Source organism: Burkholderia sp. Bp8984, from assembly GCF_003853755.1.
Lineage (GTDB): Bacteria > Pseudomonadota > Gammaproteobacteria > Burkholderiales > Burkholderiaceae > Burkholderia.
The window spans coordinates 54845-111110 of the sequence record NZ_QTQN01000008.1 but is presented as its reverse complement, the minus strand read 5'-3'; the positions used below and the strand labels follow the sequence as shown (position 1 = coordinate 111110).

Here is a 56266-nt window from a genome sequence, read left to right as displayed (position 1 = left end):
CGAATTTGCCTTTCAACGACATTTCAAATGCGGTCGGCGCGTCGGCCTGACGGGGCAGGGCGTGCACGTCATCCGGTCGGGCAATGGTCGGGCGTGGGTGGTTCAGGCCGGATCGACCAGGCCCGGGCCGCTCAGCCCGCGACATCCTCCGCCTTCCAGTCCCCCGACTTCCCGCCGCGCTTCTCCCTGACGCTCACCTCGGTGATCACCATCCCGCGATCCACCGCCTTGCACATGTCGTACACGGTGAGCAACCCGACCTGCACGGCCGTCAGCGCTTCCATCTCGACGCCGGTCCGCCCGAACGTCTCGACCTGCGCGACGCAGTGCACGCCCGGCAGCGCATCGTCGAGTTCGAAGTCGACGGCCACGCGCGTCAGCGCGAGCGGGTGACACAGCGGAATGAGGTCGGCGGTGCGCTTCGCGCCCTGGATCGCGGCGATCCGCGCGACGCCGAGCACGTCGCCTTTCTTCGCCTTGCCGTCGCGGATCAGCGCGAAGGTCGCCGGCAGCATCCGGATCGTGCCGCGCGCGATCGCGATGCGTTGCGTTTCCTGCTTGCCGCCGACGTCGACCATGTGGGCGTGGCCGGCAGCGTCGAAATGGGTCAGTCCTGACATGTCTTGCTCCAGTGGAACGGCGTGCGCGCGCGCGAGCACGTCACCCGATCCTGCTTCGTGACCGGCTGGGGCGCCGAATCCCTCTCTGCACCCCGATCCGATCCAACGTTTCAACGGGCGCCTATCATAGCAGTGGCCTTCGCGGCACCGGGCGCGCAGATGGCGCACTTGCCGCACGGGACAGTTGCGATGTCGCCGGTACAATGACCCGAATATTCAGACCACACGCCGCAATGCGCGCCCGGCGCGCGGTGCGGCGTCGCTTTCATCCTGCCATGCGTGTCAAACAGTTGCTTGCCGTGCTGCTGTCGGCGGCGCTCGTGCTGCCGCCGAGCGGCCATGCACAGCGCACCTCCGCGCTGCCGCTAGAGCCGGCGACCGGCGCCTCGCCGTCGATCTCCACGGTGCCGTCGGGCATCGCGACCGGCGTGTTCGGCACCTACGGCGGCGCGGAAAGCCGGTTTGCCGGCGCCGACGGCGCGTCCGCGCCCGGCGCGAGCCTGCGCGCGCCGCTGCGCACGCTGGAGCTGCCCGACCTCGGCGACGGCTCCGGCGGTTCGCTCACGCCGCAGGCCGAACGCCGTCTCGGCGAGCGCGTGATGCGCGAGGTGCGGCGCGATCCGGACTATCTCGACGACTGGCTCGCACGCGATTACCTGAACGCGATCGCGAAGCGGCTCGCGGCGGCTGCGGCGGCGCGCTACATCGGCGGCTACATGCCGGACTTCGAGCTGTTCCCGGTGCGCGATCCGCAGATCAACGCGTTCTCGATGCCGGGCGGCTTCATCGGCATCAACAGCGGGCTGGTCGTCACGACGCAGACGGAATCCGAACTCGCATCGGTGGTCGGCCACGAGATGGGCCACGTGCTGCAGCGGCACATCGCGCGGATGATCGGCGCGAACGAGAAGACCGGCTACACCGCGCTCGCGACGATGCTGCTCGGCGTGCTGGCAGGCGTGCTCGCGCGCAGCGGCGATCTCGGCAGCGCGATCGCGATGGGCGGGCAGGCCTATGCGGTCGACAATCAGCTGCGCTTCTCGCGGTCGGCCGAGCGCGAAGCCGACCGCGTCGGGTTCCAGCTGCTCGCCGGTGCCGGCTACGACCCGTACGGGATGCCGGGCTTCTTCGAACGGCTCGAGCGCACGTCGATGGGCGACGCGGGCGTGCCAGCCTATGCGCGCACGCACCCGCTGACGGGCGAGCGGATCGCCGACATGGAGGATCGCGCACGCCGCGCGCCGTATCGGCAGCCGCACCAGTCGGCCGAATATGGCTTCGTGCGCGCGCGGTTGCGCATTCTGCAGAACCGCGCGCCGAATGACATCGCGGCCGAGGTGCGCCGGATGCAGCTCGAGCTCGACGATCGGACGGCACCGAACGTCGCGGCGAACGCGTACGGGATCGCGCTCGCGAACACGCTGCTCGGCCAGTACGATGCGGCTGACAAGGCGCTCGCGTCGGCGCGCGCCGCGTTCGACGCGCGCGAGCGGCGCGCGGACGATCCGGCGACGAGTTCGCCGAGCCTCGACGTGCTTGCGGCCGACATCGCCCGCCGCGCGGGACGGACCGACGACGCGGTGCGGCTCGCGGCGCTCGCGCAGCGGCGCTGGCCGGCGTCGCATGCGGCGATCGTCGCGCACCTGCAGGCGCTGATCGCCGCACGCCGCTTCGCCGACGCACAGGCGCTCGCGCGCACCCAGGCGCAGGCGGACCCCGAGCAGCCGGACTGGTGGGATTACCTCGCGAAGGCGAGCGACGGCCGTGGCGACGTGCTCGCGCGGCGCCGCGCGCTCGCGGAGAAGCTGGCGCTCGACGGCGCGTGGCCGTCGGCGATTCGCCAGCTGAAGGAGGCGCGCGACGCGAAGGACGTGTCGTTCTACGACCAGTCGATCATCGGCGCGCGGCTGCTGGAATTCGAGGCGCGCTACAAGGAAGAGCGCGAGGACGAGAAGAACGGCCGCGGATGACGGCCGTCAGACGGGCAGGCTGCTTGCGCTTCAGCTTCCGGTGCTGCCGCCGTTCGGCGCGCCCGACGTATCGTGCGCCCGCTGCGCGGGACTCGCGACGAAGCCGAACGTCGCCGGCACGTCGGCACGGGCGAGACTGCCTAGCGGCAGCGTGCGCCCGTCGCGCCAGCGCAGCACGGGCGGCGTCGCGTCGAAGTCCGCGTGATCGGCGAACAGGCCGAGGTCGTGGTCGTGCAACGCCGCGATGCGCGGCGGCGTGCCGGGCGCGCGCAACAGCACGCCGCCCGCATCGTCGAGCCACGCGGCGTCCGGCTCGAACGGCGCGCCGGTCTGGTCGGCCAGCGTGAGCTGCCCGTCGCGCTCGGCCAGGCGCACGACCCACGGCGTATAGGCGAGCTCGACGTACACGCGTTGCGGCCCGTTCTGGAAGAACCACTGGCCGTGCGCATCGCATTCGTAGTTGCGCCCGATGAACGCGTTCAGCGCCGCATGCCGGACCGGCGAGCCGAGCTCGCCGGCGGCCTGCGCGGCGTCGTCGCGCAGCCGCCATTCGCCGCGCCGGTCGAGCAACAGCCAGCCGGTGCAGTGCGGCACGTTCGGCCACTTGGCGAGGGCCTGCCTGACGATGTCATCCATGGTCGACGAATTTCGAGCAATAGCCGAACACCCGCGCCGACAGCCAGTCGAGGCGGCCGGGGAACGGCCCGGTCATGAATCCCGCATGGCCGCCGTCCGCCGGCTGGTCGAGCTCGACGGCCGGCGACACGTCGGCGGCACTCGGCAGCGCGGATTCGGGCAGGAACGGATCGTTGCGGGCGTTGAGGATCAAGGTGGGCACGTCGATCGCGGGCAGCAGCGGGCGCGTCGTGGCCTGGGTCCAGTAGTCGTCGGCGTCGGCGAAGCCGTGCAGCGGTGCGGTCACGACTTCGTCGAAGTCGCGCATCGTCACGGCCCGCAGCATCGCGTCGCGGTCGAACAGCCCCGGATACTGGTCGAGCTTCGCGAGCGCCTTGCGTTTCAGCGTCTTCAGGAAGCTGCGCGTATAGACCATCGCGAAGCCCTGCGACAGCGCGCGGCCGCCCGCGTGCACGTCGATCGGCGTCGAGATCGCGGCGGCCGCGTGCACGATCGACGTGTCGCTGCGGTGCTCGCCGAGCCAGCGCAGCAGCACGTTGCCGCCGAGCGACACGCCGGCCGCGACGATCGGCCCGCGATGCCGCGCGGCGAGCCGGCGCAGGATCCAGTCGACCTCGGCGCTGTCGGCGAGATGGTAGAAGCGCGGCTGCCGGTTGAGCTCGCCGCTGCAGCTGCGAAAGTGCGGGACGACCGCGTGCCAGCCCTTCGCGCGCGCGGCGGCCATCATTGCCAGCGCGTAGTGCGAGCCGGAACTGCCTTCGAGGCCGTGGAACAGCACGAACAGCGGCGCGTCGGGCGGCGGCGCGGCACTGTCGAGATGCGCGACCCAGTCGAGATCGATGAAGTCGTGGTCGGGGGTTTCCCATCGCTCGCGTCGGTACGCGACCGCCGGACGCCGTGCGAACAGCGCGGGCACGATGGTTTGGGCATGGCTGTTCGGCAGCCAGCGCGGTGCGCGATAGCGCAGTGAATCGTCGTCGGGGGCCGGGGCCCCTGTCAGCGGCGAGGTGGGCGGAGAAGCCGTACTCATGATCGCCCCGCTAATGCGTTGCTTCGTTCTTCGTCAGTGCAGCGGACCCTGCCCGTGACGGATCTTCGCGGCGAATTGTCCGGCCGCTTGTTCGGGAATCGGGCTCGCGTGAATATGCGCGATGCGCCACTCGCCGCGTTCGTGAATCATCACGTACGTGGCGAAAACCATGTCGGGTTCGGCCGTCAGGTCGGCCTGCTGATGCGCTTCGGCGATCGTGTAGACGACGGTGCCGAGGCTGTCGTATACGCGGATGTCGAGCGGTTCGATCGTCACGGGGCGCGTCGCGAGCCGGTTGGCCAGCCCGCTGCGGATCTGGTCGAGGCCGTGCAGATGCTCGCCGTCGGCCCAGACGCAGCTGGCGAAGTCCTCGTCGATCCACAACCCCAGCAGCGCGTCGAGATTGGCATCGGCGACGGCCTGGTAGTAGGCGTTCAGCGTATCGGCAGCGGCTTCGAAAAGGCGGGCAAAACGTGGCATCGGGGTTATCTCTCGCGCGCGTCGCGCGCCGTATTCAGCACGGCGGCCCGGATGGAGCCGCCGTACACCGGTGAATCGGATTGCCCGGCGCGTCGTGCGACGCTGCCGGCCAGGGTCAGCGCTGCCCGACGAGCATGCCGCGCAAATCGCCGAATACCTGCTCGGGACCGAGTTCGCGCAGGCACTTCAGATGGCCGAGCGGGCACTCGCGTTCGAAGCAGGGACTGCATTCGAGATGCAGCCATTGTACCTTCGCCAGGTCAGACAGCGGAGGAGTGTGGCGCGGATCGGTCGATCCGTACAGCGCGACGAGCGGCCGGCGCAACGCGGCCGCGACGTGCATCAGCCCCGAATCGTTGGTCACGACCGCGTTCGCGCGCGCGATCAGCGCACATGCCTCGGACAGCGACGTCTGCCCGCACAGGTTGCGCACGTTCGGCGCGTGGTCGGCGATCGCCTGCGCGGCGGCGGCATCCTTCTGCGAGCCGAGCGCGACGATCTGCGTGTACGGGAACGACTGGTGGACGATCGTCGCGAGCGTCGCGAAATGCTCGGGCGGCCAGCGCTTGGCCGGGCCGTATTCCGCGCCGGGGCAGAACACGACGAGCGGCTTGCGCGTATCGAGATTGAAACGCGCGGACACGCGCGCCGTCTCGTTCAGGTCGGCGTCGAGGCGCGGCGCGGGCAGCGTCTTCATCGACTCGGGCAGCTTCGCGCCCGGCGCATACGCGAGCGCCGCGTAGTGGGTCGTCATCGGCGCTCGCTCGGCCGATTTGTCCGGGTTCGCGTGCCGCACGTTCAGCAGGCCGTAGCGATGCTCGCCCGTGTAGCCGATCCGCAGCGGGATGTTCGCGAGCCACGGGATCACCGCGGACTTCAGCGAATTCGGCAGCACGTACGCCGCGTCGTAGCCGACGTCGCGCAGGTCGCTCGCGAGCTGCCAGCGACGCAGCAGCTGCAGCTTGCCGTGCGCGAGGTCGGTCGCGTAGACATCGTGGATCTCGGGCATCCGCTCGAGCACGGGCGCGACCCAGGTGGGCGCGACGGCATCGATCGCGATGCGGGGATGGAGCTTCTTCAGCAGCGCAAAAAGCGGCTGCGCCATCAATGCGTCACCGATCCAGTTCGGTGCGATAACCAGCGCTCGACGCATCAGGTCGACTTCCGATGTCGTAATGAAGCACGGCGCACAGGCACCGCGTTCGGGTTGTCAGAACAGGAAAAGGGCGGCGCGCCGGGATTCCGGCTGCGCCGCCTTGCGTGCGGCGGGCCCGCGGGCCCGGCCGGCCGGGGCTCAGTGGCCCTTGACCACCTCGCCGTCGCGCAGCTTGTAGCGCGTGCCGCAGTACGGGCAGCGCGCCTCGCCGTGCGAGACGTCGATGAACACGCGCGGGTGCGCGCTCCAGCGCGCCATGGCCGGGTTCGGGCAGTAGGCGGGGAGATCCTTGGCCGTCAGCTCGACCAGCGGCATTTCCTTGATTTCGCTCATGAGACTTTCTCTTATCACTCTTTTGTGGGGCGGTCGGTGGCGCAGCGCACTCAGACCTTCGTCAGCCAGTGCGCGTACTTCGCGTTCTTGCCCGACACGATATCGAAAAACGCCGACTGGAGCTTTTCCGTGACCGGGCCGCGCGCGCCGCTGCCGATCGTGCGGTTGTCGAGTTCGCGGATCGGCGTGACTTCGGCGGCCGTGCCCGTGAAGAACGCCTCGTCGGCCGTGTAGACCTCGTCGCGCGTGATGCGCTTCTCGATCACCTCGATGCCGGCGTCCTTCGCGAGCGTGATGACCGTGTCGCGCGTGATGCCGTCGAGGCACGACGACAGGTCGGGCGTGTAAAGCTTGCCGTTGTTCACCAGGAAGAAGTTCTCGCCGGAGCCTTCCGACACGTAGCCGTCGACGTCGAGCAGCAGCGCTTCGTCGTAGCCGTCGGCGGTCGCTTCCTGGTTCGCGAGGATCGAGTTCACGTACCAGCCCGACGCCTTCGCGCGCACCATCGACACGTTCACGTGGTGGCGCGTGAACGACGACGTCTTCACGCGGATGCCCTTCGCGAGGCCTTCCTCGCCGAGGTACGCGCCCCACGGCCATGCCGCGATCGCGACGTGGATCGTGTTGCCCTTCGCCGACACGCCGAGCTTTTCCGAGCCGACCCAGATGATCGGGCGCAGGTAGCACGACTCGAGCTTGTTCTCGCGCACGACTTCGAGCTGCGCGGCTTCGAGCGTTTCCCGGTCGAACGGCACGTCCATCTGGAAAATCTTCGCCGAATTCAGCAGACGTTTGGTGTGCTCGCGCAGACGGAAGATCGCGGTGCTGCCGTCGGCCGTCTTGTACGCACGCACGCCCTCGAAGACGCCCATGCCGTAGTGCAGCGTATGGGTCAGGACGTGGATCTTGGCGTCGCGCCAGTCGATCAGCTTGCCGTCCATCCAGATCTTGCCGTCGCGGTCGGCCATTGACATAGGATTCTCCTGGAAGCGGTGAGGTGCTGCGGGTTGTGTGCAGCGTTGAGCCGGAAAGACGCATATTTTAGCGTCATTTGGCGTCGAGCCGGTCGGTCGGCCGAGGGCCGGGGCTATAATCGTCCGGCACCGATTCCAATGACGACGGGCCGTGCCGGCGGGAGACGCCGGAGCCCGGACGAACCGCCCGCTGCGGCCCGCTTTCCCATGCTCGCTCGATTGTCCGCCACCGACCGCTTCGCGCTGATCCAGGGCGCGCGCGACTATTCCCCGACCCTGATGGCGATCCTGTCCTGGGGGCTCGTCACCGGCGTCGCGATGAGCAAGTCGGTGATGACGCTCGGGCAGGCGAGCGCGATGTCGATCTTCGTCTACGCGGGCTCGTCGCAGCTCGCGGTGCTGCCGCTCCTCGTCGCGAAGCTGCCGATCTGGACGATCCTGCTCACGGCCACGATGGTCAACCTGCGCTTCGTGATCTTCAGCGCCGGGCTTGCTCCCCATTTTTCCTACCTGCCGCTGTGGCGGCGCCTCGCGATCGGCTATTTCAACGGCGACGTGATCTACCTGCTGTTCCAGAAACAGGGTTTCGCGAACGGCCACGTGCCGGGCAAGGAGGCGTATTTCTGGGGGATGGCGCTCGCGAGCTGGGCGTCGTGGCAGGCGTCGTCGCTCGCCGGCATCCTGCTCGCGAGCTTCGTTCCCGCGAGCTGGGGGCTGGAGCTGGCCGGCACGCTCGCGCTGATCCCGATCATGGTGTCGGCGGTCGCGAACCGCTCGACGCTCGCGGCCGTCGCGGTCGCGGGCATCGTGTCGCTCGTCGCGTTCGACCTGCCGTACCGGCTCGCGCTGCCGATCGCGGTGCTGGCCGCGCTCGCGGCCGGCAGCATGGCCGATTTCTTCGTCGAACGGGCCGACTGGCGGCGCATCCGTACCGAAACCGTGCACGAGAAGGAGATCGAATGAGCGCGACCGAGATCTGGATCGTCATCGTCGGGATGACGGTCGTCACGGCCGTCACGCGCGCGCTGTTCCTGCTCGGCGGCGAACGCACCGTGCTGCCCGAGCGCGCCCAGCGCGCGCTGCGCTACGCGCCGGCCGCCGCGCTCGTCGCGGTCGTGCTGCCCGACGTGCTCGAAACGCCCGCCGGGCTGTCGTTCGCGCTGTCCAACCATCCGTTCTACGCGGCGCTCGCCGGCCTCGGCTGGTTCTTGTGGCGGCGCAGCATGCTCGGTACGATCGTCATCGGGATGCTCGTCTTCACCGTGCTGCGCTTAATCTTCTGATGAATCGCCGCGCCGGCCGGCCGGGTGCCGGCCGCTGGCGCACGCGCATTGCTGCATTGCGGCAATGTGTCGATGGTCGCGCGCAATCCCAAATAGGCGGAATTCGCCGCCCGCGGGTCAGTCTGCCGGGTGGATCGGCTAGAATGCCCGTTCGAGATTTTTTACCCGTGCGCGTCATGCGAACCGCCAGCCACGGCCGCATCCGGCGCCCTTTCGCGGCAGCCCGCGCACGTCCAGCGTGAACCCCCTTTCCCCATCCACTACTTCAATCTGTTCAACATGAGCCAAGTCAAGCGTCTTACCGACCTGATCGCCGCCGGCCAGCTCGCCGGCAAGCGGGTGTTCATCCGCGCCGACCTGAACGTCCCGCAGGACGATCAAGGCAACATCACCGAAGACACGCGCGTGCGCGCGTCCGTGCCGGCCATCCAGGCCGCGCTCGACGCCGGCGCGGCCGTGATGGTCACGTCGCACCTCGGTCGTCCGACCGAAGGCGAATTCAAGCCGGAAGACTCGCTCGCGCCGGTCGCGAAGCGACTCGCCGAACTGCTCGGCCGCGACGTGCCGCTCGTCTCGAACTGGGTCGAGAACGGCGTGAACGTCGCGCCGGGCCAGGTCGTGCTGCTCGAGAACTGCCGCGTGAACAAGGGCGAGAAGAAGAATTCGGACGAGCTCGCCCAGAAGATGGCGAAGCTCTGCGACGTGTACGTGAACGACGCGTTCGGCACCGCGCACCGCGCGGAAGCGACCACCCACGGGATCGCGAAGTACGCGCCCGTCGCATGCGCGGGCCCGCTGCTGGCCGCCGAACTCGACGCGCTCGGCAAGGCGCTCGGCAATCCGGCGCGTCCGCTGGTCGCGATCGTCGCCGGTTCCAAGGTGTCGACCAAGCTGACCATCCTGAAGTCGCTGGCCGGCAAGGTCGACCAGCTGATCGTCGGCGGCGGCATCGCGAACACGTTCATGCTCGCGGCCGGCCTGTCGATCGGCAAGTCGCTCGCGGAAGCCGATCTCGTCGCCGAGGCGAAGGCGATCATCGACGAGGCGCGCGAGCGCGGCGCGTCGGTGCCGATCCCGAGCGACGTCGTCACCGCCAAGGAATTCTCGCCGACGGCAGCAGCCACGGTGAAGCAGGTCGCCGACATCGAAGCGGACGACATGATCCTCGACATCGGCCCGGATACGGCCCGCGCGCTCGCCAGCCAGCTCGAGAAGGCCGGCACGATCGTGTGGAACGGCCCGGTCGGCGTGTTCGAGTTCGACCAGTTCGGCAACGGCACCAAGACGCTCGCCGAAGCGATCGCCAAATCGTCCGCGTTCTCGATCGCGGGCGGCGGCGACACGCTCGCGGCCATCGCGAAGTACGGCATCCACGACCAGGTCAGCTACATCTCGACGGGCGGCGGCGCCTTCCTCGAGTTCCTCGAGGGGAAGAAGCTGCCGGCGGTGGAAGTGCTCGAAACGCGGGCGGCCTGAGCGTGGTGGCGCGCGCAGGGGTGACGAAGGCCGCGCGCTCCGCGAAAGCGGAGCAGCCGGCCGGCGCGGGCAAGCGCAAACGCGCGCCCGCGCGGGCGAACTCCACCCCGCGCGCACCGGCGGCCGCCGGCGACGCGGCCATGCAGCACCACGAGATTCAGAACAAAGCGATGCCGGGCGCAAGCACCGGCACGCCCCCCGGAACGGCCGCCGCTGGGCTCGCCGATTCCGGCTCTCGCAGCGTTTCACCCAGCGCATCCACCTTGATCCAGATGAGGAGTTTCATGCAGCGCGCCACCAAGATAGTCGCCACGATCGGCCCGGCTTCCAGTTCGCCGGAGATTCTGCTGCAGATGATGCAGGCGGGCCTCGACGTCGTGCGGCTCAATTTTTCGCACGGCACGGCCGACGATCACCGCCAGCGCGCCGAGATGGTGCGCGAGGCCGCCCGCAGGGTCGGCCGCGAGATCGCGATCATGGCCGACCTCCAGGGACCGAAGATCCGCGTCGGCAAGTTCGAGAACGGCAAGACGACGCTCGTGCCGGGCCAGGCCTTCATCCTCGACGCGGGCTGCGAGCTCGGCAACGACGAGCGGGTCGGCCTCGACTACAAGGAGCTGCCGCGCGACCTGAAGCCGGGCGACCTGCTGCTGCTGAACGACGGCCTGATCGTGCTGACCGTCGAGCGCGTGCTCGGCGACGAGATTCACACGATCGTCAAGGTGGGCGGCGAGCTGTCGAACAACAAGGGGATCAACCGCCAGGGCGGCGGCCTGTCGGCGCCCGCGCTGACCGCGAAGGACATGGAAGACATCCGCACGGCGATGTCGCTCGGCGCGGATCTCGTCGCGGTGTCGTTCCCGAAGAACGCGACCGACATGGAAATGGCGCGCCAGCTCGCGAACATCGCGGGCGCGCCGTACGGCATCAAGCCGAAGATGATCGCGAAGATCGAGCGCGCGGAGGCGATTCCGGCGCTGCAGAGCATCCTCGACGCGTCCGACGGCATCATGGTCGCGCGCGGCGACCTCGCGGTGGAAGTCGGCAACGCGGCCGTGCCGGCGCTGCAGAAGCGCATGATCCGGATGGCGCGCGAGTCGAACAAGCTCGTGATCACCGCGACGCAGATGATGGAATCGATGATCCACGCGCCCGTGCCGACCCGCGCGGAAGTGTCGGACGTCGCGAACGCGGTGCTCGACGGCACCGACGCGGTGATGCTGTCCGCCGAGACGGCCGCCGGCAAGTACCCGGTCGTCACGATCGAGACGATGGCGGCCGTGTGCGTCGAGGCGGAAAAGTCGGAACACGTCGAACTCGACAAGGATTTCCTCGACCGCACGTTCACGCGGATCGACCAGTCGATCGCGATGGGCGCGTTGTTTACCGCCTATCACCTGGGTGCGAAGGCGATCGTCGCGCTGACCGAATCGGGCGCGACCGCGCTGTGGATGTCGCGTCACTACACGCACGTGCCGATCTTCGCGCTGACGCCGCGCGTCGGCAGCGAGCGCACGATGGCGCTGTACCGCAACGTGACGCCGCTGCACGTCGACTTCAACAGCGACCGCGACTCGGCGCTGCAGGCGGCGCTCGAGATCGTCGTCAAGCAGGGCTACGTGCAGCACGGTGACATGGTCGTGCTGACCGTCGGCGAGCCGATGGGGCAGGCGGGCGGCACCAACACGCTGAAGATCGTGCGGGTCGGCGAACATTATTGAACGCCGGCGTGCACCGGGCCGGTCCGTCGACCGGTCCGACGGCCGCCCGAACTGATCGGGCACCGTTTATTCGACGAAAGCCGCGTGGGGTTCGATGCCCCGCGCGGCTTTTTTTCTGTTTTTTGGCCGCATTGTGCCGTGCGAAGGTAACAAAATGCGAGTACGCGCCACCGGGCGGTCGGAATCGGAGGCGCTTCGCGATAAAATGCGGCTATTCGACGCTCAGCCGCGCCGTGCCGCCCCGGATTCGACGGGGAGCGAGCGCCGCGCCGGCGTCAGGGCGCACCGGTTTTCATTCCAAGGAGTTCCACAATGCCTCTCGTATCAATGCGTCAATTGCTGGACCACGCGGCAGAGCACGGTTACGGCCTGCCGGCCTTCAACGTGAACAACCTGGAGCAGGTCCAGGCGATCATGGCGGCAGCGGACCAGGTCGGCGCGCCCGTGATCATGCAGGCATCGGCCGGTGCGCGTAAGTACGCGGGCGAGCCGTTCCTGCGCCACCTGATCGAAGCGGCGGTCGAGTCGTATCCGCACATCCCGGTCGTGATGCACCAGGATCACGGCCAGTCGCCGGCGGTCTGTACGGCCGCGATCCGCAGCGGTTTCACCAGCGTGATGATGGACGGTTCGCTCGAAGCCGACGGCAAGACGGTCGCCTCGTACGAATACAACGTCGACGTGTCGCGCAAGGTTGTCGAGATGGCGCACTCGATCGGCGTGACGGTCGAAGCCGAACTCGGCGTGCTCGGCTCGCTCGAGACGATGAAGGGCGACAAGGAAGACGGCCACGGCGCGGAAGGCACGATGACCCGCGAGCAGCTGCTGACCGATCCGGAGCAGGCCGCCGACTTCGTGAAGCTCACGCAGTGCGACGCGCTCGCGATTGCGATCGGTACCTCGCACGGCGCGTACAAGTTCTCGAAGAAGCCGACGGGCGACATCCTGTCGATCCAGCGCATCAAGGAAATCCACGCACGCATCCCGAACACGCACCTCGTGATGCACGGTTCGTCGTCGGTGCCGCAGGAACTGCTGGCCGAGATCCGCGAATTCGGCGGCGACATGAAGGAAACCTACGGCGTGCCGGTCGAGGAAATCCAGGAAGGCATCAAGCACGGCGTGCGCAAGATCAACATCGACACCGACCTGCGTCTCGCGATCACCGGCGCGATCCGCCGCTACCTGTTCGAGAACCCGGGCAAGTTCGATCCGCGCGACTACCTGAAGCCCGCGCGCGAAGCGGCGAAGCAGGTCTGCGTCGACCGCTACCTCGCGTTCGGCTGCGAAGGCCAAGCCGCGAAGATCAAGCCGGTGTCGCTCGACAAGATCGCCGAACAGTACAAGTCCGGCGCGCTCGCGCAGGTCGTGCGCTGAGACTGTAGTACGATTGCCCCGCCCGGTTTCGCGCCGGGCCGGGGCTGACTGCCTTGGGGCCGGATCGGATCCGGCTCCGGCAGCCGTTCCGTCCGGCCGAACAAGGGCCGGCCGGCAACCGACGGGCGTGATCTCCCGGCGGTTCGCCGACGCATTGCAAGACCGCCGTTCCCGCCTGCCGCGGGGAACGGCGTTTCCCTTTTTGTTTGGCTCCTTATCTGCGAAAAGACGATGTCTACCCTTTACGAATCCACGCTCCGCTCGCTGCCGCTCCTCGGTCGCGGCAAGGTCCGCGACAACTACGCGGTCGGCAACGACAAGCTCCTGATCGTCACGACCGATCGCCTGTCGGCATTCGACGTGATCATGGGCGAGCCGATTCCGAACAAGGGCCGCGTGCTGAACCAGATGGCGAACTTCTGGTTCGACAAGCTCGCGCACATCGTGCCGAACCACCTGACGGGCGACACGCCGGAAGCGGTCGTCGCGGCCGACGAGGTCGAGCAGGTCAAGGGCCGCGCCGTGGTCGTCAAGCGCCTCGAGCCGATCATGATCGAGGCGGTCGTGCGCGGCTACCTGGCCGGCAGCGGCTGGAAGGAATACCAGGCGTCGGGCGCCGTGTGCGGCGTCAAGCTGCCGGAAGGCCTGCAGAACGCGCAGAAGCTGCCCGAGCCGATCTTCACGCCGGCCGCGAAGGCCGAGCTCGGCGAGCACGACGAGAACATCACGTTCGAGGAAACCGAGCGCCGCATCGGCACCGAGCTGGCCGCGACGATCCGCGACATCTCGATCCGCCTGTACAAGGAAGCAGCCGACTACGCGGCGACGCGCGGCATCATCATCGCCGACACGAAGTTCGAATTCGGCCTCGACAACCACGGCAAGCTGTACCTGATGGACGAAGTGCTGACGGCCGATTCGTCGCGCTTCTGGCCGGCCGACCAGTACCAGGTCGGCACCAACCCGCCGTCGTTCGACAAGCAGTTCGTGCGCGACTGGCTCGAGGCGCAGCCGTGGGGCAAGACCGCGCCGGCACCGGCACTGCCGGCCGACGTCGTCGAGAAGACGGCCGCGAAGTACCAGGAAGCGCTCGAGCGCATCACCGGCCAGCCGCTCGCCTGAACGAAGGAACGCACGAAATGAGTGAAGTCCAGACTGCCCACACGCACAGCGCGCCGCTCGTCGGCGTGCTGATGGGTTCGAGTTCCGACTGGGACGTGATGAAGAACGCGGTCGCGATCCTGCAGGAATTCGGCGTGCCGTACGAAGCGAAGGTCGTGTCCGCGCACCGGATGCCCGACGAGATGTTCGACTACGCGGAGAAGGCGCGCGAGCGCGGGCTGCGCGCGATCATCGCGGGCGCCGGCGGTGCCGCGCACCTGCCCGGCATGCTGGCCGCGAAAACCACGGTGCCGGTGCTCGGCGTGCCGGTCGCGAGCAAGTACCTGAAGGGCGTCGATTCGCTGCACTCGATCGTGCAGATGCCGAAGGGCGTGCCGGTCGCGACGTTCGCGATCGGCGAGGCCGGCGCCGCGAATGCCGCGCTGTTCGCGGTGTCGATCCTGTCCGGCAACTCGGTCGACTACGCGAACCGGCTCGCTGCGTTCCGCGTGCGCCAGAACGAAGCCGCGCACGCGATGGTGCTGCCGCCGCTCGCGTGACGGCGCACCGGCGGCCGCACTGCGATGCCAGCGGCCGCCTGATCCTCCCCACTGCGGCGGGCGTTGCCCGCTGCGACCGACCACTGACATGACCGCAACTCCTGATTCCGTTTCCCCGATCCTGCCCGGCGCGTGGCTGGGCATGGTCGGCGGCGGCCAGCTCGGCCGCATGTTCTGCTTTGCCGCCCAGTCGATGGGCTATCGCGTCGCCGTACTCGATCCCGATCCGACGAGCCCCGCCGGCGCGGTCGCCGACCGTCACCTGCGCGCGGCCTACGACGACGAAGCCGCGCTCGCCGAACTCGCCGAACTGTGCGATGCCGTGTCGACGGAATTCGAGAACGTGCCGGCCGCGAGCCTCGATTTCCTCGCGCGCACGACGTTCGTCGCGCCGGCCGGCCGCTGCGTCGCGGTCGCACAGGACCGGATCGCGGAGAAGCGTTTCATCGAGGCGTCGGGCGTGCCGGTCGCACCGCACGTCGTGATCGAATCGGCGGCGGCACTCGCCGCGCTCGACGATGCCGCGCTCGACGCGGTGCTGCCGGGCATCCTGAAGACGGCGCGCCTCGGCTACGACGGCAAGGGCCAGGTGCGCGTGAGCACCGCGCGGGAAGCGCGCGACGCGCATGCGTCGCTCGGCGGCGTGCCGTGCGTGCTCGAGAAGCGCCTGCCGCTGAAATACGAAGTGTCCGCGCTGATCGCGCGCGGCGCGGACGGCCGCTCGGCCGCGTTCCCGCTCGCGCAGAACGTGCATCACAACGGCATCCTCGCGCTGACGGTCGTGCCGGCGCCGGCCGCCGATGCCGCGCGCGTCGAGGAGGCGCAGCAGGCAGCCGTGCGGATCGCCGATACGCTCGGCTACGTCGGCGTGCTGTGCGTCGAATTCTTCGTGCTGGAAGACGGCTCGTTCGTCGCGAACGAAATGGCGCCGCGCCCGCACAACTCCGGCCACTACACGGTCGATGCGTGCGCAACGAGCCAGTTCGAGCAGCAGGTGCGCGCGATGACGCGCATGCCGCTCGGCAACCCGCGCCAGCACTCGCCGGCCGCGATGCTGAACATCCTCGGCGACGTGTGGTTCCCGAACGGTGCGGCCGAGGCCGTCACGCCGCCGTGGGACACGGTCGCCGCGATGCCGGCCGCGCACCTGCACCTGTACGGCAAGGAAGAAGCGCGCGTCGGCCGCAAGATGGGTCACGTGAACTTCACGGCCGAGACGCGCGACGACGCGGTTGCCGCGGCCACCGCGTGCGCGCAGCTGCTGCGCGTGCCGCTCGACTGAGGCACCGGCCGATGTCCATCGATCTCCCGAACACCGTGACGCCCGCGCAGATCGACGCGGCTGCCGCGCTGCTCGACGCGGGGCAACTCGTCGCATTCCCGACCGAAACCGTGTACGGGCTCGGCGGCGACGCGGCGAATCCCGAGGCCGTCGCGCGCATCTATGCGGCGAAAGGGCGGCCGGCGAACCATCCGGTGATCGTGCATCTGCCGCCCGGCGGCGACCCGGGCTACTGGGCCGACGACCTGCCGGCCGATGCACAGGCGCTGATCGATGCATTCTGGCCGGGCCCGCTGACGCTGATCCTGAAGCGTCATGCGCGCATTCCGGATGCCGTGAGCGGCGGCCAGGATTCGGTCGGCCTGCGCTGTCCGTCGCATCCGGTCGCGCAGGCGCTGCTGGCCGCATTCAGCGCGCGGCGCGGCGGCCACGGCGGCGTCGCCGCGCCGTCCGCGAACCGCTTCGGCCACGTGAGCCCGACCACCGCTCAGCATGTGCGCGAAGAATTCGGCGACACCGTGCACGTGCTCGACGGCGGTCCGTCGGAAGTCGGCATCGAATCGACGATCCTCGACCTGTCGCGCGGCTTTCCGGCGCTGCTGCGCCCGGGCCACGTGACGCCGCAGCAGATCGCCGACGTGCTCGGCCGCGCGCCGCGCCTGCCCGACGGCAGCGATGCGACCGCGCCGCGTGCGTCCGGCACGCTGAAGGCGCATTACGCGCCGCGCACGCCGCTCGCGCTGCTGCCGTTCGACGCGCTCGAGCCGCTGCTCGCGGCCGCGCAGACCGACGGCGAACGCGTCGCGCTCGTCGCGCGCGCGTCGCGCGCGGGACGCTGGGCGCAGGCCGACGGCGTGCATTTCGTCGCGGCGCCGGAAGATCCGCAGGCATATGCGCGCGATCTGTACGGGATGCTGCGCGCGCTCGATCGTGCGCAGGTCGCCCGCATTCTCGTCGAGAAGCTGCCCGAGACCGTCGAGTGGATCGCGGTCAACGATCGTCTCGGTCGTGCGGCCGCGGCGTTCGAAGCGCGCGACTGACGCGGCTTTCCGACGCCGTCCGCTCCGGAATGAAATAACGCCCGACCGGCGAACCGGTCGGGCGTTTTTGTTTGCGCGTGTGGCGGGCGGCTTATTTGCCGACGCCCGAAGCCGCGATCTGCTTCTCCACGAACTGTGCGAACAGCGCGTGCAGGCGCGTCGTCGGGTGGACCGTGTCGGCGAACATGTAGGTCTGGTCCGCGTTCGGGACCGTGTAGGTCTGCGGCGAGCAGAACAGCGACGAGCCGAATGCGGTCGCGTTCGCGACGCCGTACTGCGTCGCGGCCGCGACCATCGCCTTCAGGTTGCACGCGGTGTCGGTGTTCGACACGCTGAAGCCGTTCGCCTGGTAGTTGGCCGCGATGCCGTCCTGCCACGTAAACGTGTCGAGCAACGCGACCTTCGTCGTGTCGACCTTCAGCGCAGCCAGCGTGCCGGCGAGCGTCTGGTTGAACAGCCCCGACAGTTGCGTGAACGCGGCCTGCGTCTGCGCGCCGCCCTGCAGCGCGAGCGGCGTGCCGCCGATGTCCGGCACGTTCGACACGTACACGTGCGCCGCGCCCGCCGCGACGATCTGCTGGACGATCCCGCCGAGCTGCTGCGCGGCCAGGCCGATCGCCTGCGCCGCCGCGAGTTGCGCGGCCGGCGTGTTGCCTTGCGCCTGCGCGACCTGCGCCTGGTAGAAGATGTCGTTCGCGCCGCCGTTGACCAGCACGATCTGGCCGGCGTTGAAGCTGCCGTGCTGCGTCAGGTACTGCTTGACCTGATCGGCGATCGGCGTCGTGGTCGCCTGCGCGTAGTCGGCGTTCGGCACGCTCGCGTCCGCGTGGCCGATGCCCGGCTGCAGCGTCACGCGCGAGCCGCCCTGTGCATAGCCGAGGCCGCCCGTCGCCTGCAGCGGAATGCCGAAGCCGCCCTGGTTCGCGGGCTGCAGCGTGTCGCCGTAGTACTGCGCGACATCCTGGGTCCACACCTGGCCGGGGTTGGTCGTGAAGCGGCCGCCGCCGAAGCCGAGCTTGATCTGCGAGTAGGTGCCGGCGTCCGACAGGCTGTCGCCGAACGACACGATCTGCATCTTCACGCCGGACGGCGGCGTGTTCGACGCGCTGCTGCTGTTGTTGTCGTCACCGCCGCCGCACGCGGCGAGCAAGGCGAGCGCGGCGCCCGCGATCGCGACTTGCGCGGTGCGCAGCAGGCGTTGGCGGCTGCGTGACTGGAATTGTCGTTGTGACTGCATCGTTCGATCTCCTCGTAGATATGGCCTGATGTATTGTGCATCTGCCGCGCGTCTCCTCCGGTACTGGCTGCGCGGCGGCCGTTGGCTGAAGCGGTTTATTGGTCGCGCACGGCCGCGAGCGGCGTGGTGCGCGGATCGTGGTTTGCGGCCTCGGCGATCTGCGCATGATAAGCGCTCGCCCATTCGGGCGGGCCGAAAATTGCGCGCAGCTTGTTGCGCCATCCACGGACGCGCAACGCGTCGGCCGCCATCGACACCCACTCGTGAAACGTCGCGACGAGCGGGTTGTTCGAGCCGAGCGGCTCGACGATTCCGAATTGCGGCGGATCGTCGGGCGACTCCTCGACGTAGCTGCCGAACAGGCGATCCCAGATCACGAGCACACCTGCGTAATTGCGGTCGATGTAGCGCGGGTTGCGTGCATGGTGCGCGCGATGGATCGACGGCGTGTTGAGCACGTATTCGAGCCAGCCGAGCTTGCCGATCGCCTGCGTATGCACGAAGAACTGGAACGCGAGGTTGATCAGCACGACGCCGACGATCTGCTGAGGCGGAAAGCCGAGGAACGCGAGCGGCAGCCAGAACGCCCACATGCCCGCGACGGGATACATCAGGCTCTGCCGGAACGCGGTCGAGAAATTCATCCGCTCGGACGAGTGGTGCACGACGTGCGCGGCCCACAGCCAGCGCACGCGATGGCTCGCGCGATGGAACCCGTAGTAGAGGAGATCCTGGCCGACGAACAGCACGGCGAACGACAGCCAGCCGTCGTGCCACGTGAACAGCCGGAAATGTGCGTAGCAGTACGCATAAACGGGGATCACGAACAGCCACGCGAGCTTGTCGGCGGCCTGGTGCATCAGCGCGAGCGCCGCATTGCACAGCGTGTCGCGCCACGCATAGAGATGATCCTGCGCGCGCGTGCGGGCGAGGTGCCAGGCCTCCCACGCGATGCAGAGCAGGAAGACGGGCGCCAGCGCGAGCAGAAGCAATTCGACGTCGAATCGCATGGACGTGTCTCCTCCTTTCCCCTGCAAGCCGTGAGGCCGGGCGTATGGCCCGTTGTAGATATCGGTCAGGCCAACAGCCTACGCAATCGGCACGCGCTAGGCGAGGGGGCAGCGTAGAGGGTTCCCTCTGAGCGGCCCAAACCGGTCGCTTCGCGCCAGGCCGCCGAGGGGGCGTCGTGCGGGGCGGAAAACCTGGGGGCGGCCCGGCGTTTTCTTGAGGACAGGGTTTCTACGGAAGCCATGCGGAACGGGGCCACGCGGTGCGGCCCCGTTTCATGGGCACGGCTGGCGGGCGCTGCGCGGCGCGCCGGCGGCCGGGACCGTTTCAAACCGCGCGGCGAGAACGCCCGGGGTGCGGGGCGCCCCGACATGTGGCGCCGCCCGCGATCGACGCAAGCCGGCAGCGGCATGCGTGCGTCGCTTCGCGGCGCGTGCGTCGTCAGTGCGCGCCCGCGTAGATCCATTCGAGCAGCGTGTCGTGCGCGGCACGCGCGCCTTCGGCGCGATCGTCGTTGATGAAGCTGACGACGATGTAGCTCTGCCCGTCGGCGCCCGCGACGTAGCCCGCGATCGCGCGCACGTCGCGCAGCGTGCCGGTCTTGATGTGCGCGTTGCCGAGCACGCCGGCGTTGGTGAGACGGTTCTTCATCGTGCCGTCGATGCCGGCGATCGGCAGCGAATCGATGAACGCCTGCGCGACGGGGCTCGCGTTCGCGGCCTGCAGCAGAGCGGCGAGCGACTGCGCGCTCACGTGTTCTTCGCGCGACAGGCCCGAGCCGTTCTCGAGGTCGAGATCGGGCATCGCGATCCCGCTCTTCTGCAGGAACGCGCGAATCGCGCGGCTCGACTGCTCGGGTGTCGCGGGCGGCTTGCCGGCGACCGCGCCGATCGTCAGGAACAGGTTGCGCGCCATCACGTTGTTGCTGAACTTGTTGATGTCGTAGACGATGCTGCCGAGCACGGGGCTGTGATGGACCGCGAGCGGCCGTGCGGTGGTCGGCACCTTGCCTTCGCTGACGGGGCCCGCGATCGTGCCGCCGTCCTGCTGCCACAGCGCGAGGAAGCCGCGTGCGAAGAACGTCGTGTGATCGAGGATCGCGAGGTTCGTGGTGTGCGCGCCGCAGCGCAGCGGATAGTCGCCGGCGAACGAGGCGGTCATGATGCCGCCGCCGCCCGCCGACAATGTCGGACGCGCGGCCGCGGCCGCCGCGCCGCACGACCCGGTGCCTTCGACCAGCTGGTTGTCGATCGACAGGTTCGCGAGCGGCGGCAGCACGTCGACGGCGATCTTGCCGTCGTCGCCCGGCGTCACCGTGAACGACACGGCCTTGAACGCATACAGCAGCGGATCGGGGCCGACGTTGTACGGCGCGCTCACGTCGTCGTCGAACGACGGCAGGTCGCGTGTCGACGCGGCGAAATAGCTCTTGTCGAGCACGAGGCCGCCGGCCACGCGCTTGATGCCCGCCTTGCGGATCTTGTCGACGAGGTCGATCAGTTCCTCCGGTACGAGCTTCGGATCGCCGGTGCCCTTGATGTAGAGGTTGCCCTGCAGCGTGCCGTCCGGATCGACCGGGCCGTCCGCATACGCGGTGGTGCGCCAGCGGAAGTCGGGGCCGAGGATCGACAGCCCCGAGAAGGTCGTGACGAGCTTCATCGTCGACGCCGGCATCATCGGCCGGCTCGCGTTCCACGCGATCAGCGGCTCGGGATCGCCGACGCGCTCGACGACGACGCTCATCGCCGAGGCAGGCACCTTCGCGCGCTGCAGTGCGACGAGCACGGACGCCGGCAGGCCGGCCGCCCGCGCGGCGGGCGACACCACGGCGGTCTTGCGCGCTTCCTTGTGGGACTTCTTGCGGGCCTGCGCGGACGGTGCGAACGCAAGGGCCGTGCAGGTGGCGACGACGGCGGCCGCCCGCAGGAAGGGGCGGGCGCGGGGGGCGAACCGGGCGGAAAAATCGGAAATCGGCATGGGCGAATACGGGAAAAGCATCGGGCTCGGGCAGGGCGCGCGCGGCGCCGGAGCGCACATTGTAGAGACAAGTGCGCACACGCCCCTTGCAATCCGCCTTTCTGTTGCATTGCAGGCGGCGCACCCGATTCGCGGCGCTACAATGGTCGCCATGTCTTACTCGTCAGATGGGTTCCGGTTCCGATGCGGATTCTGCTTGTTGAAGACGATCGAATGATCGCCGAGGGCGTACGCAAGGCGTTGCGCGCCGACGGCTTCGCGGTCGACTGGGTGCAGGACGGCGACGCCGCGCTCACGGCGCTCGGCGGCGAGACGTACGACCTGCTGCTGCTCGACCTCGGCCTGCCGAAGCGCGACGGCATCGACGTGCTGCGCACGCTGCGCGCGCGCGGGCAGTCGCTGCCGGTGCTGATCGTCACCGCGCGCGATGCGGTGGCCGATCGCGTGAAGGGGCTCGACGCGGGCGCCGACGACTACCTCGTCAAGCCGTTCGACCTCGACGAACTGGGCGCGCGGATGCGCGCGCTGATCCGCCGCCAGGCGGGGCGCAGCGAGTCGCTGATCCGCCACGGCGCGCTGACGCTCGACCCCGCGTCGCACCAGGTGACGCTCGACGGCGCGCCCGTCGCGCTGTCCGCGCGCGAGTTCGCGCTGCTCGAGGCGCTGCTCGCGCGGCCCGGCGCGGTGCTGTCGAAAAGCCAGCTCGAGGAAAAGATGTACGGCTGGGGCGAGGAGATCGGCAGCAACACGGTCGAGGTCTACATCCACGCGCTGCGCAAGAAGCTCGGCTCGGACCTGATCCGCAACGTGCGCGGGCTCGGCTACATGGTCGTCAAGGAAAGCTGACGCGTGCGGTCGATTCGTCATCAACTACTGATCTGGCTGCTCGCGATCGTCGTCGCGGGCGTGGGCGCCGCGGGCTGGCTGATCTACCGGCAGGCGCTCGCCGAAGCGAACGAGCTGTTCGACTACCAGCTGCAGGAAATCGCCGCGGCGCTGCCGTCCGAGCCGTTTTCGCAGGTGTTCGGTTCGCGCACCAACGGCGACGAAGGCATCGTGATCCAGATCTGGAACCGCAACGGCGTGCTGATGTACTTCTCGCATCCGCGCGCGCCGATCGCGCCGCGCGCGGAACTCGGCTTCTCGACCGAGCGCACCGATCGCGGCGAATGGCGCGTGTACGGCGCGATCGTCGGCGACAACGTCGTGCAGCTCGCGCAGCCGCTGTCGGTGCGCAACCGGCTCGCGGCGAACGTCGCGCTGCGCACGCTGTGGCCGCTGATCGTGCTGCTGCCGTTTCTCGGCGCGGCGGTCTGGATGATCGTCGGACAAGGGCTCGCGCCGCTCGAGCGCCTCACGCGCGCGGTCGAGGCGCGCCGGCCGGAAGCGCTCGATCCGTTGCCCGATGCGCGCCTGCCGCTCGAGGTGCAGCCGCTTGTGCGCGCGCTGAACGGGCTGCTCGCGCGGCTCGCGGCCGCGCTCGACACGCAGAAGGCCTTCGTCGCCGATGCCGCGCACGAGCTGCGCACGCCGCTCGCGGCCGTGCAGATCCAGGCGCAGCTCGTCGCGCGCGCGAAGGACGACACGTCGCGCCGCGAGGCGCTCGCCGATCTGCAGGACGGCGTCACGCGCGCGACGCGCCTCGCCGAGCAACTGCTCGCGCTGGCACGCGCCGAACCGGACGGCGCGACGATGCGCGAGCCGGTCGACCTGCAGGCGCTGCTGGTCGAATGCGTGGCCGCGCATGCACCGCTCGCGCAACGGCACAGCATCGATCTCGGCTTCGAGGAGACGCGCGCGGCGACCGTCGTCGCGGACGTCGGCGCGCTGCGCGTGATGTTCGGCAACCTGCTCGACAACGCGGTGAAATACACGCCGGACGGCGGCCGCATCGACGTGTCGCTGACGCGCGACGCGGCCGGCCGCGCGTGCGTGCAGATCGGCGACAGCGGCCCCGGCATCCCGGCCGAAGAGCGCGAGCGCGTGTTCGACCGCTTCTACCGCGACAGCTCCGCGCGGGCGCGGGCCGACGTGTCGGGCAGCGGGCTGGGGCTCGCGATCGTCAAGCGCGTGGCGGCTCAGCAGGGCGCGACCGTGACGCTCGGCGACGCGGCCGCGGGCGGCCTGCTCGTGAGCGTCGTGTTCCGCGATGCCGAGCTGCCGCAGCCGGCGCCGCAGGCGTCCGAATCCGTATGACGAACGGCACACCGCGCGGGCGCCGCGCGGTAGCGGCGGCCTAAGCCCCGCTTAAGGTCGATTAAGCCTCCTTTAAGTCAGCGTCGTTACGCTGCGTCCTAACAACGAGGAGGTCCTACGATGAATACCCGATTCCTTGCGCGCGGCGCCGTCGCGGTCGCCGTGGCGGCCGCCCTGTCCGCCGGTTATGTCGCGGGCACCCGCCGCGCCGATCCGCAGATCATCACGCCCGCGCAGGCCGCCGCGCTGATGCCGGCCGAGGCCGCGGCGAAGACCGGCATTCCCGATTTCTCCGGGCTGGTCGAAACCTACGGCCCGGCGGTCGTGAACATCAGCGCGAAGCACGTCGTGAAGCAGGTGTCGCGGCGCGTGCCGCAGCCGCAGCTGCCGATGGATCCGAGCGATCCGTTCTACCAGTTCTTCAAGCACTTCTACGGCCAGGTGCCGGGCATGGGCGGCGACACGCAGCCGGACGACCAGCCGAGCGCGAGCCTCGGGTCGGGATTCATCGTCAGCTCGGACGGGTACATCCTCACCAATGCGCACGTGATCGACGGCGCGAACGTCGTCACGGTCAAGCTGACCGACAAGCGCGAGTACAAGGCGAAGGTCGTCGGCGCCGACAAGCAGTCCGACGTGGCGGTGCTGAAGATCGACGCGAGCGGCCTGCCGACCGTGAAGATCGGTGACCCGGCACAGAGCAAGGTCGGCCAGTGGGTCGTCGCGATCGGTTCGCCGTACGGCTTCGACAACACGGTCACGTCCGGCATCATCAGCGCGAAATCGCGCGCGCTGCCCGACGAGAACTACACGCCGTTCATCCAGACCGACGTGCCGGTGAACCCCGGCAACTCGGGCGGCCCGCTGTTCAACCTGCAGGGCGAGGTGATCGGCATCAACTCGATGATCTACTCGCAGACGGGCGGCTTCCAGGGCCTGTCGTTCGCGATCCCGATCAACGAGGCGATCAAGGTCAAGGACGAGCTCGTGAAGACCGGCCACGTGAGCCGCGGTCGCCTCGGCGTCGCCGTGCAGGGGCTGAACCAGACGCTCGCGAGCTCGTTCGGACTGCAGAAGCCGGACGGCGCGCTCGTCAGCTCGGTCGACCCGAATGGCCCGGCCGCGAAGGCCGGCCTGCAGCCGGGCGACGTGATCCTCGCGGTCAACGGCTCGCCGGTGGCCGATTCCACGTCGCTGCCCGCGCAGATCGCGAACCTGAAGCCGGGCTCGAAGGCCGACCTGCAGGTGTGGCGCGACAAGTCGACGAAGTCGATCAGCGTGACGCTCGGCGCGATGACCGACGCGAAGCTGGCATCGAACGACGGCGGCCCCGTCGAGCAGGGGCGCCTCGGCGTCGCGGTGCGCCCGCTCACGCCGCAGGAGCGCAGTGCCGCCAACCTGTCGCACGGGCTGATCGTGCAGCAGGCCGGCGGGCCGGCAGCCAGCGCGGGCATCCAGCCCGGCGACGTGATCCTCGCGGTCAACGGCCGCCCGGTCACGAGCCCCGAGCAGTTGCGCGACGCGGTCAAGGGAGCAGGCAACAGTCTTGCTCTCCTGATCCAGCGGGATAATGCACAGATCTTCGTGCCGGTCGACCTGAGCTGACCGGCGGCCGTTGCGGGCCGGCCTGGCCGGCCCCGACGGGCGTCGCCGGCGTTCGGCCCGTGGTGCTGTGTTCCGACCCGAAAGGAGGGAGCCATGCAATATCTACGCAACGTGTCCCGATTTGCCGTCGCGGCGGCGCTGGCCGCCGGCTTCGCCGCCGCCGCGCCCGGCGCGTACGCGCAATCGGACGGCTTGCCCGCGGCGAGCCAGCAGGGCGATGTCAGCTACGTGTCGGGCGGCATCGGCAAGGATCAATCGACGGCATTCGAGAGCAACGAGGCGGCGTGGCCGCTGGCGCTGCGGTTCACCGGCAAGGGCGGCGAATACCTGGCCGACGTCCATGTGCGGATCGTCGACGGCAAGGGCACCGAGCTGCTGGCGACGGACGCGCGCGGGCCGTACATGCTCGTGAAGCTGCCGCCGGGGCGCTACACCGTGCACGCGTCGTACCAGGGCAGCGACGAATCGCGCGCGGTCACGGTCGGCGCGAAGGGCGGCGCGAAGGTCGCGTTCCAGTGGAGTGCGCAGTAGCGCGTCGCGCGCAGGCCCGGCCGGGCCGCGCAATCGGGCCCAGTTTCGCCCATAATGAAGGCCACGGCACTTGTGCCGTGGCTTTTTCGTTTCCGGCCCGCGGCTTGCGCGCCGGGACCGCCGCCCGGAGGAGAAACGATGTCCGATGCCGCCGACCCTCGCCTCGAAATCGTGCCGAACCGCCATCGCGTGCGCGTGATCCATCGCGGCATCACGTATGCCGATTCGCACGGCGCGCTGACCGTGCGCGAAACGGGCCTGCCGGATATCCATTACCTGCCGCGCGGCGACGTGAACATGCACCGGCTCGTGAAGTCGAGCGTCACGACGGACTGTCCGCTGAGGGGCCGGGCCGTGTATTTCGACCTGCAGACCGAAGACGGCGTGATCGAGAACGCCGCATGGAGTTACGAGGAACCGGGGGCGACCGCGTCCGCGCTTGCACACTACGTCGCCTTCGACGTCGCACGGGTCGACAGTCTCGTCGAGACGTCCTGATGCGGCGCGTGTTCATCGGGGAGGCATCATGGAACTGAACGACACGTTACGCGTACCGCTCGCGCCGGCCGTCGTGCGGGCGGCGCTCGAGGATCTCGCGCTACTGCGGGCGAGCTTCGATCATTGCGAATCGTTCGTGAAGCTCGCGCGCGGCGAGTTCGCGCTGACCATCACGGTGCCGCTCGGCCCGCTGCGCGCGCGCTACGACGTGCGTGCGCATTCGGCGAGCGAGCAGGGCGACGCGGAAGGGCAGCCACGCCGCGTGCTCAACTTCAAGGCGCGGGCCGACGGCCTCGGCGCGCTGCGCGGGCAGGTCGAGCTCGTGCTGCGGCCGGACGATGACGACACGGCCGCGACGTGCATCGAATACGTGGTGTGGGCGACGGCGAGCGGGCCGCTCGCCGAGCTGCCGGCGCGGCAGATCGAGAACGCGCTGCACGAGTGGACGGACGATTTCTTCCGCGAATTCTGCGCGGTCGTGCAGGCGAAGCACGGTCTCGTGCCGAACCGCGCGCGCTCGAGCCCGCAGCGTCGCCAGCATGTGTTCCTGCGGCCGGCGTCGCTGATGGCCGCGGCGAAGCGTCCGCTGCCGCCGCACCTCGGCGGGGCGCTCGGCGGCCGCGCCGCGAGCGCCGTGCATCATCGCGAATCGGGTCCGCTGCCCGTCTGGGCGTGGGCCGCGATCGTCGTGTTCGTGGCGCTGCTGCTGTACGCGGCGCGCTGGATCAACGGCACCTGAGCGCCTGCGCGCGCCGCCGCGCTGCCTCATTGTCCGGCCGGTCGCCGGCCGTTCGTCGGCGGTGCGGCCGCCGCTAGCGTCGGGCGTCGGGCCCGGCGCCGCGAAATTCCCGCCGATATGCCGACGGCGACGTGCCGAGCGCGCCCGCGAAATGCTGGCGCAGCGACACGCTCGAGCCGTAGCCGGCCGCTTGCGCGATCGCGTCGATCGATTGTCCGGTGGTTTCCAGCAGATGCTGCGCGCGCGTGAGCCGCTCGGCCTGCAGCCACGCGGTGACGGTCGTGCCCGTCGCCTGGCGGAAGTGGCGCGTGAAGGTGCGCCGGCTCATCAGCACGCGTTCGGCGAGCGCATCCACACTGTGCGCGACGTCGAGATGCGCGCGCACCCAGTCGAGCAGGCCCGCGAGGCGCGCGTCGCGCGGATGCGCGGCGACCGGCTGCGGCACGTATTGCGCCTGGCCGCCTTGGCGGTGCGGCGGGATCACGAGACGCCGCGCGATCTGGTTCGCGGCGTCCGAGCCGAAGCGCCGCCGCACGACGTGCAGGCAGCAGTCGAGCCCCGCGGCCGTGCCGGCCGACGTCATCAGGTTGCCGTCGTCGACGTACAGCACGTCGGGGTCGAGCTTCACGCGCGGAAAGCGCTGCGCGAAGTCGTCGGCCCACGCCCAGTGTGTCGTGGCCGGGCGCCCGTCGAGCAGCCCGGCCGCGGCGAGCACGTACGCGCCGAGGCACAGGCCGACCACCTGCGCGCCGCGCGCGGCGGCCGCGCGTACCGCATCGACCAGCACGTCCGGCGGCGCTTCGTCGGGATCGCGCCATGCCGGCACGATGACGATGTCCGCGTCGTCGAGCGCGTCGAGCCCGTAAGGCGCGGTGATCGTGAAGCCGCCCGTCGTCGACAGCGGGCCGCGCTCGGCCGAGCACACGCGGCACTCGAACGCAGGCATCGCGGCCGCATCGCGCTCCTTGCCGAACACGACGGACGGCACCGACAGGTGGAACGGGCTGATGCCGTCGTACGCGATCACGGCGACGACGGTCGGGGCGGGGGCAACGGACGACGCAGCGGCGCGCATGACGGGCTCCGGGGTGGCGATGGCCCGATTCTATCGAAGAATGGCTATCGGGCCACTGTCCGCCGGCGCGATGCAATCCGACAATGCATCGCATCGCGCTGCTGTCCGCCCCGTTCCGGAGCGGGGCGGCGCGGCCGAACCCGGAGCCTGCCATGTCGAACGCCGTATCGTCTTCCGCTTCCCGCCGTGCCCTGATCGTGATCGATGTCCAGAACGAATACGTGACCGGCAACCTGCCGATCGAATATCCGCCCGTCGACGCGTCGCTGGCGAACATCGGCCGCGCGATCGACGCCGCGCACGCGGCCGGCGTGCCGGTGATCGTCGTCCAGCACGTCGCGCCGGCGGGCGCGCCGATCTTCGCACCGGGCACCGACGGTGTCGCGCTGCATCCGGTCGTCGCCGACCGGCCGTATGCGCACCTCGTCGTGAAGGCGCAGGCCAGTTCGTTCGCCGGCACCGATCTCGCCGCGTGGCTCGACGCGCACGGCATCGATACGCTCGCGGTCGCCGGCTACATGACGCACAACTGCAATGCGTCGACGGTCTATCACGCGGCCCACGCGGGGCTCGCCGTCGAATACCTGGCGGACGCGACCGGCGCGTTGCCGTACGAGAACGAAGCGGGCGCGGCGAGCGCCGAAGAGATTCACCGCGCGTACACGGTGGTGTTCCAGTCGAATTTCGCGGCCGTGATGTCGACCGACGCATGGATCGCGGGACTCGGCGGCGCGGCGATGCCGACGCGCGATTCGGTGGCCGCGTCGAACCGGCGGGCCCGCGCGCAACGCGCGAAGGCGGCCTGAGCCGGTCAGTCGCCCGTCTTCAGCATCGCCGGGCTGTAACGCATCATGTCGAAGCAGCCGTCGACGAGCTGTTCCGCGTGCAGCTCGGCGTCGATCTCGTCGGGCAGCATCAGCATGTCGCGCACGAAACCGCTGACGAGCGTGTGCAGCATCAGCGTCGCGCGCCACGTGTCGAGCCGCTCGGGCAGCAGCTTGAGCCGCACGGCGCCCGCGAGATCGGCATCGATCGCGTGCAGCGCCTCGCTCATCCCCGCGCGGTTGCGCTGCAGCAGCGGTTCCATGTCCGCGACGTACTCGCACTTCATGAACAGGATGCTGAACACGCGCCGCAACTGCGAGTCGCGCTGCACGCCGAGCAGGCACCAGATCAGGATCTTGCGGATCTTCTCCAGCGGATTGCCGCCGGGCGCATCGAGCGGCATCCGCTTGAGTTCGTCGATCGGCAGGAACACGCGGTCGAACATCGCGTCGAACAGCTCGCTCTTGTTCGCGAAATGCCAGTAGATCGCGCCGCGCGTCACGCCGGCGTGATGGGCGATGTCCGCGAGCGACGTGTGCGACACGCCCTTCTCGAAGAACACGTGTTCGGCGGCGTCGAGAATGCGGTTGCGCGTCTCGAGCGCCTCCTCCTTGGTGCGTCTGACCATGTGCAGGCCTGAATGGATCGATCGTAGGTGAATATAGGGTCCGTAACCCTCGTCGCGGCTGTGCGGACGGGCTATGCTTGCGACTGGTAATAATTCGTAAGACTTGGCGGTTGGCGACGGACGAGCGGGCTTTTTACATACATTCGTGAATGTATATACAATACCACCCTACGATCGAATGACCAAAGTGGCAATCAGTTAATATCCCACTCTGCTGATTCCCGCCAAAGTACCAGTCCGCAGTTCGCGGCATCTCGTCGGCATGGAGGTCTCGTGCCGACTTGCTGTATCCAGTAGTCCAGTAATTCAGGTGTTCGATCTGCGCCGCGAGGCGCATCCGTGTGGCGCTCCGTCCGTGCGCCGCACTCATTCCATTGGTTACACACAGAGGTCGCTCCATGCGCGTCGAACGGGTTCCATACCGCTTGATCACTGTCGCGGCAGCCGCGGTTTTCCTGGCTGCATGCGGAAAAAAAGAATCGGCACCGCCGCCGCAAACGCCGGAAGTCGGCGTCGTCACCGTCCAGCCGCAAGCCGTGCCGGTCTACAGCGAACTGCCGGGCCGTACCAGCGCATTCCTCGTTGCGCAGGTCCGCGCGCGGGTCGACGGCATCGTGCTGCGCCGTGAATTCACCGAAGGCACCGACGTCAAGGCCGGCCAACGTCTGTACAAGATCGATCCGGCGCCGTACCTCGCTGCATTGAACAGCGCGAAGGCGACGCTCGCGAAGGCGCAGGCGAACCTCGTCACGCAGAACGCGCTGGTCGCGCGCTACAAGGTGCTGGTGGCCGCGAACGCGGTCAGCAAGCAGGACTACGACAACGCGGTGGCCACCCAAGGGCAGGCCGCGGCGGACGTCGCGGCCGGCAAGGCAGCGGTCGACACCGCGCAGATCAATCTCGGCTACACGGATGTGGTCTCGCCGATCACCGGCCGCGTCGGCATTTCGCAGGTGACGCCGGGCGCGTACGTGCAGGCGAGCCAGGCGACGCTGATGTCGACGGTGCAGCAGCTCGATCCGGTCTATGTCGACCTGACGCAGTCGAGCCTCGACGGGCTGAAGCTGCGCCAGGACGTGCAGAGCGGCCGCCTGAAGACGAGCGGCCCGGGCGCGGCGAAGGTGTCGCTGATCCTGGAAGACGGCAAGACGTACTCCGAAGCCGGCAAGCTGCAGTTCTCCGACGTGACGGTCGACCAGGCCACCGGCTCGGTGACGATCCGCGCGGTCTTCCCGAACCCGGGCCGCGTGCTGCTGCCGGGGATGTTCGTGCGCGCACGGATCGAGGAAGGCGTGAACGAGAACGCGTTCCTGGTGCCGCAGATCGGCGTCACGCATGACCAGAAGGGCCAGGCGATCGCGATGGTGGTGAACGCGAGCAACAAGGTCGAGCCGCGTCCGCTGAAGACGGCGGGCATGCGCGGCCAGGACTGGATCGTCGAAGGCGGTCTGCAGGCGGGCGACCACGTGATCGTGCAGGGGGGCGAGAAGGTGCGTCCGGGCGCGACCGTGAAGTCGGTGGAGGCACAACTCGCACCGGCGGCCGGTGCCGCATCGGGTGTCGCCGCTGCCACCGCCGCGCCGGCTGCCGCCGGTTCCGGCGCCGCCGCCGCGTCCGGCGCCGCCGCATCGGGCGCAGCGCCGGCGAGCGCCGCCGCTGCTTCGAGCGCGCAATAACAGGGAGCCTGTTTCATGGCAAAGTTTTTTATCGATCGCCCGATCTTCGCGTGGGTGATCGCCATCATCCTGATGCTGGCCGGGGTTGCGGCGATCTTCACGCTGCCGATCGCGCAGTATCCGACGATCGCGCCGCCATCGATCCAGATCACCGCGAACTACCCGGGCGCTTCCGCGAAGACGGTGGAAGACACGGTGACGCAGGTGATCGAGCAGCAGATGAGCGGTCTCGACAACTTCCTGTACATGTCGTCGACGAGTGACGACTCGGGCAACGCCACGATCACGCTGACGTTCGCGCCGGGCACCAACGCCGACATCGCGCAGGTCCAGGTGCAGAACAAGCTGTCGCTCGCGACGCCGGTTCTGCCGCAGGTCGTGCAGCAGCTCGGTCTGTCGGTGACGAAGTCGAGCAGCAGCTTCCTGCTGGTGCTCGCCTTCAACTCCGAAGACGGCAGCATGAACAAGTACGACCTCGCGAACTTCGTGGCGTCGCACGTGAAGGATCCGATCAGCCGGTTGAACGGCGTCGGTACCGTCACGCTGTTCGGCTCGCAGTACGCGATGCGGATCTGGCTCGACCCGACCCGCCTGACGAACTACGGCCTCACGCCGGTCGACGTGACGAGCGCGATCACCGCGCAGAACGTGCAGATCGCGGGCGGCCAGATCGGCGGCACGCCGGCCAAGCCGGGCACCGTGCTGCAGGCGACGATCACCGAATCGACGCTGCTGCAGACGCCCGAGCAGTTCGGCAACATCCTGCTGAAGGTCAACCAGGACGGCTCGCAGGTGCGCCTGAAGGACGTCGCGCAAATCGGCCTCGGCGGCGAAAACTACAACTTCGACACGAAGTACAACGGTCAGCCGACCGCGGCACTCGGTATCCAGCTCGCGACCAACGCGAACGCGCTCGCGACCGCGAAGGCCGTGCGCGCGAAGATCGACGAGCTCGCACCGTTCTTCCCGCACGGCCTCGTCGTGAAGTATCCGTACGACACGACGCCGTTCGTGAAGCTGTCGATCGAGGAAGTGGTCAAGACGCTGCTCGAAGGTATCGTGCTCGTGTTCCTCGTGATGTATCTGTTCCTGCAGAACCTGCGGGCGACGATCATCCCGACGATCGCGGTGCCGGTCGTGCTGCTCGGCACGTTCGCGATCATGTCGCTGGTGGGCTTCTCGATCAACACGTTGTCGATGTTCGGCCTCGTGCTCGCGATCGGCCTGCTGGTGGACGATGCGATCGTGGTGGTGGAGAACGTCGAGCGCGTGATGGCGGAAGAGGGGCTGTCGCCGAAGGAGGCGACCCGCAAGGCGATGGGCCAGATCACCGGCGCACTCGTCGGCGTCGCGCTCGTGCTGTCGGCGGTGTTCGTGCCGGTCGCGTTCTCCGGCGGGTCGGTCGGTGCGATCTATCGTCAGTTCTCGCTGACGATCGTGTCGGCGATGGTGCTGTCGGTGCTGGTCGCGTTGATTCTGACGCCCGCCCTGTGCGCGACGATCCTCAAGCCGATCCCGCAGGGCCATCACGAAGAGAAGAAGGGCTTCTTCGGCTGGTTCAACCGCACGTTCAACAACAGCCGCGACAAGTACCACGTCGGCGTGCACCACGTGATCAAGCGCTCGGGCCGCTGGCTGATCATCTACCTGGTCGTGATCGTCGCGGTCGGCCTGCTGTTCGTGCGCCTGCCGAAGTCGTTCCTGCCCGATGAAGACCAGGGCCTGATGTTCGTGATCGTGCAGACGCCGTCGGGCTCGACGCAGGAAACGACCGCGAAGACGCTCGCGAACATTTCCGACTACCTGCTGAAGGACGAGAAGGAAATCGTCGAATCGGCGTTCACGGTCAACGGCTTCAGCTTCGCCGGCCGCGGCCAGAACTCGGGTCTCGTGTTCGTGCGCCTGAAGGACTACTCGCAGCGCCAGCACGCGAACCAGAAGGTCCAGGCGCTGATCGGCCGGATGTTCGGGCGCTATTCGGGCTACAAGGACGCGATCGTGATCCCGTTCAACCCGCCGTCGATTCCGGAACTCGGCACCGCCGCCGGCTTCGACTTCGAGCTGACGGACAACGCCGGTCTCGGCCACGACGCGCTGATGGCCGCACGTAACCAGCTGCTCGGGATGGCCTCGAAGGATCCGACGCTGCAGGGCGTGCGTCCGAACGGGCTGAACGATACGCCGCAGTACAAGGTCGACATCGATCGCGAGAAGGCGAATGCGCTCGGCGTGACGGCGGATGCGATCGACCAGACGTTCTCGATCGCGTGGGCGTCGAAGTACGTGAACAACTTCCTCGACACCGACGGCCGGATCAAGAAGGTGTACGTGCAGTCGGATGCGCCGTTCCGGATGACGCCGGAGGACATGAACATCTGGTACGTGCGCAACGGGTCGGGCGGGATGGTGCCGTTCAGCGCGTTCGCGACCGGTCACTGGACGTACGGTTCGCCGAAGCTCGAGCGTTACAACGGCGTGTCGGCGATGGAAATCCAGGGTCAGGCCGCACCGGGCAAGTCGACCGGTCAGGCGATGACCGCGATGGAAGGGCTCGCGAAGAAGCTGCCGGTCGGTATCGGCTATTCGTGGACCGGCCTGTCGTTCCAGGAAATCCAGTCCGGCTCGCAGGCGCCGATCCTGTACGCGATCTCGATCCTCGTCGTGTTTCTGTGTCTCGCGGCACTGTATGAAAGCTGGTCGATCCCGTTCTCGGTGATCATGGTGGTGCCGCTCGGCGTGGTCGGCGCACTGCTCGCGGCGACGATGCGCGGCCTCGAGAACGACGTGTTCTTCCAGGTCGGCCTGCTGACCACGGTGGGCTTGTCCGCGAAGAACGCGATCCTGATCGTCGAATTCGCGCGCGAACTGCAGATGACCGAGAAGATGGGGCCGATCGAGGCCGCGCTGGAAGCCGCGCGCCTGCGGCTGCGTCCGATCCTGATGACGTCGCTCGCGTTCATTCTCGGCGTGATGCCGCTCGCGATCAGCAACGGCGCGGGTTCGGCCAGCCAGCACGCGATCGGTACCGGCGTGATCGGCGGGATGATCACGGCGACGTTCCTCGCGATCTTCATGATCCCGATGTTCTTCGTGAAGATCCGCGCGATCTTCAGCGGCGAGAAGGAAGACGTCGACCAGGCGCTGCGTCTGGCTCAGGAGCACTCGCACCACGAAGAGAAGCCGGGCAACGGCGACGAAGGCAACAAGGGACAGTGATGATGCAAAAACACGCTTTGACTGCAATCGCGGTCGCGCTGCTGGCCACGGGCTGCACGATGGCGCCGCACTACACGCGGCCCGACGCGCCCGTCGCGCAGGCGTACCCGGCCGGCGGCGTCTATGCGACGCAGCCGGGCGCTGCCGGCGCGCGCAGCGCGAACGGCCAGGCAGCGACCGCCATCGGCTGGCGCGAATTCTTCGTCGATCCGCGCCTGCAGCGGCTGATCGAGATCGCGCTGAAGAACAACCGCGACCTGCGCGTGTCGGTGCTGAACATCGAGGCGGCGCGCGCGCAGTACCAGATCACGCGCGCGGGCCTGTTCCCGACGCTCGACGGCACGGGCACGGGCAGCATCCAGCGCGTACCGCAGGGCCTGTCGCAGACGGGTGCGCCGTATATCTCGCGGGCCTACAACGTCGGCGTTTCCGCGTCGTGGGAACTCGATCTGTTCGGTCGCGTGCAGAGCCTGAAGGACCAGGCGCTCGCGCAGTACCTGTCGACGTCGTACGCACGGCAGGCTGCCGAGATCTCGCTGGTGTCGCAGGTGGCGGATCAGTACCTGACGCTGCTGTCGACCGACGACCTGCTGCAGGTCACGGAAAACACGCTGAAGTCGGCCCAGGCGTCCTACGACCTGACCAAGCTGCAGTTCGACAACGGCACGGGCTCCGAGCTCGAGCTGCGTCAGGCGCAGACGGTCGTCGAGACGGCGCTCGCGAACCAGCAGGCGCAGGCGCGCGCGCGTGCGCAGGCGCTGAACGCGCTGGTGCTGCTGATCGGCGAGCCGCTGCCGGACGATCTGCCGGCGGGCATGCCGCTCGACGCGCAGAACCTGCTGACGGACGTGCCGGCCGGTCTGCCGTCCGACCTGCTGACGCGTCGTCCGGACGTGATGCAGGCCGAGCAGACGCTGCTGGCCGCGAACGCGAACATCGGCGCGGCGCGTGCGGCGTTCTTCCCGCGCATCTCGCTGACGGGCGCGTTCGGCACCGGCAGCCCGACGCTCGGCGGCCTGTTCAAGGCTGGCACCGCGGCGTGGTCGTTCGCGCCGCAGATCACGATGCCGATCTTCGAAGGCGGGCAGAACATCGCGAACCTGAACCTCGCGAACGTGCAGAAGCGCATCGAGATCGCCAACTACGAGAAGGCGATCCAGTCGGCGTTCCGCGAAGTGTCGGACGGGCTGGCCGCACGCGGCACGTACGACCAGCAGATCGCCGCGCTCGAGCGCAACGAGCACGCGCAGCAGCGTCGCTTCGACCTGTCGGACCTGCGCTACAAGAACGGTGTCGACAGCTACCTGTCGGTGCTGACCGCGCAGACCGACCTGTACTCGGCGCAGCAGTCGCTGATCAGCGCGCGCCTGGCACGCTGGACGAACCTCGTCACGCTGTACCGCGCACTGGGCGGCGGCTGGATCCAGCACGCGGGCGAGACGCCGCGCGCACCGGACGAGACGGTCGACTACGACAAGGCGGCTGCTCCGGCTGCTGCGTCGGCGGCAGCGACGAACGGGTAAGCGCGACGGCGGGCAGGAGCGGGCGACCGCGCCGGTTCGCCGAAGTCGCGGTCCCCGGGATGCGACAACGCCACGGACGAAGGTCCGTGGCGTTTTTTTATGTGCGGCCGGTTCGGTTGGCCGCGACCGCGGATCGTCATCACCGGCACCTCCGCTATCGTCGCTCAATCACTCGCCGCAAAGCAAAACGCCACGGCAAGCCGTGGCGTTTTTCCTTTACCGTATCGCGCCGTCCTTCGGCGCGTCCGGGTCGGACCGATCAGTGATGCACGTCGGCCGGGCGTCCGTCGAAGTCGTGCCCTGCGCGGCGGATCTCGCAACGCGCGTCTTTCTCGCCCTTCACGCCGTTGAACACGACGTTCAGGATCACGGCGGTGGCCGACGCGAGCAGGATGCCGCTATGCAGGATCGGGGCGAGCGCGGGCGGCAGCTTCGAGAAGAAGTGCGGCGACACGACCGGCACGAGGCCCATGCCGACGCTCACGGCGACGATGAACAGGTTGTGCGAGTTGTTCACGAAGTCGACCTTCGACAGCACCTTGATGCCGTTCGCGGCCACCATCCCGAACATCACGATGCCCGCGCCGCCGAGCACGAACGGCGGCACCGACGCGACGACCTGCGCCATCTTCGGGAACAGGCCGAGCAGCACCAGGATCACGCCGCCCGTCGCGCAGACGAACCGGCTCTTCACGCCCGTCACGCCGATCAGGCCGACGTTCTGCGAGAACGACGTATGCGGGAACGAGTTGAAGATGCCGCCGATTAGCGTGCCGAGGCCGTCGACGCGCAGGCCGCGCACGAGGCGGTCCTGGTTGACCGGACGATCGACCATGTCGCCGACCGCGAGGAACATGCCGGTCGATTCGATGAACGTGACGAACATCACCGTGACCATCGTCGCGATCGACAGCGGGTCGAAGTGCGGCAGGCCGAAGTGGAACGGCATCACGAAGCCGACCCACGGTGCGTGCGCGACGCCGTCGGTATTCACGCGGCCGATCGCGAACGCGATCACGAAGCCGGCGACGATGCCGAGCAGCACCGAGATGTTCGCGAGGAAGCCGCGGCCGTACTTGTTGATCAGCAGGATCAGCGTGAGCACGAGCAGCGACAGGCCGAGGTAGACGGGGCTGCCGTATTCGGGGTTGCCGACGCCGCCGGCTGCCCAGTTGATTCCGACTTCCATCAGCGACAGCCCGATCACCGCGATCACGGTGCCGACCACGACCGGCGGGAAGAACCGCAACAGCTTGCCGATCATCGGCGCGAGCACGATGCCGATGATGCCGGCCGCGATGGTCGAGCCGAAGATGTCGAGAATGCCGAGGCCGGGGTTGGTGCCGATCGCGATCATCGGGCCGACGGCCGCGAACGTGCAGCCCATGATGACGGGCAGGCGGATCCCGAAGATCCACAGGCCGAGCGTCTGGATCAGCGTGGCGATGCCGCACGAAAACAGATCGGCGCTGATCAGGAACGCGATCTGGTCTTTCGGCAGCTTCAGCGCGCCGCCAACGATAAGCGGCACGGCGACGGCGCCGGCGTACATGACGAGGACGTGCTGGAGACCAAGCGTTACAAGCTTGCCGGTCGGCAGCACCTCATCGCACGGATGGACCGTGTTCGATTGCATCTGTCTCACTCCATGATCTTGTTTTCGGGGTGGTACGAAGTTATGCGGAATGCCACATCGCAACAAGAGCGCTGGGTTCTATTCCGTTCTTTGCTGGTTCGATATGCCTGGTCGGCATGAAACAGGGTGTCGATCATCGGGAAACTGCCGCTGGAGTGAGGTTCCCCGGTTTTATAGCCCTACAAAATAGCGCGGACCCCCATGTCAAATATCGGCCGCTTTATGGTGTGTATCGCGACCGCGGCATAGTGGCAAAAACGACCGGCGCAAGATCGCGCCGGGTTAACCCGCGAGCGGCTGTTTTGGCGGGCAAGGTGCGGCCCGGCGAAGCCGGTCGTTCACGGCCGTGTTTTCGCGTCGCCGCGCGGCCGAAAGCGTCGCAAAAATCGGGGCGCATGGCGCGATCCCGCTATCATCGATATCCGTCCACTCGACTACGCCATCCCGTCATGCGCCTGCTCGGAATCGACCTCGGCACCGGCTCCGTCAAACTCGTCACGCTCGATGCCGATGGCATCGAGCGCGCGGTGGCGAGCGAACCCTATGCGTTGTCGTCGCCGCAGCCCGGCTGGGCCGAAATCGCGCCCGACGTCTGGTGGCAGGCGCTCGTGCGGGCCGCCGCGCGGCTGCCGGCCGGCGAGCGCGCGCAGGTCGCCGCGATCGGCTTCTCCGGCCAGATGCATGGCGTCGTGCTGATCGACGCGGCCGGGCAGCCGGTGCGGCCCGCGCTGTTGTGGCCCGATACGCGCGCGGTGCGCGAAGCGGACGCGGCGGATTGGCCCGTCGCCGGTTTGCCCGTCGCACCGAATCCCGTCGCGCCCGGCATGGCGGGGCCGCTGTTGCGCTGGCTGGCCGCACACGAACCGCAGGCGCTGCGGGCCGCACGCTGGGCCGTGCAGCCGAAGGACTGGCTGCGCGTGGCGCTGGGCGGCGAGGTCGTGGCCGATCCGAGCGACGCGTGCGCGACCGCGCTCGCGACGCCGGACGGCGCATGGGATACGGCGCTGATCGAGTCGCTGGGCCTGCCGCTCGACCGGTTCGCGCCGGTGCGGGCGTCGGGCGCGCGCTGCGGCGTGCTCGATGCGAAGGCCGCGGCGGCACTCGGGCTGCCGGCCGGCGTGCCGCTGGCGACGGGGGCGGCCGATACGGCGTGCGCGGCGCTCGGCAGCGGGCTCGTCGCGGCCGGCGACGCGCTGCTGACCACCGGCAGCGGCGGCCAGATCGTCGTGCTCGCGGATGCGCTGCCGCCCGCGCGGCGCGGGCTGCACCGCTATCGCGCGGCAGCCGGCGACGGCTATTACACGATGGCCGCGATGCAGAACGTCGGGCTCGCGCTCGAAGCCGTGCGTGGCTGGCTCGGCTATCCGGGCTGGGCGGATGCGTACGACGACGCGTTCGCGCAGCCGGCGTCCGAGCGGCTGTGCTTCCTGCCGTACCTGACGGGCGAGCGCTCGCCGTGGATGAATCCCGACGCGCGCGGCGGCTGGCTCGGGCTCGGGCTCGGCGACACGCGCGGCGCGATGATGCGCGCCGCATTCGAAGGCGTCGCGTTCGGGCTGCGCGCGGGGCTCGATGCGATCCGCGCTGCGAACCCGGCCGATCCGGTGACGGCGCTGCGCCTCGCCGGCGGCGGCTCGGTCGATCCGCGCTGGCGCCAGTTGCTCGCGGATGCGCTCGGCGCGTCGCTGGACGCGGTCGATTGCCCGAACGCCGCGACGCGCGGTGCCGCGCTGCTCGCCGGCGTCGCGATCGGACACTGGCGCGACGACGCGCTGCGCACGCTGGCGCCGGCTGCGTCGCCCGTCGCCGCGCCGCGCGACGATCGCGCGCTGGCCGCCCGCCATGCGCGTTTCATCGATCTGTATGCGCGAACGGATGCGTGGTTCACGAGCGGCGTTTAAACTCGGGCACTTGTCCTGGATTGTCCTGTTGCGACCACGGTGACGCCTCGCGGCAAGCCGGCGGCCGTTTCCCGCGCGCGCCGGGCAGCGGGATCGGAGATCATGCCGGACACGATACGGCTTTGCCGTGTCGCGCGGCACGGCGCGACCTGATCACGCGCGCTCTGCCGCGCGAGATGCTCGACGACGGCGTCGACCCGATGAAGAAGGGCGAATCGATTCGCCCGATCGTGCTGTATTGAACGGAAGGGAACCCCATGCTCGAACTCGTTTCTTCGCATGCTTGCCACGGTGGCGAGCAACGCTTCTATCGCCACGATTCGAAGGCGATCGGCCTGCCGATGAAGTTCTCGGTGTACCTGCCGCCGCAGGCGGCGCACGACCGCGTGCCGGCGCTGTTCTATCTCGCGGGGCTCACCTGCACCGAGGAGACGTTCGCGATCAAGGGCGGCGCGCAGCAGTACGCGGCACAGCACGGCCTCGCGCTCGTGATGCCCGATACGAGCCCGCGCGGCGCGGGTGTGCCGGGCGAGTCGGAGGCGTGGGATTTCGGCGTCGGCGCGGGTTTCTATGTCGACGCGACGCAAGCACCGTGGTCGACGCATTACCGGATGGAGTCCTACGTGACGGGCGAGCTGCGCGAACTCGTCGCGGCCGAGCTGCCGATCGACGGCGCGCGGCTCGGGATCTTCGGCCACTCGATGGGCGGGCACGGCGCGCTGACGCTCGCGCTGCGTCACCCCGACCTGTACCGGTCGGTGTCGGCGTTCGCGCCGATCGCCGCGCCGACGCGCTGCCCGTGGGGCGAGAAGGCGTTCTCGGGTTATCTGGGTGCCGACCGCGAAGCATGGAAAGAGCACGACGCAAGCGAGCTCGTCGCGCGCGCGGATGCGCCGAAGTTCGCGGACGGCATCCTCGTCGACCAGGGCCTCGCCGACCAGTTCCTCGCGAACCAGCTGAACCCCGACGTGTTCGAAGCCGCGTGCGCGAAAGCCGGCCAGCCGCTGACGCTGCGCCGCCATGCGGGCTACGACCACGGTTACTACTTCATCTCGACGTTCATCGCCGATCACAGCGCGCATCATGCGCGGGTGCTGGCACGTTAGTGCGATAAACCGGCCGCGCCATCCGCCATCAGCGAGTGGCGCGGCGCTTCCACTTTCGCAGCGTGCGCAAGGCGAGCCAGGTCACCGGTATCACGACCGCAAGCGCTATCAGCAAATGCACGACGATGACGAGATCATCGCCCGACTCGCCGTCCCAGAATCCGGGAACATGCGTGACGAGCCAAGCCCACGCGCGCTCGGGTATCGGCAGTGCGAACGACTCGTGAGTGAGGCACAGCCGTGCAAGCGACACGGATGCCACGAGTACCCAAGCGGTCACCGCGGCTCGGTACGCGGCTCGCTTCATTTGACTGTAATCGTGCCGTACGCACGCACGGAGGGGCCGGGGATCGGAACCGGCTTCTGCGCGGTCAGCAAGTTTCTCAGTCGCGCGTAATCGATCGTCGATTCGATGGTCACGCATCCCCTGCTGATTCCCTGCACGCCTTTGGGGGCGTGCCGACATGCGCGATTGCGCACCCTGTCGAGCGCCGGCTGAACGTCATGTGCGTCGCCGCAACAGGCTCGCCCCATACACGAGCGCGGACAGCGCGGTGATCCAGAAACTCGTCGGCCAGTCGGTGTGATACGCAAGCGCGATCCCGGCCCACGCTTCGAACAGCGCGAACAGCGCGGCGAGCAGCACGCCGGTCGACAGCCGCGTCGACACGTTCTGCGCGGCCGCGGCCGGCCCGACCAGCAGCGTGAACACGAGCAGCACGCCGACGATCTGCGTCGCCGCGGCCACCGCGAGCGCGCACACCGCGAGGAACAGCATCGACACCGTGCGCAGCGACACGCCCTTGGCTTCGGCCAGCTCGGGCTGCAGCGACGCGAACAGCAGCGGCCGCGCGATCAGCGCGAGCGCGACGAGGCTCACCGCGCCGATGCCGGCCAGCACCGCGAGCGTATCGTGGCTGACCGCGAGCACGTTGCCGAACAGCAGCGCGGTGACCTGCGTCGCGAACGACGTGTAGAAATGCAGGAACAGCAGCCCGAAGCCGAGCGCGCCCGACAGGATCACGCCGATCGCGACGTCGCGGCCCGCGAGCCGTTCGCCGAGCGCGCCCATCCCGATCCCGGCCGCGAGCGTGAAGCCGACCATCCCCCAGATCGGCGAGATGCCGAGCAGCACCGCGCCGGTCGCGCCGGTGAAGCCGACGTGCGACAGCGCGTGGCCGGCGAAGGTTTGTCCGCGCAGCACCAGGAAGTAGCCGACGATGCCCGCGAGCACCGCGACGATCCCCGACGCGGCGAACGCGTTGATCATGAAGTCGTATTCAAACATCGTGCGAATGCCCGGGATGAGCGTGTCCGTGGTGGTGGTGACCGTGATCGTGACCGCCGCCGCCGTGCGAGTGGCCGTCGTCGTCCTCGTGTTCGTGATCGTGCTTCTCGATTTCGACGTCGCCCGACATCACGAAGATCCTGCCGTTCACGCGCATCACGTCGATCGGCGAGCCGTACAGGCGCGACAGCACGGGTTTCGTGATCACCTCGTCGACGGTGCCGAGCGCCGCGACGCCGTTGCCGAGATACAGCACGCGGTCGAGCGCGTTCAGCAGCGGATTCAGTTCGTGCGCGGAAAACAGCACGGTGATGCCGAGCTCGCGCTGGACGTTGCGCACGAGTTCGACGACGCCGCGCTGGTGGTTCGGGTCGAGGCTGATCAGCGGCTCGTCGAGCAGCAGCAGCTTCGGGCTGCCGAGCAGGCACTGCGCGAGCAGCAGGCGCTGCCGCTCGCCGCCCGACAGTTCCGACAGCGGCCGGCGCGCGAGCGTCGGGCCGCCGACGAGGTCGAGCACGCGGTCGACGTCGCGTCGCGTCGCGGCGTTCGTGTGCGGCAGCCCCCAGCGGTGGCCGTCGGCGGCCATCGCGACGAAGTCGTAGCCGCGCATCCGGCGATTCGCGAGGCCGCTTCTGATCTGCGGCATGTAGCCGATCGACGCGTTGCCGCGCACGACCGGCACGCCGCCGACCGACAGCGTGCCGCCCGTGACGGGCACGAGGCCGAGCACCGCGCGCATCAGCGTCGTCTTGCCCGCGCCGTTCGGCCCGAGCACGCCGACGAATTCGCCGGGTTCGATCGAGAAGCTCACGTCGCGCAGGATCGTGCGTCCGCCCAGTTCGAGCGTGACGCGATCGAGTGCGAGTGCGTGGGGAGTGGCGGTCATGTCGTAGCGTGAATCATTTCTTGCTGGCGGAAAGCGCGGCCGCGAGCGCGTCGAGCTGGCCGGCCATCCATTGCTGGAAGGTCTTGCCGGCCGGCTGCGTCTCGGTGACGCTGACGCTCGGCACGCCGCCGTCGCGCGCGACCTTCAGCAGGCGCTTGGTCATCGGCGCTTCGGCCTGGCTGTTGTAGATCAGCACGCGCACCTGCTTCTTGCGCAGGTCGTTCTCGAACGCGGCGACGTCCTGCGCGCTGGCTTCGGTGTCGTTCATCGTCGCGAGCTGGAAGCGCTGGTTGCGCATGTCGAGGCCGATCGCATCCGACATGTAGCCGAACACCGGCTCGGTGGCCGTCACCGGCACGCCCTTGTACTGCGCGCGCAGCGCGGCGACCTTCTCGTCGATCGGCTTCAGCGACGCGACGAACTTCTGCAGGTTCGCGTCGTAGTCGGCCTTGTTCGCCGGGTCGGCCCGGCCGAGCTCGGCCGCGATCGCGCGCGCCGCGGCCGGCATGGTCGCCGGGTCGTACCACAGGTGCGGGTTGTCGCCGGCCTTCTTGCCGACGAGATCCGCGACGACGATCGTCGCGCGCTTCGCCTGCTTCGATGCGGACAGCAGCTTGGCCATCCACGGGTCGTAGTTCGCGCCGTTGTAGATCACGACCTGCGCGTGCTGCAGCGCGCGCGCGGTCTTCGGGCTCGCTTCGAACAGGTGCGGATCCTGGTCGGGACTGCTGAGGATGCTGGTTACCGCGACATGGCGGCCGCCGATCTGCGACGCGACGTCGCCATAGAAATTCTCGGCGGCGACCACGTTGACGGTCGCGGCCTGCGCGAACGCGGGCGCCGCGATCGACAGCGCGGCAGCAGCAGCGGCCAGCAGGCGGGCAAGCGGCAGGGCGCGCCGCGGCGCGCGCTTCAGGGCAATGGACATGGAACTCCTCGTTGGAAGGGGCGGCGCCGTGCGCCGCGCGGTGCGGTGTCAGCGTTGCGCGGGCTTGCCCTTGCAGTGCCCGCACAGGCCGTTCAGCTCGACGACCTGGTGGTGGACTTCGAACCCGTGCGCGGGCTCGCTCGCGGACAACTGTTTCGCGAGGTCGCTGCCCGGGATCTCGACGGTCTCGCCGCACGAATCGCAGATCAGGAACTGGCCTTCGTGCGGCACGCCGATCTCGCAGCACGCGAAGAACGCGTTCTTCGATTCGATCCGGTGGATGAAGCCGTGCTCGACGAGGAAATCCAGCGCGCGATAGACGGTCGTGGGCGGCACGCGGCCGCGTTGGGGCTCGAGCTCGGCGAGCAGGTCGTACGCGCCGATCGGGCGCTGCGCGGCCAGCACGCGTTCGTAGACCTGGCGGCGCAGCGGCGTCCACGCGAGCCCGTGCTCGGCGGCGAATGCGTCGGCCCGGGACAGCCGGGCGTCGATGGGCGATGAGGTGGCCATGGCGTGAAGCAGGCAATGAAACGAAGTATCGCGATGATATAACGTATCTCCATGCCGTGCAGCCCGAATTCCTGCCGATGCACGCGCTCTGTCCCCTTCAGCGCCGTTTCAGCCGCGCCGCACCCAGCCCGCCGCGCCTTGCCGGGCGCGGGTCGCCGGCCGGCGCACGGCGCGGCCGTGCCGCAGCGCATCATCGAAAGCCGCCGTGTCGCCTTGACAGCATGAATCGCGTATCCGATCATTCGATCAACAACAGAGCAATTGATCGGCCGGCGAGCGTTCGCTCACCTCGCGGCCTTCGTGCAGCAGAACGAACCGGAGACAACCAGTGAGACTGGCAGACAAGGTCGCGATCCTGACGGGCGCGGCAAGCGGTATCGGCGAAGCGGTCGCGCAACGCTATCTGGACGAGGGCGCGCGCTGCGTGCTGGTCGACGTGAAGCCGCCGAGCGGCTCGCTCGCGCGGCTGATCGAGCAAAATCCCGGCCGGGCGGTGGCCGTTACCGCGGACGTCACGCGCCGCGACGACATCGCGCGCATCGTCGCGACCGCGGTCGAGCGCTTCGGCGGCGTCGACATCCTGTTCAACAACGCGGCGCTGTTCGACATGCGCCCGCTCCTCGACGAATCCTGGGACGTGTTCGACCGGCTGTTCGCGGTCAACGTGAAAGGGCTGTTCTTCCTGATGCAGGCGGTCGCGCAGCGGATGGTCGAGCAGGGCCGCGGCGGCAAGATCGTCAACATGTCATCGCAGGCGGGGCGTCGCGGCGAGGCACTCGTTTCGCACTACTGCGCGACCAAGGCCGCGGTGATCAGCTATACGCAGTCGGCCGCGCTCGCGCTCGCACCGCACCGGATCAACGTGAACGGCATCGCGCCGGGCGTGGTCGACACGCCGATGTGGGAGCAGGTCGATGCGTTGTTCGCGCGCTACGAGAACCGGCCGCTCGGCGAGAAGAAGCGGCTCGTAGGCGTTGCCGTGCCGCTCGGGCGGATGGGCGTGCCGGGCGACCTGACGGGCGCCGCGCTGTTCCTCGCGTCGGCCGACGCCGACTACATCACCGCCCAGACGCTGAACGTCGACGGCGGCAACTGGATGAGCTGAAGTGGCGCCGCTCGCACGCTTACCCCTGGCGTTCGTGCCGCGCGCGGCCGCCGCCGCACGAGGACACGCATGATGGCGGAGATCGTGGTTGCCGGCGAACTGCTGGCCGAATTCGTCGCCGCCGAGCGCGGCCAGGGCTTCGACGTGCCGGGCCTGTTCGCGGGCCCGTTCCCGAGCGGCGCGCCGGCGATCTTCGCCGACCAGGCCGCGCGGCTCGGCGTGCGCGTCGCGTATGCGGGCTGCGTCGGCCGCGACGCGTTCGGCGACGCGATCGTCGCGCGGCTCGAGCGCGATGGCGTCGACGTCGCGCGCATCCGTCGCGTCGCACGTCCGACCGGCACCGCGTTCGTCGCGTATCGCGACGACGGTTCGCGCAGCTTCGTGTTCAGCCTGTCGACCAGCGCGGCCGCGTGCGTCGACGCATCCGACGTCGACACCGCGATGTTCGACGGCTGCCGCTACTTCCACGTGATGGGCTCGTCGCTGACGAGCGAATCGGCGATCGCGGCGGTCCAGCGCGGCGTGATCGAGGCGGCGCGCGCCGGCGCGAAGGTGTCGTTCGACCCGAACGTGCGGCCCGAGATGCTGAGCTTCCGCCCGATGCGCGCGGCGCTCGACACGCTGCTCGCCGCGTGCCACCTGTTCCTGCCGAGCGAGGCCGACCTGCCGTTCTTCTGCGGGCCGCAGCCGGCCGAGCGCGCGATCGCCGGGCTGCTCGCGACGCATCCGCTGCTCGAACGCGTCGTGCTCAAGCGCGGCGCGGCCGGCAGCGTCGCGTTCGACCGCGCGAGCCGCGTCGACGCGCCGGCTTATCCCGTCGACGAACGCGACCCGACCGGCGCCGGCGACTGCTTCGGCGGCACGCTGGTCGCGAGTCTCGTCGCCGGCCTGCCGATCGACGTCGCATTGCGCCGCGCGAACGCGGCCGGCGCGATCGCGGTCACGCGGCGCGGCCCGATGGAGGGCAACAGCAGCGCGACCGAGATCGACCGCTTCCTGACCGAACGAGGTGTCGCATGCCCGGCCTGACTTCCACTGCCGAACGCCCGCGCAGCGCGCACGCCGGCGCCGTGCTGCGGATGATCTTCGACGCGAACCGCGCGCAGGCGCAGCGCGGCATCTATTCGGTCTGCAGCGCGCACCGGCTCGTGCTGGAGGCCGCGTGCGAGGCCGCGCGCGCGGACGGCTCGCCGCTCCTGATCGAGGCGACCTGCAACCAGGTGAACCATCTCGGCGGCTATACGGGCATGACGCCCGCCGATTTCCGGCGCGACGTCGATGCGATCGTGCAGCGCTGCGGGCTCGCGCCGTCGGCGCTGGTGCTCGGCGGCGACCATCTGGGACCGAACCCGTGGCGGCACCGCCGCGCGGCCGACGCGATGCGCGAAGCGGCCGCGATGGTCGCCGCGTATGTCGAAGCCGGGTTCGAGAAGATCCACCTCGATGCGAGCATGGCGTGCGCGGACGATCCGGCGCGGCTCGACGACCGGACGATCGCCGCGCGCGCGGCCGGGCTGTGCCGCGCGGCCGAAGACGCGGCGGCGCGCGCCGGCGTCGCGCCCGTCTACGTGATCGGCACCGAGGTGCCGACGCCGGGCGGCGAAGTGGCCGGCGACGCAGCCGGCGATGCGATCGCGCGGATCGCGGTCACGCGCAGCGACAGCATCGCGGCGACGCTCGACGCGCATCGCAGCGCATTCGCGGCGGCCGGGCTCGACGACGCATGGACGCGCGTGGTCGCGATCGTCGCGCAGCCGGGCGTCGATTTCGACGATCGCCACGTGCTCGACTACGACAGCGCGAAGGCCGCATCGCTCGGTGCAAGCATCCTGCGCACGCCGCGCCTCGTGTTCGAAGCGCATTCGACCGACTACCAGACCGAAGGCGCGCTCGCCGCGCTCGTGCGCGACCACTTCGCGGTTCTGAAGGTTGGCCCCGCGCTGACCTTCGCGCTGCGCGAGGCGCTGTTCGCGCTCACCTTCATCGAGGACGCGCTGATCGGCGACGGCGCGCAGCGCTCGCAGCTGCGCGACGTGGTCGACGCCGCGATGCGCGCGCAGCCCGAGCACTGGGCGCCGTACTACCGCGGCGACGAGACCGAGCAGCGGCTCGCGCGCCAGTTCAGCTACAGCGACCGGATCCGCTACTACTGGCTGCAGCCGGCCGTCGCGGCGGCGGTCGAGCAGTTGTTCGACAACCTCGCGCGGCAGCCGGTGCCCGAAACGCTCGTCGCGCAGTGGCTGCCGGACGTGTACGCGGCGTGCCGCGCGGGCGGCCTCGCGAAGGAGCCGCGCGCATGGGTGCGCCACCGGATACGCGACGTGATCGCGCACTATGCGCGCGCGTGCGGGATGCAGCGGCCGGCGTGACGGGCCGCGAAGGAAGTGCAGCAACGCGACACACGCAATACGCAATACGCAACACCGACGACAGTTCGAACAATCACAGGAGACATGCCATGCAACGAAAGATGCTCGATGCCGCCGTACGCTGCTTCGCCGGGGCCGCGCTCGCGACGGCCGCGTGCGCGGCGTCCGCCGGCACGCTGACGATCGCGACGCTGAACAACCCGGACATGATCGAGTTGAAGAAGCTGTCGCCGGCGTTCGAGAAGGCGAACCCTGACATCAAGCTGAACTGGGTGATCCTCGAGGAGAACGTGCTGCGCCAGCGCGCGACCACCGACATCACGACCGGCAGCGGCCAGTTCGACGTGATGGCGATCGGCACCTACGAGACGCCGCAGTGGGGCAAGCGCGGCTGGCTCGCGCCGATCACGGGGCTGCCCGCCGACTACGACCTGAACGACATCGTGAAGACCGCACGCGACAGCCTGTCGTACAACGGCCAGCTGTATGCGCTGCCGTTCTACGTCGAGAGCTCGATGACGTTCTACCGCAAGGACCTGTTCGCGGCGAAGGGGCTCAAGATGCCCGACCAGCCGACCTACGACCAGATCGCCGAGTTCGCGGACAAGCTCACCGACAAGGCGAAGGGAACCTATGGCATCTGCCTGCGCGGCAAGGCCGGCTGGGGCGAGAACATGGCGTACGTGTCGACGGTCGTGAACACGTTCGGCGGGCGCTGGTTCGACGAGAACTGGAACGCGCAGCTCACGTCGCCGGAATGGAAGAAGGCGATCGGCTTCTACGTGAACCTGCTGAAGAAGGACGGCCCGCCGGGAGCGAGCTCGAACGGCTTCAACGAGAACCTGACCCTGACCGCGTCGGGCAAGTGCGCGATGTGGATCGACGCGACGGTCGCGGCCGGGATGCTCTATAACAAACAGCAGTCGCAGGTCGCCGACCGGATCGGCTTCGCCGCCGCGCCGGTCGCCGCCACGCCGAAGGGCTCGCACTGGCTGTGGGCGTGGGCGCTGGCCGTGCCGAAGACGTCGAAGCAGCAGGACGCCGCGCGCAAGTTCATCGCGTGGGCGACGTCGAAGCAGTACATCGAGATGGTCGGCAAGGACGAAGGCTGGGCGTCGGTGCCGCCGGGCACCCGCACGTCGACCTACCAGCGCGCCGAGTACAAGGCTGCCGCGCCGTTCTCGGACTTCGTGCTGAAGGCGATCGAGACGGCCGACCCGAACGATCCGTCGCTGAAGAAGGTGCCGTACACGGGTGTGCAGTACGTCGGGATTCCTGAATTCCAGTCGTTCGGCACGGTGGTCGGGCAGGCGATCGCGGGTGCGGTGGCCGGCCAGATGACGGTCGACCAGGCGCTCGCCGCCGGGCAGGCGGCGGCCGACCGCGCGGTCCGGCAGGCCGGCTACAAGAAGTAACGCGGCTGGCACCGTGCGCGCCGCCGCGCACGGTGCGCGTCGCCGATGCAGAAAGGCGGGCCGCCCGTTCGTGCCCGCGTCTCAACCGGAGGGACTCCGATCATGCGTCATTTGCGTCTTCCCCTGAGCCACGCGTCGCCGGTCGGCGATGCATCGTCGCCGCCGGGCGCGCCGCGCCGCGCGCGCGGCGGCGCCAGCTGGCTCGTGTCGCCGTCCGTCGCGGTGCTGCTGCTGTGGATGTCGATCCCGCTCGCGATGACGATCTGGTATTCGTTCTCGCGCTACAACCTGCTGAACCCGGACGTGAAGGGCTTCGCCGGGATCGACAACTACCGCTTCCTCGCGACCGATCCGTCGTTCCTGCCCGCGATCTGGCACACGCTCGTGCTGATCGGCGCGGTGCTCGCGATCACCGTGGTCGGCGGCGTGCTGATGGCCGTGCTGTTCGACCGCAAGTTCTACGGGCAGGGCGTGGCCCGCCTGCTCGCGATCGCGCCGTTCTTCGTGATGCCGACGGTCGCCGCGCTGATCTGGAAGAACATGATCCTGCATCCGGTGTACGGGCTCGTCGCGAACGCGATGCGCGCGCTCGGGATGACGCCGATCGACTGGTTCGCCGATTATCCGCTCACCGCCGTGATCATCATCGTCGCGTGGCAGTGGCTGCCGTTCGCGTTCCTGATCCTGTTCACCGCGATCCAGTCGCTCGACCAGGAGCAGAAGGAAGCCGCGCGCATCGACGGCGCGGGCCCGATCGCGATGTTCTTCTACATCACGCTGCCGCACCTGAAGCGCGCGATCGCCGTGGTCGTGATGATGGAGACGATCTTCCTGCTGTCGATCTTCGCGGAGATCTACACGACGACGGGCGGCGGCCCGGGCGATGCGACGACCAACCTGTCGTACCTGATCTATGCGCTCGGCCTGCAGCAGTTCGACGTCGGCCTCGCATCCGCGGGCGGGATCATCGCCGTCGTGGTCGCGAACGTCGTGTCGTTCTTCCTGGTGCGGATGCTCGCGCGCAACCTGAAGGGGGAGTACGAGAAATGAGCGACCTGACTTTGGAAGGCCGGCGCGCGCCGGCTGCATTCGACCTCGTGCGGCGCGCGCTGCCCGGTGCGCTCGCGTGGCTGCTCGCGCTGCTGCTGTTCTTCCCGATCTTCTGGATGGCGATCACCGCGTTCAAGACCGAGCAGCAGGCGTATGCGTCGACGCTGTTCTTCATGCCGACGCTCGACAGCTTCCGCGAGGTGTTCGCGCGCAGCAACTACTTCTCGTTCGCGTGGAACTCGGTGCTGATCTCGGCCGGCGTCACGGTGATCTCGCTGCTGCTCGCGGTGCCGGCGGCCTACGCGATGGCGTTCTTCCCGAACCACCGCACGCAGAAGGTGCTGCTGTGGATGCTGTCGACCAAGATGATGCCGTCGGTCGGCGTGCTCGTGCCGATCTACCTGCTGTGGAAGAACGCGGGGCTGCTCGATACCGTGTCGGGCCTCGTGATCGTGTACACGCTGATCAACCTGCCGATCGCGGTGTGGATGACCTTCACGTACTTCAACGAGATCCCGAAGGACATCCTCGAAGCGGGGCGCATCGACGGCGCGTCGACGTGGCAGGAGATCGTCTACCTGCTGATGCCGATGGCGCTGCCGGGGCTCGCGTCCACCGCGCTGCTGCTCGTGATCCTGTCGTGGAACGAGGCGTTCTGGAGCATCAACCTGTCGAGCTCGAACGCCGCGCCGCTGACCGTGTTCATCGCGTCGTACTCGAGCCCCGAGGGGCTGTTCTGGGCGAAGCTGTCCGCGGCTTCCCTGCTCGCGGTCGCGCCGATCCTGATCGTCGGCTGGCTGTCGCAGAAGCAGCTCGTGCGCGGGCTCACGTTCGGGGCGGTCAAATGAGCGCTACCGGCGAAGGTGCGGCCGGCGAACGCGCGTTCGGTCACGGGATGAACGTGCTGATCTGCGACTGCGACGGCGTGCTGATCGACAGCGAGGCCGTCGCCGCCGACGTGATCGTGCGCGAGCTCGATGCGCGCTGGCCGGGTGTCGACGCGCGGCCGGCGGTGATGCCGCTGCTCGGGCTGCGCATCGAGCGCGTGCTGGCCGGCGCGGGCGAGGCCGTCGGCCGCACGCTGTCGGCCGGCGACGTCGACGCGATCCGCCGCGCGGTCGAGGCGGCGGCCGTCAACGCGCCGATGGTCGACGGCATCGACAAGGCCCTCTCGGCGCTCAACCTGACGACCGCGTGCGCGAGCAACAGCTACCGCGCGTACGTCGAGGCGGCGCTCGCGCGCACCGGCCTCGCGCGCTTCTTCGGCGACCGGCTGTTCTGCGCGGACGCCGTGGCGAGGCCGAAGCCGGCGCCCGACGTGTATCTCGCGGCCGCGCGTGCGCTCGGCGCGGTGCCCGCGCAGTGCCTCGTCGTCGAGGACAGCGTGACCGGCATCACCGCGGCCGCCGCGGCCGGCATGACCGTGCTCGGCTTCGTCGGCGGCGGGCATGCGTCGGCCGCGCAGATCGACGCGTTGCGCGGGATCGGCGCGCGTCACGTATTCGACGACATGCACGAGCTGCCCGGCTACGTCGCGCGCTGGCAGGCGACTGGCGCGGTGCTGCCGGGCTAGCAACCAGGAACGAATGCGCGCCGCCTTCAACGCGGCGCATCACGAACGAACGGAGACAGACCATGGCAAGCGTGCTCCTGCGCAACATCGCGAAGCGCTACGACGACACCGAAGTGCTGCGCAACGTGAACCTCGACATCGCCGACGGCGAATTCGTCGTGTTCGTCGGGCCGAGCGGCTGCGGCAAATCCACGCTGATGCGGATGATCGCCGGGCTCGAGGACATCTCGAGCGGCGAGCTGCTGATCGACGGCGCGAAGGTCAACGACGTGCCGAGCGCCAAGCGCGGCATCGCGATGGTGTTCCAGTCGTATGCGCTGTACCCGCACATGACGCTGTACGACAACATGGCGTTCGGCCTGAAGCTCGCCGGCGCGAAGAAGCCCGAGATCGACCAGGCGGTGAAGCAGGCCGCGAAGATCCTGCACATCGACCACCTGCTCGACCGCAAGCCGAAGCAGCTGTCGGGCGGCCAGCGGCAGCGCGTCGCGATCGGCCGCGCGATCACGCGCAAGCCGAAGGTGTTCCTGTTCGACGAGCCGTTGTCGAACCTCGACGCGGCGCTGCGCGTGAAGATGCGGCTGGAATTCGCGCGGCTGCACGACGAGCTGAAGACCACGATGATCTACGTGACGCACGACCAGGTCGAGGCGATGACGCTCGCCGACAAGATCGTCGTGCTGTCGGGCGGCGCGGTGCAGCAGGTCGGCACGCCGAACGCGCTGTACCACGCGCCGGCCAACCAGTTCGTCGCGGGCTTCATCGGCTCGCCGAAGATGAACTTCCTGAAAGGCACCGTCGAGTCGGTCGACGCGGCCGGCGTGCTGGTGCGCTTCGGCAGCGGCGAGACGCAGCGCGTCGCGGTCGAGGCGGCCGGGCTGCTGCGCGGCGCGGCGGTGACCGTCGGCGTGCGGCCCGAACATCTGATGGTGGGGCAGGCGGAGACCGGCGTGGCCGCGCGGACGATGGCCGTCGAATCGCTCGGCGATGCCGCGTACCTGTATGCGGAGTCGGCGGTCGCGCCGGACGGGCTGATCGCGCGGATTCCGCCGCTCGACACGTACCGCACCGGCGAGGCGCTGCACGTGCATGCGCAGGCCGAGCACTGCCACCTGTTCGACGAGCAAGGCCAGGCGTTCCGGCGCTTGAGCGCGCACGCGAAGGCGGCGTGAGGGCGCGCGCCGGTCAGAGCCGCAGGTGGTCGGCCATGTAATCGACGAAGGCGCGCAGTTTCGGCGTCGGATGGCGGCCTGACGGCCACAGGACGTAGATCGGCGTGCAGCTCGCGACGTGTTCGTCGAGCACCGCGCACAACGTGCCGTCGTCGAGCGCGTCGCGCACGAAGAACTCGGGCAGGCACGCGATGCCGAGCCCGCGCAGCGTGAAGCACAGGCGCGCTTCCGCGCTGTTGCTGACCATCGCGACCGGCACCTCGGGCGGCGTACTCGCATGCGGCACGCGCAGCGGCCAGGTCTCGAGCTTGCCGCTGCTCGGAAAGCGGTAGTGCAGGCAGCGATGCTGCGCGAGATCGGCCGGCGTGCGCGGCGTGCCGTGCCGCGCGAGGTAGTCGGGCGACGCGACGAGGTGCTGGCGGAAATGGCGGAGCAGCCGCGACGACAGCCGCGAATCCGTCGGCTGGCCGGTGCGCAGCACCGCGTCGAAGCCTTCTTCGACGACGTCGACGAGGCGGTCGCTGAAATCGATGTCGAGTTCGATCTCCGGATATGCGGCCATGAAATCGGCGAGCAGCGGCAGCAGCAGCGTGCCGATCGTCGGCAGGCTCACGCGCAGGCGCCCGCGCGGCGCTTCGGCGCTGTGCGTCAGTTCCTGCTCGGCCGCGTCGATCTCGGCGATCACGCGCCGGCACCGTTCCAGGAAGCGCGTGCCTTCCGCGGTCAGCGTGATGCTGCGCGTGCTGCGGTGAAAGAGGCGCACGTTCAGCCGCGCCTCGAGCCGCGCGATGCGCTTGCCGATCGCCGACGCCGACAGCCCGAGCGCGCGGCCGGCCGCGACGAAACTGCGCGTTTCCGCGACCTGGACGAACACGACGAAGCCGCCAAGATTTTCCATGCTGGTTCTCGATTGCGGACATCGATGTCCGGAGTGTCCGGAACTCTAACCCGGTTTTTCTTCTCGCGCCGGCTCCCTACGATGGGCGTTCCTTCACTGTTCGAGGTCACGCCATGTCATCCCTGCCTGTCACCGCCCACCGCGCCGAACCGGATGCCGACGCCGCGCTGCCCGAGCGCCTCGACACCGCGCTCGATCGCGCGCTGGCCGATGCGCGCGTGGTCGGCGCGGTCGTGCTGGTCGCCCGCCACGGCCAACTTCGCTATGCGCGCGCGGCCGGTCTGGCCGATCGCGAGGCCGGCACGCCGATGCGGGAGGACACGCTGTTCCGGCTCGCATCGGTATCGAAGCCGATCGTGACGGCCGCCGCGATGCGGCTGGTCGCGGCGGGGCGCATCGGGCTCGACGAGCCGGTCGCGCGCTGGTTGCCCGCGTTCCGGCCGACGCTGCCCGACGGCACGCCGGCCGACATCACGTTGCGTCATCTGCTGTCGCATACGGCCGGGCTCGGCTACCGCTTCCTCGAAGCCGACGCCGACGGCCCGTATGCGCGTGCCGGCGTGTCCGACGGGATGGACCGCGCGGACCTGTCGCTCGCGGAGAACGTGCGGCGCATCGCCGGCGTGCCGCTGCGGTTCGCGCCCGGCACGTCGTGGGACTACTCGCTCGCGACCGACGTGGTCGGCGCGCTGATCGAGGCGGTCGACGGCCGGCCGCTCGCCGAAGCCGTGGCCGCGCTCGTCACGACGCCGCTCGGGATGACCGACACCGCGTTCTTCTCGCACGACGCCGCGCGCTTCGCGACGCCGTACGTCAGCACGCCGGGCGCGCCGCGCCGGATGGCCGACGACGATCTCGCGCCGGTGTACGACGGCACGGTCGGCATCCGCTTCGCGCCGGCGCGCGCGTTCGACGCGGCCGCGTGGCCGTCGGGCGGCGCGGGAATGGTGGGCACCGCGCGCGACTGCATGACGCTGCTCGATGCGTTGCGCACCGGCCGCGACGGCTGGCTCGCGCGCCGCTGGATCGATGAGATGGCGCGCGTGCAGCCGGGCGCGCACGACCTGCCGGACGCGCCGGGATTCGGTTTCGGGCTCGGTTTTTCGGTGCTGCGCGATCCGGCGGCCGCGCAGTCGCCGGAGTCGGTCGGCACGTGGCGCTGGGGCGGTGCGTACGGGCATGCGTGGTTCGTCGACCGCGCGGCCGGGCTGACGGTCGTCGCGCTGACCAATACGTTGTACGAAGGGATGCACGGGCGTGTCGTCACCGACGTGCGCGACGCGGTGTATGGCGTCGACGACCGGAGCGCGGCATGAGCGAGTGCGTATCCGTTCCCGACCGCGCTTCCGACCGCGTCGCCGACCCGGCGTCCGGTCTGTCCGCACTGGTGCGCGAACGCCTGCCGGTCGCGAACCTGCTGGCGCTCGCCACCGCCGGGTTCATCACGATCCTCACCGAAGCGTTGCCGGCCGGCTTGCTCCCGTTGATGAGCATCGACCTGCGCGTGACCGAGGCGTTGATCGGCCAGCTCGTGACCGTCTACGCGCTCGGCTCGATCGTCGCGGCGATCCCGCTCGTCGCCGCGACGCGCGCGATGCGCAGGCGCCGGCTGCTGCTCGCGGCGCTTGCCGGGTTCGTCGTGTCGAATGCATTGACGGCCGCGTCGCCGTATTACGCGCTCACGCTCGCCGCGCGCTTCGTCGCGGGCATGTCGGCCGGGCTGTTGTGGGCGCTCTTGGCCGGCTATGCGAGCCGGATGGTCGACGCATCGCTGCGCGGCCGGGCGATCGCGGTCGCGATGCTCGGCGCGCCGGTCGCGATGTCGATCGGCATCCCGGCCGGCACCGCGCTCGGCGCGATGTTCGGCTGGCGCATCGCGTTCGCGGGCATCACGGTCGCGGCGCTCGCGCTGATCGGCTGGATCCGGTTGCGCGTGCCCGACTATCCGGGACAGCCCGCCGGCGCCCGCGAGCCGGTGCTCGGCGTGATCGCACTGCCCGGCGTGGGGCCGGTGCTGGTCGTGATGTTCGCCTATGTGCTCGCGCACAACATGCTGTACACGTACGTCGCGCCGTTCCTTGCCGGCGTGCGGATGGGCGCGCAGGTCGATGCGGCGCTGTTCGTGTTCGGTATCGCGTCGCTGGTCGGCATCGCGCTGACGGGCGCATGGATCGGCGCCGCGCAGCGGCGGCTGACGCTCGCGAGCATCGCGCTGTTCGCGCTTGCGGCGGCGATGCTCGGTGCCGGGTCCGGGATGACGATCGTTTATGCGGGTGTCGCGCTGTGGGGGCTCGCGTTCGGCGGCGCGCCGACGCTGTTCCAGACGGCCACCGCGAACGCGGCGGGCGATGCGGCCGACGTCGCGCAGTCGATGCTCGTGACGGTGTGGAACCTCGCGATCGCGGGCGGCGGCATCGCGGGCGGGATGCTGCTCGGCGCGACGGGCGCGGGCGCGATTCCGTGGGTGCTGGTCGTGCTGCTGGCGGCTGCGTGGCTCGGCGCATGGCGCGCGCGCCGGCATGCGTTTCCGGCGCCGCGCGCGGCCGCGTGAGCGTGCGGAGGCGTCAGGCCGCCTTCGCGTCGAGCGCCGCGCGTGCGCAGGTTTCGTCGGTGACGAGCCCCGACAGCCAGCCGCCGCGCAGCGCGGCGATCACCG

The 56266-nt window shown here is 69.1% G+C and carries 53 protein-coding genes (1 of these 53 only partly in view); 32 read left to right on the top strand and 21 right to left on the bottom strand.

Annotation, left to right across the window (positions count from 1 at the left end):
• Positions 1 to 131: 131 nt before the first annotated feature.
• The gene (moaC, locus tag DID98_RS11055) at positions 132 to 620 is read right to left on the bottom strand and encodes a cyclic pyranopterin monophosphate synthase MoaC (RefSeq protein WP_044844513.1); all 489 of its coding nucleotides are present in this window, start codon (positions 618 to 620) and stop codon (positions 132 to 134) included.
• A gap of 275 nt (positions 621 to 895) precedes the next feature.
• Here moaC and DID98_RS11050 point away from each other — a divergent pair, with 275 nt between their 5' ends.
• A complete protein-coding gene (locus tag DID98_RS11050) occupies positions 896 to 2590 on the top strand; it encodes a M48 family metalloprotease (protein ID WP_124486922.1) in 1695 nt (564 codons plus the stop codon).
• Positions 2591 to 2620: 30 nt separating this feature from the next.
• Here the strand turns inward: DID98_RS11050 and DID98_RS11045 are convergent, their stop codons facing one another.
• From DID98_RS11045 to DID98_RS11020, 6 genes are all read right to left on the bottom strand, one after another.
• Complete coding sequence (locus DID98_RS11045) at positions 2621 to 3226, bottom strand: DUF2946 family protein (RefSeq protein WP_044844511.1); 606 nt, start codon at positions 3224 to 3226, stop codon at positions 2621 to 2623.
• A complete protein-coding gene (locus DID98_RS11040) occupies positions 3219 to 4256 on the bottom strand; it encodes a hydrolase (protein ID WP_044844510.1) in 1038 nt (345 codons plus the stop codon). Before DID98_RS11040 ends, DID98_RS11045 begins: the two co-directional genes overlap by 8 nt.
• A 33-nt stretch (positions 4257 to 4289) precedes the next feature.
• The gene (locus DID98_RS11035) at positions 4290 to 4736 is read right to left on the bottom strand and encodes a nuclear transport factor 2 family protein (RefSeq protein WP_006749968.1); all 447 of its coding nucleotides are present in this window, start codon (positions 4734 to 4736) and stop codon (positions 4290 to 4292) included.
• 115 nt (positions 4737 to 4851) lie between these two features.
• On the bottom strand, positions 4852 to 5889 hold the full coding sequence (gene waaF, locus DID98_RS11030; protein ID WP_044844509.1) for a lipopolysaccharide heptosyltransferase II: 1038 nt from the start codon (positions 5887 to 5889) through the stop codon (positions 4852 to 4854).
• A gap of 141 nt (positions 5890 to 6030) precedes the next feature.
• Positions 6031 to 6225 (bottom strand): zinc-finger domain-containing protein, encoded by a 195-nt coding sequence (locus tag DID98_RS11025; protein ID WP_006749970.1) that lies wholly within the window; start codon positions 6223 to 6225, stop codon positions 6031 to 6033.
• A gap of 50 nt (positions 6226 to 6275) precedes the next feature.
• Entirely contained in the window at positions 6276 to 7199 is a 924-nt protein-coding gene (locus DID98_RS11020; RefSeq protein ID WP_047898927.1) for a branched-chain amino acid transaminase, read from the bottom strand.
• Between the two features lie 207 nt (positions 7200 to 7406).
• Here DID98_RS11020 and DID98_RS11015 point away from each other — a divergent pair, with 207 nt between their 5' ends.
• The 3 genes from DID98_RS11015 to DID98_RS11005 all read left to right on the top strand — a co-directional run bounded on the left by DID98_RS11015 (position 7407) and on the right by DID98_RS11005 (position 9958).
• Positions 7407 to 8162 (top strand): AzlC family ABC transporter permease, encoded by a 756-nt coding sequence (locus tag DID98_RS11015; protein ID WP_124486923.1) that lies wholly within the window; start codon positions 7407 to 7409, stop codon positions 8160 to 8162.
• Complete coding sequence (locus DID98_RS11010) at positions 8159 to 8482, top strand: AzlD domain-containing protein (RefSeq protein WP_124486924.1); 324 nt, start codon at positions 8159 to 8161, stop codon at positions 8480 to 8482. Before DID98_RS11015 ends, DID98_RS11010 begins: the two co-directional genes overlap by 4 nt.
• A 279-nt stretch (positions 8483 to 8761) precedes the next feature.
• On the top strand, positions 8762 to 9958 hold the full coding sequence (locus DID98_RS11005; protein ID WP_124521091.1) for a phosphoglycerate kinase: 1197 nt from the start codon (positions 8762 to 8764) through the stop codon (positions 9956 to 9958).
• 157 nt (positions 9959 to 10115) lie between these two features.
• Here the strand turns inward: DID98_RS11005 and DID98_RS36215 are convergent, their stop codons facing one another.
• Positions 10116 to 10244, bottom strand: a complete 129-nt coding sequence (locus DID98_RS36215) for a hypothetical protein (RefSeq protein ID WP_257773798.1) — start codon at positions 10242 to 10244, stop codon at positions 10116 to 10118.
• On the opposite strand from DID98_RS36215, the gene pyk reads away from it, so the two are divergent.
• The 6 genes from pyk to DID98_RS10975 all read left to right on the top strand — a co-directional run bounded on the left by pyk (position 10243) and on the right by DID98_RS10975 (position 17039).
• Positions 10243 to 11679 carry a pyruvate kinase gene (gene pyk, locus DID98_RS11000; RefSeq protein WP_044844504.1) on the top strand — a complete coding sequence of 479 codons (1437 nt, stop codon included), beginning with the start codon at positions 10243 to 10245 and terminating at the stop codon, positions 11677 to 11679. The two genes, DID98_RS36215 and pyk, sit on opposite strands and share 2 nt — an antisense overlap.
• A gap of 312 nt (positions 11680 to 11991) precedes the next feature.
• The gene (gene fba / locus DID98_RS10995; protein ID WP_044844503.1) at positions 11992 to 13056 is read left to right on the top strand and encodes a class II fructose-bisphosphate aldolase; all 1065 of its coding nucleotides are present in this window, start codon (positions 11992 to 11994) and stop codon (positions 13054 to 13056) included.
• 231 nt (positions 13057 to 13287) lie between these two features.
• Complete coding sequence (locus DID98_RS10990) at positions 13288 to 14178, top strand: phosphoribosylaminoimidazolesuccinocarboxamide synthase (protein ID WP_124521093.1); 891 nt, start codon at positions 13288 to 13290, stop codon at positions 14176 to 14178.
• 17 nt (positions 14179 to 14195) lie between these two features.
• Positions 14196 to 14717: a 5-(carboxyamino)imidazole ribonucleotide mutase gene (gene purE / locus DID98_RS10985; protein WP_044844501.1), complete on the top strand. Its 522-nt coding sequence runs from the start codon at positions 14196 to 14198 to the stop codon at positions 14715 to 14717.
• A gap of 88 nt (positions 14718 to 14805) precedes the next feature.
• Positions 14806 to 15999, top strand: coding sequence for a 5-(carboxyamino)imidazole ribonucleotide synthase (locus DID98_RS10980; RefSeq protein ID WP_044844500.1), 1194 nt, complete (start codon positions 14806 to 14808; stop codon positions 15997 to 15999).
• A gap of 11 nt (positions 16000 to 16010) precedes the next feature.
• Positions 16011 to 17039, top strand: a complete 1029-nt coding sequence (locus DID98_RS10975) for an L-threonylcarbamoyladenylate synthase (protein WP_044844499.1) — start codon at positions 16011 to 16013, stop codon at positions 17037 to 17039.
• A 91-nt stretch (positions 17040 to 17130) separates the two neighbouring features.
• Here the strand turns inward: DID98_RS10975 and DID98_RS10970 are convergent, their stop codons facing one another.
• From DID98_RS10970 to dacB, 3 genes are all read right to left on the bottom strand, one after another.
• Entirely contained in the window at positions 17131 to 18276 is a 1146-nt protein-coding gene (locus tag DID98_RS10970) for an SGNH/GDSL hydrolase family protein (protein ID WP_124570688.1), read from the bottom strand.
• Between the two features lie 95 nt (positions 18277 to 18371).
• Positions 18372 to 19286: a sterol desaturase family protein gene (locus DID98_RS10965; RefSeq protein ID WP_124570687.1), complete on the bottom strand. Its 915-nt coding sequence runs from the start codon at positions 19284 to 19286 to the stop codon at positions 18372 to 18374.
• 439 nt (positions 19287 to 19725) lie between these two features.
• A complete protein-coding gene (gene dacB / locus DID98_RS10960) occupies positions 19726 to 21261 on the bottom strand; it encodes a D-alanyl-D-alanine carboxypeptidase/D-alanyl-D-alanine-endopeptidase (RefSeq protein ID WP_124486928.1) in 1536 nt (511 codons plus the stop codon).
• A 183-nt stretch (positions 21262 to 21444) separates the two neighbouring features.
• On the opposite strand from dacB, the gene DID98_RS10955 reads away from it, so the two are divergent.
• The 6 genes from DID98_RS10955 to DID98_RS10930 all read left to right on the top strand — a co-directional run bounded on the left by DID98_RS10955 (position 21445) and on the right by DID98_RS10930 (position 26830).
• Positions 21445 to 22107, top strand: a complete 663-nt coding sequence (locus DID98_RS10955; RefSeq protein ID WP_044844495.1) for a response regulator — start codon at positions 21445 to 21447, stop codon at positions 22105 to 22107.
• A gap of 3 nt (positions 22108 to 22110) precedes the next feature.
• On the top strand, positions 22111 to 23457 hold the full coding sequence (locus DID98_RS10950; protein WP_124570686.1) for an ATP-binding protein: 1347 nt from the start codon (positions 22111 to 22113) through the stop codon (positions 23455 to 23457).
• A gap of 120 nt (positions 23458 to 23577) precedes the next feature.
• On the top strand, positions 23578 to 25062 hold the full coding sequence (locus DID98_RS10945) for a DegQ family serine endoprotease (RefSeq protein WP_044844493.1): 1485 nt from the start codon (positions 23578 to 23580) through the stop codon (positions 25060 to 25062).
• Positions 25063 to 25155: 93 nt separating this feature from the next.
• Complete coding sequence (locus DID98_RS10940; RefSeq protein WP_124570685.1) at positions 25156 to 25593, top strand: carboxypeptidase-like regulatory domain-containing protein; 438 nt, start codon at positions 25156 to 25158, stop codon at positions 25591 to 25593.
• A gap of 138 nt (positions 25594 to 25731) precedes the next feature.
• Positions 25732 to 26091 (top strand): DUF427 domain-containing protein, encoded by a 360-nt coding sequence (locus DID98_RS10935; protein WP_044844491.1) that lies wholly within the window; start codon positions 25732 to 25734, stop codon positions 26089 to 26091.
• 28 nt (positions 26092 to 26119) lie between these two features.
• Positions 26120 to 26830: a CoxG family protein gene (locus DID98_RS10930; RefSeq protein ID WP_124570684.1), complete on the top strand. Its 711-nt coding sequence runs from the start codon at positions 26120 to 26122 to the stop codon at positions 26828 to 26830.
• Between the two features lie 73 nt (positions 26831 to 26903).
• On the opposite strand, the gene DID98_RS10925 is transcribed toward DID98_RS10930, so the two are convergent.
• Positions 26904 to 27905, bottom strand: a complete 1002-nt coding sequence (locus DID98_RS10925) for a helix-turn-helix domain-containing protein (protein WP_124570683.1) — start codon at positions 27903 to 27905, stop codon at positions 26904 to 26906.
• Between the two features lie 152 nt (positions 27906 to 28057).
• Here DID98_RS10925 and DID98_RS10920 point away from each other — a divergent pair, with 152 nt between their 5' ends.
• Positions 28058 to 28711 carry a cysteine hydrolase family protein gene (locus DID98_RS10920; protein ID WP_124570682.1) on the top strand — a complete coding sequence of 218 codons (654 nt, stop codon included), beginning with the start codon at positions 28058 to 28060 and terminating at the stop codon, positions 28709 to 28711.
• Positions 28712 to 28716: 5 nt separating this feature from the next.
• On the opposite strand, the gene DID98_RS10915 is transcribed toward DID98_RS10920, so the two are convergent.
• Positions 28717 to 29358: a TetR family transcriptional regulator gene (locus DID98_RS10915; RefSeq protein WP_124570681.1), complete on the bottom strand. Its 642-nt coding sequence runs from the start codon at positions 29356 to 29358 to the stop codon at positions 28717 to 28719.
• A gap of 398 nt (positions 29359 to 29756) precedes the next feature.
• On the opposite strand from DID98_RS10915, the gene DID98_RS10910 reads away from it, so the two are divergent.
• Genes DID98_RS10910 through DID98_RS10900 form a run of 3 tightly spaced genes read left to right on the top strand, consistent with a single transcriptional unit; the run spans position 29757 to position 35773 of the window.
• Positions 29757 to 31034 (top strand): efflux RND transporter periplasmic adaptor subunit, encoded by a 1278-nt coding sequence (locus DID98_RS10910; protein WP_124486935.1) that lies wholly within the window; start codon positions 29757 to 29759, stop codon positions 31032 to 31034.
• 15 nt (positions 31035 to 31049) lie between these two features.
• Positions 31050 to 34250: an efflux RND transporter permease BpeB gene (bpeB, locus tag DID98_RS10905; RefSeq protein ID WP_044844486.1), complete on the top strand. Its 3201-nt coding sequence runs from the start codon at positions 31050 to 31052 to the stop codon at positions 34248 to 34250.
• Complete coding sequence (locus DID98_RS10900; RefSeq protein WP_044844485.1) at positions 34250 to 35773, top strand: efflux transporter outer membrane subunit; 1524 nt, start codon at positions 34250 to 34252, stop codon at positions 35771 to 35773. Before bpeB ends, DID98_RS10900 begins: the two co-directional genes overlap by 1 nt.
• A gap of 259 nt (positions 35774 to 36032) precedes the next feature.
• Here DID98_RS10900 and DID98_RS10895 read toward each other — a convergent pair whose 3' ends face one another.
• Positions 36033 to 37409 carry a nucleobase:cation symporter-2 family protein gene (locus tag DID98_RS10895; protein WP_185640842.1) on the bottom strand — a complete coding sequence of 459 codons (1377 nt, stop codon included), beginning with the start codon at positions 37407 to 37409 and terminating at the stop codon, positions 36033 to 36035.
• Between the two features lie 449 nt (positions 37410 to 37858).
• On the opposite strand from DID98_RS10895, the gene DID98_RS10890 reads away from it, so the two are divergent.
• Together DID98_RS10890 and fghA are read left to right on the top strand one after the other, a co-directional pair.
• Positions 37859 to 39310 carry a xylulokinase gene (locus DID98_RS10890; RefSeq protein ID WP_124486937.1) on the top strand — a complete coding sequence of 484 codons (1452 nt, stop codon included), beginning with the start codon at positions 37859 to 37861 and terminating at the stop codon, positions 39308 to 39310.
• 257 nt (positions 39311 to 39567) lie between these two features.
• Complete coding sequence (gene fghA, locus DID98_RS10880; RefSeq protein WP_124570679.1) at positions 39568 to 40416, top strand: S-formylglutathione hydrolase; 849 nt, start codon at positions 39568 to 39570, stop codon at positions 40414 to 40416.
• 28 nt (positions 40417 to 40444) lie between these two features.
• Here fghA and DID98_RS10875 read toward each other — a convergent pair whose 3' ends face one another.
• The 5 genes from DID98_RS10875 to DID98_RS10850 form a co-directional block, all read right to left on the bottom strand.
• Positions 40445 to 40696 carry a hypothetical protein gene (locus tag DID98_RS10875; RefSeq protein ID WP_260428060.1) on the bottom strand — a complete coding sequence of 84 codons (252 nt, stop codon included), beginning with the start codon at positions 40694 to 40696 and terminating at the stop codon, positions 40445 to 40447.
• Between the two features lie 222 nt (positions 40697 to 40918).
• Positions 40919 to 41704 carry a metal ABC transporter permease gene (locus tag DID98_RS10865; protein WP_044844479.1) on the bottom strand — a complete coding sequence of 262 codons (786 nt, stop codon included), beginning with the start codon at positions 41702 to 41704 and terminating at the stop codon, positions 40919 to 40921.
• The gene (locus DID98_RS10860; RefSeq protein ID WP_044844478.1) at positions 41697 to 42590 is read right to left on the bottom strand and encodes an ABC transporter ATP-binding protein; all 894 of its coding nucleotides are present in this window, start codon (positions 42588 to 42590) and stop codon (positions 41697 to 41699) included. The genes DID98_RS10865 and DID98_RS10860 overlap by 8 nt, the downstream gene beginning before the upstream one ends.
• Before the next feature lie 13 nt (positions 42591 to 42603).
• Complete coding sequence (locus DID98_RS10855) at positions 42604 to 43518, bottom strand: metal ABC transporter solute-binding protein, Zn/Mn family (RefSeq protein ID WP_124570676.1); 915 nt, start codon at positions 43516 to 43518, stop codon at positions 42604 to 42606.
• Between the two features lie 48 nt (positions 43519 to 43566).
• Positions 43567 to 44028, bottom strand: a complete 462-nt coding sequence (locus tag DID98_RS10850) for a Fur family transcriptional regulator (RefSeq protein WP_014896195.1) — start codon at positions 44026 to 44028, stop codon at positions 43567 to 43569.
• A 328-nt stretch (positions 44029 to 44356) separates the two neighbouring features.
• Between DID98_RS10850 and DID98_RS10845 the strand changes: the two genes are divergently transcribed.
• From DID98_RS10845 to DID98_RS10810, 8 genes are all read left to right on the top strand, one after another.
• Positions 44357 to 45133: an L-iditol 2-dehydrogenase gene (locus DID98_RS10845; protein ID WP_124486942.1), complete on the top strand. Its 777-nt coding sequence runs from the start codon at positions 44357 to 44359 to the stop codon at positions 45131 to 45133.
• 72 nt (positions 45134 to 45205) lie between these two features.
• Positions 45206 to 46162, top strand: coding sequence for a sugar kinase (locus DID98_RS10840; RefSeq protein WP_185640844.1), 957 nt, complete (start codon positions 45206 to 45208; stop codon positions 46160 to 46162).
• A complete protein-coding gene (locus tag DID98_RS10835; RefSeq protein ID WP_124570674.1) occupies positions 46150 to 47502 on the top strand; it encodes a D-tagatose-bisphosphate aldolase, class II, non-catalytic subunit in 1353 nt (450 codons plus the stop codon). Before DID98_RS10840 ends, DID98_RS10835 begins: the two co-directional genes overlap by 13 nt.
• Positions 47503 to 47591: 89 nt before the next feature.
• Positions 47592 to 48917: a sugar ABC transporter substrate-binding protein gene (locus tag DID98_RS10830; RefSeq protein ID WP_044844474.1), complete on the top strand. Its 1326-nt coding sequence runs from the start codon at positions 47592 to 47594 to the stop codon at positions 48915 to 48917.
• A gap of 102 nt (positions 48918 to 49019) precedes the next feature.
• Positions 49020 to 49967: a carbohydrate ABC transporter permease gene (locus DID98_RS10825; protein ID WP_044844473.1), complete on the top strand. Its 948-nt coding sequence runs from the start codon at positions 49020 to 49022 to the stop codon at positions 49965 to 49967.
• Positions 49964 to 50815, top strand: coding sequence for a carbohydrate ABC transporter permease (locus DID98_RS10820; RefSeq protein WP_124486945.1), 852 nt, complete (start codon positions 49964 to 49966; stop codon positions 50813 to 50815). Before DID98_RS10825 ends, DID98_RS10820 begins: the two co-directional genes overlap by 4 nt.
• Positions 50812 to 51540 (top strand): HAD family phosphatase, encoded by a 729-nt coding sequence (locus DID98_RS10815; RefSeq protein WP_124570673.1) that lies wholly within the window; start codon positions 50812 to 50814, stop codon positions 51538 to 51540. The genes DID98_RS10820 and DID98_RS10815 overlap by 4 nt, the downstream gene beginning before the upstream one ends.
• Before the next feature lie 62 nt (positions 51541 to 51602).
• The gene (locus tag DID98_RS10810; RefSeq protein ID WP_124570672.1) at positions 51603 to 52712 is read left to right on the top strand and encodes an ABC transporter ATP-binding protein; all 1110 of its coding nucleotides are present in this window, start codon (positions 51603 to 51605) and stop codon (positions 52710 to 52712) included.
• A gap of 13 nt (positions 52713 to 52725) precedes the next feature.
• Here DID98_RS10810 and DID98_RS10805 read toward each other — a convergent pair whose 3' ends face one another.
• On the bottom strand, positions 52726 to 53610 hold the full coding sequence (locus tag DID98_RS10805; protein ID WP_124522973.1) for a LysR family transcriptional regulator: 885 nt from the start codon (positions 53608 to 53610) through the stop codon (positions 52726 to 52728).
• A 113-nt stretch (positions 53611 to 53723) separates the two neighbouring features.
• On the opposite strand from DID98_RS10805, the gene DID98_RS10800 reads away from it, so the two are divergent.
• Positions 53724 to 54926: a serine hydrolase gene (locus tag DID98_RS10800; RefSeq protein WP_124570671.1), complete on the top strand. Its 1203-nt coding sequence runs from the start codon at positions 53724 to 53726 to the stop codon at positions 54924 to 54926.
• On the top strand, positions 54923 to 56161 hold the full coding sequence (locus DID98_RS10795; protein ID WP_124570670.1) for an MFS transporter: 1239 nt from the start codon (positions 54923 to 54925) through the stop codon (positions 56159 to 56161). The genes DID98_RS10800 and DID98_RS10795 overlap by 4 nt, the downstream gene beginning before the upstream one ends.
• 13 nt (positions 56162 to 56174) lie before the next feature.
• On the opposite strand, the gene DID98_RS10790 is transcribed toward DID98_RS10795, so the two are convergent.
• A protein-coding gene (locus tag DID98_RS10790) for a sugar-binding transcriptional regulator (protein ID WP_044844466.1) crosses the window boundary here: on the bottom strand, positions 56175 to 56266 show its end. It continues 865 nt past the right edge of the window; the window shows 92 of its 957 coding nt (coding positions 866–957); its start codon lies beyond the right edge, outside the window — the gene reads right to left on this strand; its stop codon occupies positions 56175 to 56177.

Coding starts and splice junctions, on each gene's coding strand:
- moaC (WP_044844513.1), bottom strand. CDS start 620: ATGTCAGGACTGACCCATTTCGACGCTGCCGGCCACGCCCACATGGTC.
- DID98_RS11050 (WP_124486922.1), top strand. CDS start 896: ATGCGTGTCAAACAGTTGCTTGCCGTGCTGCTGTCGGCGGCGCTCGTG.
- DID98_RS11045 (WP_044844511.1), bottom strand. CDS start 3,226: ATGGATGACATCGTCAGGCAGGCCCTCGCCAAGTGGCCGAACGTGCCG.
- DID98_RS11040 (WP_044844510.1), bottom strand. CDS start 4,256: ATGAGTACGGCTTCTCCGCCCACCTCGCCGCTGACAGGGGCCCCGGCC.
- DID98_RS11035 (WP_006749968.1), bottom strand. CDS start 4,736: ATGCCACGTTTTGCCCGCCTTTTCGAAGCCGCTGCCGATACGCTGAAC.
- waaF (WP_044844509.1), bottom strand. CDS start 5,889: ATGCGTCGAGCGCTGGTTATCGCACCGAACTGGATCGGTGACGCATTG.
- DID98_RS11025 (WP_006749970.1), bottom strand. CDS start 6,225: ATGAGCGAAATCAAGGAAATGCCGCTGGTCGAGCTGACGGCCAAGGAT.
- DID98_RS11020 (WP_047898927.1), bottom strand. CDS start 7,199: ATGTCAATGGCCGACCGCGACGGCAAGATCTGGATGGACGGCAAGCTG.
- DID98_RS11015 (WP_124486923.1), top strand. CDS start 7,407: ATGCTCGCTCGATTGTCCGCCACCGACCGCTTCGCGCTGATCCAGGGC.
- DID98_RS11010 (WP_124486924.1), top strand. CDS start 8,159: ATGAGCGCGACCGAGATCTGGATCGTCATCGTCGGGATGACGGTCGTC.
- DID98_RS11005 (WP_124521091.1), top strand. CDS start 8,762: ATGAGCCAAGTCAAGCGTCTTACCGACCTGATCGCCGCCGGCCAGCTC.
- pyk (WP_044844504.1), top strand. CDS start 10,243: ATGCAGCGCGCCACCAAGATAGTCGCCACGATCGGCCCGGCTTCCAGT.
- DID98_RS36215 (WP_257773798.1), bottom strand. CDS start 10,244: ATGAAACTCCTCATCTGGATCAAGGTGGATGCGCTGGGTGAAACGCTG.
- fba (WP_044844503.1), top strand. CDS start 11,992: ATGCCTCTCGTATCAATGCGTCAATTGCTGGACCACGCGGCAGAGCAC.
- DID98_RS10990 (WP_124521093.1), top strand. CDS start 13,288: ATGTCTACCCTTTACGAATCCACGCTCCGCTCGCTGCCGCTCCTCGGT.
- purE (WP_044844501.1), top strand. CDS start 14,196: ATGAGTGAAGTCCAGACTGCCCACACGCACAGCGCGCCGCTCGTCGGC.
- DID98_RS10980 (WP_044844500.1), top strand. CDS start 14,806: ATGACCGCAACTCCTGATTCCGTTTCCCCGATCCTGCCCGGCGCGTGG.
- DID98_RS10975 (WP_044844499.1), top strand. CDS start 16,011: ATGTCCATCGATCTCCCGAACACCGTGACGCCCGCGCAGATCGACGCG.
- DID98_RS10970 (WP_124570688.1), bottom strand. CDS start 18,276: ATGCAGTCACAACGACAATTCCAGTCACGCAGCCGCCAACGCCTGCTG.
- DID98_RS10965 (WP_124570687.1), bottom strand. CDS start 19,286: ATGCGATTCGACGTCGAATTGCTTCTGCTCGCGCTGGCGCCCGTCTTC.
- dacB (WP_124486928.1), bottom strand. CDS start 21,261: ATGCCGATTTCCGATTTTTCCGCCCGGTTCGCCCCCCGCGCCCGCCCC.
- DID98_RS10955 (WP_044844495.1), top strand. CDS start 21,445: ATGCGGATTCTGCTTGTTGAAGACGATCGAATGATCGCCGAGGGCGTA.
- DID98_RS10945 (WP_044844493.1), top strand. CDS start 23,578: ATGAATACCCGATTCCTTGCGCGCGGCGCCGTCGCGGTCGCCGTGGCG.
- DID98_RS10940 (WP_124570685.1), top strand. CDS start 25,156: ATGCAATATCTACGCAACGTGTCCCGATTTGCCGTCGCGGCGGCGCTG.
- DID98_RS10935 (WP_044844491.1), top strand. CDS start 25,732: ATGTCCGATGCCGCCGACCCTCGCCTCGAAATCGTGCCGAACCGCCAT.
- DID98_RS10930 (WP_124570684.1), top strand. CDS start 26,120: ATGGAACTGAACGACACGTTACGCGTACCGCTCGCGCCGGCCGTCGTG.
- DID98_RS10925 (WP_124570683.1), bottom strand. CDS start 27,905: ATGCGCGCCGCTGCGTCGTCCGTTGCCCCCGCCCCGACCGTCGTCGCC.
- DID98_RS10920 (WP_124570682.1), top strand. CDS start 28,058: ATGTCGAACGCCGTATCGTCTTCCGCTTCCCGCCGTGCCCTGATCGTG.
- DID98_RS10915 (WP_124570681.1), bottom strand. CDS start 29,358: ATGGTCAGACGCACCAAGGAGGAGGCGCTCGAGACGCGCAACCGCATT.
- DID98_RS10910 (WP_124486935.1), top strand. CDS start 29,757: ATGCGCGTCGAACGGGTTCCATACCGCTTGATCACTGTCGCGGCAGCC.
- bpeB (WP_044844486.1), top strand. CDS start 31,050: ATGGCAAAGTTTTTTATCGATCGCCCGATCTTCGCGTGGGTGATCGCC.
- DID98_RS10900 (WP_044844485.1), top strand. CDS start 34,250: ATGATGCAAAAACACGCTTTGACTGCAATCGCGGTCGCGCTGCTGGCC.
- DID98_RS10895 (WP_185640842.1), bottom strand. CDS start 37,409: ATGCAATCGAACACGGTCCATCCGTGCGATGAGGTGCTGCCGACCGGC.
- DID98_RS10890 (WP_124486937.1), top strand. CDS start 37,859: ATGCGCCTGCTCGGAATCGACCTCGGCACCGGCTCCGTCAAACTCGTC.
- fghA (WP_124570679.1), top strand. CDS start 39,568: ATGCTCGAACTCGTTTCTTCGCATGCTTGCCACGGTGGCGAGCAACGC.
- DID98_RS10865 (WP_044844479.1), bottom strand. CDS start 41,704: ATGTTTGAATACGACTTCATGATCAACGCGTTCGCCGCGTCGGGGATC.
- DID98_RS10860 (WP_044844478.1), bottom strand. CDS start 42,590: ATGACCGCCACTCCCCACGCACTCGCACTCGATCGCGTCACGCTCGAA.
- DID98_RS10855 (WP_124570676.1), bottom strand. CDS start 43,518: ATGTCCATTGCCCTGAAGCGCGCGCCGCGGCGCGCCCTGCCGCTTGCC.
- DID98_RS10850 (WP_014896195.1), bottom strand. CDS start 44,028: ATGGCCACCTCATCGCCCATCGACGCCCGGCTGTCCCGGGCCGACGCA.
- DID98_RS10840 (WP_185640844.1), top strand. CDS start 45,206: ATGGCGGAGATCGTGGTTGCCGGCGAACTGCTGGCCGAATTCGTCGCC.
- DID98_RS10835 (WP_124570674.1), top strand. CDS start 46,150: ATGCCCGGCCTGACTTCCACTGCCGAACGCCCGCGCAGCGCGCACGCC.
- DID98_RS10830 (WP_044844474.1), top strand. CDS start 47,592: ATGCAACGAAAGATGCTCGATGCCGCCGTACGCTGCTTCGCCGGGGCC.
- DID98_RS10825 (WP_044844473.1), top strand. CDS start 49,020: ATGCGTCATTTGCGTCTTCCCCTGAGCCACGCGTCGCCGGTCGGCGAT.
- DID98_RS10820 (WP_124486945.1), top strand. CDS start 49,964: ATGAGCGACCTGACTTTGGAAGGCCGGCGCGCGCCGGCTGCATTCGAC.
- DID98_RS10815 (WP_124570673.1), top strand. CDS start 50,812: ATGAGCGCTACCGGCGAAGGTGCGGCCGGCGAACGCGCGTTCGGTCAC.
- DID98_RS10810 (WP_124570672.1), top strand. CDS start 51,603: ATGGCAAGCGTGCTCCTGCGCAACATCGCGAAGCGCTACGACGACACC.
- DID98_RS10805 (WP_124522973.1), bottom strand. CDS start 53,610: ATGGAAAATCTTGGCGGCTTCGTCGTGTTCGTCCAGGTCGCGGAAACG.
- DID98_RS10800 (WP_124570671.1), top strand. CDS start 53,724: ATGTCATCCCTGCCTGTCACCGCCCACCGCGCCGAACCGGATGCCGAC.
- DID98_RS10795 (WP_124570670.1), top strand. CDS start 54,923: ATGAGCGAGTGCGTATCCGTTCCCGACCGCGCTTCCGACCGCGTCGCC.